Annotated in this window: 60 protein-coding genes and 1 pseudogene; 22 read left to right on the top strand and 39 right to left on the bottom strand. The window is 60.2% G+C overall.

Going from position 1 to position 55,681, the window contains the following annotated elements:
- Nucleotides 1-22: 22 nt before the first annotated feature.
- Nucleotides 23-1,618, top strand: coding sequence for a beta (1-6) glucans synthase (locus ACIQY3_RS06945; protein WP_403018123.1), 1,596 nt, complete (start codon nt 23-25; stop codon nt 1,616-1,618).
- A gap of 108 nt (nt 1,619-1,726) precedes the next feature.
- Here the strand turns inward: ACIQY3_RS06945 and ACIQY3_RS06940 are convergent, their stop codons facing one another.
- On the bottom strand, nt 1,727-2,095 hold the full coding sequence (locus ACIQY3_RS06940) for a hypothetical protein (RefSeq protein ID WP_403018122.1): 369 nt from the start codon (nt 2,093-2,095) through the stop codon (nt 1,727-1,729).
- 224 nt (nt 2,096-2,319) lie between these two features.
- On the opposite strand from ACIQY3_RS06940, the gene ACIQY3_RS06935 reads away from it, so the two are divergent.
- The gene (locus ACIQY3_RS06935) at nt 2,320-3,618 is read left to right on the top strand and encodes a serine/threonine protein kinase (RefSeq protein WP_054049439.1); all 1,299 of its coding nucleotides are present in this window, start codon (nt 2,320-2,322) and stop codon (nt 3,616-3,618) included.
- Nucleotides 3,611-4,399, top strand: a complete 789-nt coding sequence (locus ACIQY3_RS06930; RefSeq protein ID WP_123409108.1) for a VacJ family lipoprotein — start codon at nt 3,611-3,613, stop codon at nt 4,397-4,399. Before ACIQY3_RS06935 ends, ACIQY3_RS06930 begins: the two co-directional genes overlap by 8 nt.
- A 51-nt stretch (nt 4,400-4,450) precedes the next feature.
- Here the strand turns inward: ACIQY3_RS06930 and ACIQY3_RS06925 are convergent, their stop codons facing one another.
- The gene (locus ACIQY3_RS06925; RefSeq protein ID WP_403018121.1) at nt 4,451-5,059 is read right to left on the bottom strand and encodes a short chain dehydrogenase; all 609 of its coding nucleotides are present in this window, start codon (nt 5,057-5,059) and stop codon (nt 4,451-4,453) included.
- Nucleotides 5,060-5,164: 105 nt separating this feature from the next.
- Here ACIQY3_RS06925 and ACIQY3_RS06920 point away from each other — a divergent pair, with 105 nt between their 5' ends.
- Nucleotides 5,165-6,046: a LysR family transcriptional regulator gene (locus tag ACIQY3_RS06920; RefSeq protein WP_403018120.1), complete on the top strand. Its 882-nt coding sequence runs from the start codon at nt 5,165-5,167 to the stop codon at nt 6,044-6,046.
- A 156-nt stretch (nt 6,047-6,202) separates the two neighbouring features.
- Here ACIQY3_RS06920 and ACIQY3_RS06915 read toward each other — a convergent pair whose 3' ends face one another.
- Nucleotides 6,203-7,117: a DUF808 domain-containing protein gene (locus ACIQY3_RS06915; protein WP_403018119.1), complete on the bottom strand. Its 915-nt coding sequence runs from the start codon at nt 7,115-7,117 to the stop codon at nt 6,203-6,205.
- Nucleotides 7,118-7,252: 135 nt separating this feature from the next.
- Here ACIQY3_RS06915 and ACIQY3_RS06910 point away from each other — a divergent pair, with 135 nt between their 5' ends.
- The gene (locus tag ACIQY3_RS06910) at nt 7,253-7,861 is read left to right on the top strand and encodes a TetR/AcrR family transcriptional regulator (RefSeq protein WP_163909096.1); all 609 of its coding nucleotides are present in this window, start codon (nt 7,253-7,255) and stop codon (nt 7,859-7,861) included.
- A gap of 111 nt (nt 7,862-7,972) precedes the next feature.
- On the opposite strand, the gene ACIQY3_RS06905 is transcribed toward ACIQY3_RS06910, so the two are convergent.
- Both ACIQY3_RS06905 and ACIQY3_RS06900 read right to left on the bottom strand, forming a co-directional pair.
- Nucleotides 7,973-8,431, bottom strand: coding sequence for an REP-associated tyrosine transposase (locus tag ACIQY3_RS06905; RefSeq protein ID WP_403018118.1), 459 nt, complete (start codon nt 8,429-8,431; stop codon nt 7,973-7,975).
- A gap of 215 nt (nt 8,432-8,646) precedes the next feature.
- Nucleotides 8,647-9,087, bottom strand: a complete 441-nt coding sequence (locus ACIQY3_RS06900) for a heme-binding protein (protein ID WP_054049426.1) — start codon at nt 9,085-9,087, stop codon at nt 8,647-8,649.
- 268 nt (nt 9,088-9,355) lie between these two features.
- On the opposite strand from ACIQY3_RS06900, the gene gcl reads away from it, so the two are divergent.
- From gcl to ACIQY3_RS06860, 8 genes are all read left to right on the top strand, one after another.
- Nucleotides 9,356-11,131, top strand: coding sequence for a glyoxylate carboligase (gene gcl / locus ACIQY3_RS06895; protein ID WP_403018117.1), 1,776 nt, complete (start codon nt 9,356-9,358; stop codon nt 11,129-11,131).
- Between the two features lie 129 nt (nt 11,132-11,260).
- Nucleotides 11,261-12,043 (top strand): hydroxypyruvate isomerase, encoded by a 783-nt coding sequence (gene hyi / locus ACIQY3_RS06890; RefSeq protein ID WP_403018116.1) that lies wholly within the window; start codon nt 11,261-11,263, stop codon nt 12,041-12,043.
- Between the two features lie 155 nt (nt 12,044-12,198).
- Nucleotides 12,199-13,095 (top strand): 2-hydroxy-3-oxopropionate reductase, encoded by an 897-nt coding sequence (locus ACIQY3_RS06885; RefSeq protein ID WP_403018115.1) that lies wholly within the window; start codon nt 12,199-12,201, stop codon nt 13,093-13,095.
- A gap of 165 nt (nt 13,096-13,260) precedes the next feature.
- Nucleotides 13,261-14,541 carry a glycerate kinase gene (locus ACIQY3_RS06880; RefSeq protein ID WP_403018114.1) on the top strand — a complete coding sequence of 427 codons (1,281 nt, stop codon included), beginning with the start codon at nt 13,261-13,263 and terminating at the stop codon, nt 14,539-14,541.
- The gene (pyk, locus tag ACIQY3_RS06875; RefSeq protein ID WP_401327351.1) at nt 14,531-15,946 is read left to right on the top strand and encodes a pyruvate kinase; all 1,416 of its coding nucleotides are present in this window, start codon (nt 14,531-14,533) and stop codon (nt 15,944-15,946) included. Before ACIQY3_RS06880 ends, pyk begins: the two co-directional genes overlap by 11 nt.
- Before the next feature lie 151 nt (nt 15,947-16,097).
- On the top strand, nt 16,098-17,012 hold the full coding sequence (locus ACIQY3_RS06870; protein WP_403018113.1) for an urea transporter: 915 nt from the start codon (nt 16,098-16,100) through the stop codon (nt 17,010-17,012).
- Between the two features lie 21 nt (nt 17,013-17,033).
- Complete coding sequence (locus ACIQY3_RS06865; RefSeq protein ID WP_290027513.1) at nt 17,034-17,858, top strand: ion transporter; 825 nt, start codon at nt 17,034-17,036, stop codon at nt 17,856-17,858.
- Nucleotides 17,859-17,962: 104 nt separating this feature from the next.
- Entirely contained in the window at nt 17,963-18,958 is a 996-nt protein-coding gene (locus tag ACIQY3_RS06860) for a sulfate ABC transporter substrate-binding protein (protein ID WP_054049411.1), read from the top strand.
- A 195-nt stretch (nt 18,959-19,153) separates the two neighbouring features.
- On the opposite strand, the gene ACIQY3_RS06855 is transcribed toward ACIQY3_RS06860, so the two are convergent.
- Complete coding sequence (locus ACIQY3_RS06855) at nt 19,154-19,783, bottom strand: hypothetical protein (protein WP_403018112.1); 630 nt, start codon at nt 19,781-19,783, stop codon at nt 19,154-19,156.
- A 234-nt stretch (nt 19,784-20,017) separates the two neighbouring features.
- On the opposite strand from ACIQY3_RS06855, the gene ACIQY3_RS06850 reads away from it, so the two are divergent.
- A complete protein-coding gene (locus ACIQY3_RS06850) occupies nt 20,018-21,223 on the top strand; it encodes an MFS transporter (RefSeq protein ID WP_403018111.1) in 1,206 nt (401 codons plus the stop codon).
- A 78-nt stretch (nt 21,224-21,301) separates the two neighbouring features.
- Here the strand turns inward: ACIQY3_RS06850 and ACIQY3_RS06845 are convergent, their stop codons facing one another.
- Together ACIQY3_RS06845 and ACIQY3_RS06840 are read right to left on the bottom strand one after the other, a co-directional pair.
- Nucleotides 21,302-21,706, bottom strand: a complete 405-nt coding sequence (locus tag ACIQY3_RS06845; RefSeq protein ID WP_403018110.1) for a type II toxin-antitoxin system HicB family antitoxin — start codon at nt 21,704-21,706, stop codon at nt 21,302-21,304.
- Nucleotides 21,706-21,918, bottom strand: a complete 213-nt coding sequence (locus ACIQY3_RS06840; protein ID WP_403018108.1) for a type II toxin-antitoxin system HicA family toxin — start codon at nt 21,916-21,918, stop codon at nt 21,706-21,708. The genes ACIQY3_RS06845 and ACIQY3_RS06840 overlap by 1 nt, the downstream gene beginning before the upstream one ends.
- A 225-nt stretch (nt 21,919-22,143) precedes the next feature.
- Between ACIQY3_RS06840 and ACIQY3_RS06835 the strand changes: the two genes are divergently transcribed.
- The 5 genes and pseudogenes from ACIQY3_RS06835 to ACIQY3_RS06815 all read left to right on the top strand — a co-directional run bounded on the left by ACIQY3_RS06835 (nt 22,144) and on the right by ACIQY3_RS06815 (nt 25,736).
- Nucleotides 22,144-22,800: a peroxiredoxin-like family protein gene (locus tag ACIQY3_RS06835; RefSeq protein ID WP_403018107.1), complete on the top strand. Its 657-nt coding sequence runs from the start codon at nt 22,144-22,146 to the stop codon at nt 22,798-22,800.
- A gap of 48 nt (nt 22,801-22,848) precedes the next feature.
- Entirely contained in the window at nt 22,849-23,568 is a 720-nt protein-coding gene (locus ACIQY3_RS06830; protein ID WP_403018106.1) for an SDR family oxidoreductase, read from the top strand.
- 155 nt (nt 23,569-23,723) lie between these two features.
- Nucleotides 23,724-24,612: pseudogene (locus tag ACIQY3_RS06825) on the top strand (LysR family transcriptional regulator).
- An 84-nt stretch (nt 24,613-24,696) separates the two neighbouring features.
- On the top strand, nt 24,697-25,164 hold the full coding sequence (locus tag ACIQY3_RS06820) for a helix-turn-helix domain-containing protein (RefSeq protein ID WP_403018138.1): 468 nt from the start codon (nt 24,697-24,699) through the stop codon (nt 25,162-25,164).
- Entirely contained in the window at nt 25,161-25,736 is a 576-nt protein-coding gene (locus ACIQY3_RS06815) for a PIN domain-containing protein (RefSeq protein ID WP_403018104.1), read from the top strand. The genes ACIQY3_RS06820 and ACIQY3_RS06815 overlap by 4 nt, the downstream gene beginning before the upstream one ends.
- Nucleotides 25,737-25,906: 170 nt before the next feature.
- On the opposite strand, the gene ACIQY3_RS06810 is transcribed toward ACIQY3_RS06815, so the two are convergent.
- The 10 genes from ACIQY3_RS06810 to ccmA all read right to left on the bottom strand — a co-directional run bounded on the left by ACIQY3_RS06810 (nt 25,907) and on the right by ccmA (nt 33,269).
- Nucleotides 25,907-26,311 (bottom strand): hypothetical protein, encoded by a 405-nt coding sequence (locus ACIQY3_RS06810; RefSeq protein ID WP_265044128.1) that lies wholly within the window; start codon nt 26,309-26,311, stop codon nt 25,907-25,909.
- Nucleotides 26,312-26,325: 14 nt separating this feature from the next.
- The gene (gene ccmI, locus ACIQY3_RS06805; protein ID WP_403018102.1) at nt 26,326-27,525 is read right to left on the bottom strand and encodes a c-type cytochrome biogenesis protein CcmI; all 1,200 of its coding nucleotides are present in this window, start codon (nt 27,523-27,525) and stop codon (nt 26,326-26,328) included.
- Complete coding sequence (locus ACIQY3_RS06800) at nt 27,522-27,992, bottom strand: cytochrome c-type biogenesis protein (protein WP_054049393.1); 471 nt, start codon at nt 27,990-27,992, stop codon at nt 27,522-27,524. The genes ccmI and ACIQY3_RS06800 overlap by 4 nt, the downstream gene beginning before the upstream one ends.
- Nucleotides 27,989-28,525, bottom strand: a complete 537-nt coding sequence (locus ACIQY3_RS06795) for a DsbE family thiol:disulfide interchange protein (RefSeq protein WP_403018100.1) — start codon at nt 28,523-28,525, stop codon at nt 27,989-27,991. The genes ACIQY3_RS06800 and ACIQY3_RS06795 overlap by 4 nt, the downstream gene beginning before the upstream one ends.
- Nucleotides 28,522-30,510 carry a heme lyase CcmF/NrfE family subunit gene (locus ACIQY3_RS06790; RefSeq protein ID WP_403018137.1) on the bottom strand — a complete coding sequence of 663 codons (1,989 nt, stop codon included), beginning with the start codon at nt 30,508-30,510 and terminating at the stop codon, nt 28,522-28,524. Before ACIQY3_RS06790 ends, ACIQY3_RS06795 begins: the two co-directional genes overlap by 4 nt.
- Before the next feature lie 2 nt (nt 30,511-30,512).
- Nucleotides 30,513-30,968, bottom strand: coding sequence for a cytochrome c maturation protein CcmE (gene ccmE, locus ACIQY3_RS06785; RefSeq protein ID WP_123510460.1), 456 nt, complete (start codon nt 30,966-30,968; stop codon nt 30,513-30,515).
- Nucleotides 30,965-31,141 (bottom strand): heme exporter protein CcmD, encoded by a 177-nt coding sequence (gene ccmD / locus ACIQY3_RS06780; RefSeq protein ID WP_149657003.1) that lies wholly within the window; start codon nt 31,139-31,141, stop codon nt 30,965-30,967. Before ccmD ends, ccmE begins: the two co-directional genes overlap by 4 nt.
- Nucleotides 31,138-31,893: a heme ABC transporter permease gene (locus ACIQY3_RS06775; protein ID WP_054049385.1), complete on the bottom strand. Its 756-nt coding sequence runs from the start codon at nt 31,891-31,893 to the stop codon at nt 31,138-31,140. The genes ccmD and ACIQY3_RS06775 overlap by 4 nt, the downstream gene beginning before the upstream one ends.
- Nucleotides 31,894-31,968: 75 nt before the next feature.
- Nucleotides 31,969-32,637, bottom strand: coding sequence for a heme exporter protein CcmB (ccmB, locus tag ACIQY3_RS06770; RefSeq protein ID WP_007980754.1), 669 nt, complete (start codon nt 32,635-32,637; stop codon nt 31,969-31,971).
- Entirely contained in the window at nt 32,634-33,269 is a 636-nt protein-coding gene (gene ccmA, locus ACIQY3_RS06765; protein WP_403018098.1) for a cytochrome c biogenesis heme-transporting ATPase CcmA, read from the bottom strand. Before ccmA ends, ccmB begins: the two co-directional genes overlap by 4 nt.
- A 211-nt stretch (nt 33,270-33,480) precedes the next feature.
- Here ccmA and ACIQY3_RS06760 point away from each other — a divergent pair, with 211 nt between their 5' ends.
- Together ACIQY3_RS06760 and ACIQY3_RS06755 are read left to right on the top strand one after the other, a co-directional pair.
- Nucleotides 33,481-35,046: a flagellar hook-length control protein FliK gene (locus ACIQY3_RS06760; protein WP_403018097.1), complete on the top strand. Its 1,566-nt coding sequence runs from the start codon at nt 33,481-33,483 to the stop codon at nt 35,044-35,046.
- A complete protein-coding gene (locus ACIQY3_RS06755) occupies nt 35,043-35,372 on the top strand; it encodes an EscU/YscU/HrcU family type III secretion system export apparatus switch protein (RefSeq protein WP_054049380.1) in 330 nt (109 codons plus the stop codon). Before ACIQY3_RS06760 ends, ACIQY3_RS06755 begins: the two co-directional genes overlap by 4 nt.
- 111 nt (nt 35,373-35,483) lie before the next feature.
- On the opposite strand, the gene ACIQY3_RS06750 is transcribed toward ACIQY3_RS06755, so the two are convergent.
- The 14 genes from ACIQY3_RS06750 to flhA form a co-directional block, all read right to left on the bottom strand.
- On the bottom strand, nt 35,484-35,876 hold the full coding sequence (locus ACIQY3_RS06750) for a DUF2802 domain-containing protein (protein ID WP_403018096.1): 393 nt from the start codon (nt 35,874-35,876) through the stop codon (nt 35,484-35,486).
- The gene (locus tag ACIQY3_RS06745) at nt 35,877-36,362 is read right to left on the bottom strand and encodes a chemotaxis protein CheW (protein WP_008155806.1); all 486 of its coding nucleotides are present in this window, start codon (nt 36,360-36,362) and stop codon (nt 35,877-35,879) included.
- Nucleotides 36,363-36,450: 88 nt separating this feature from the next.
- Nucleotides 36,451-37,338 carry a CheW domain-containing protein gene (locus ACIQY3_RS06740; RefSeq protein WP_403018095.1) on the bottom strand — a complete coding sequence of 296 codons (888 nt, stop codon included), beginning with the start codon at nt 37,336-37,338 and terminating at the stop codon, nt 36,451-36,453.
- 115 nt (nt 37,339-37,453) lie between these two features.
- Nucleotides 37,454-38,242: a ParA family protein gene (locus ACIQY3_RS06735; protein ID WP_054049373.1), complete on the bottom strand. Its 789-nt coding sequence runs from the start codon at nt 38,240-38,242 to the stop codon at nt 37,454-37,456.
- Between the two features lie 43 nt (nt 38,243-38,285).
- Nucleotides 38,286-39,176, bottom strand: a complete 891-nt coding sequence (motD, locus tag ACIQY3_RS06730) for a flagellar motor protein MotD (RefSeq protein ID WP_403018094.1) — start codon at nt 39,174-39,176, stop codon at nt 38,286-38,288.
- A 15-nt stretch (nt 39,177-39,191) separates the two neighbouring features.
- Entirely contained in the window at nt 39,192-39,932 is a 741-nt protein-coding gene (locus ACIQY3_RS06725) for a flagellar motor protein (RefSeq protein ID WP_403018093.1), read from the bottom strand.
- Nucleotides 39,932-41,059, bottom strand: coding sequence for a chemotaxis response regulator protein-glutamate methylesterase (locus tag ACIQY3_RS06720; RefSeq protein WP_403018092.1), 1,128 nt, complete (start codon nt 41,057-41,059; stop codon nt 39,932-39,934). The genes ACIQY3_RS06725 and ACIQY3_RS06720 overlap by 1 nt, the downstream gene beginning before the upstream one ends.
- A 49-nt stretch (nt 41,060-41,108) precedes the next feature.
- Nucleotides 41,109-43,352 (bottom strand): chemotaxis protein CheA, encoded by a 2,244-nt coding sequence (locus tag ACIQY3_RS06715; RefSeq protein WP_403018091.1) that lies wholly within the window; start codon nt 43,350-43,352, stop codon nt 41,109-41,111.
- Nucleotides 43,353-43,405: 53 nt separating this feature from the next.
- Nucleotides 43,406-44,194 carry a protein phosphatase CheZ gene (locus ACIQY3_RS06710; RefSeq protein ID WP_403018090.1) on the bottom strand — a complete coding sequence of 263 codons (789 nt, stop codon included), beginning with the start codon at nt 44,192-44,194 and terminating at the stop codon, nt 43,406-43,408.
- Nucleotides 44,195-44,216: 22 nt separating this feature from the next.
- Nucleotides 44,217-44,588, bottom strand: coding sequence for a chemotaxis response regulator CheY (locus ACIQY3_RS06705; RefSeq protein WP_003183998.1), 372 nt, complete (start codon nt 44,586-44,588; stop codon nt 44,217-44,219).
- A gap of 168 nt (nt 44,589-44,756) precedes the next feature.
- Nucleotides 44,757-45,497, bottom strand: coding sequence for an RNA polymerase sigma factor FliA (gene fliA / locus ACIQY3_RS06700; protein ID WP_007894214.1), 741 nt, complete (start codon nt 45,495-45,497; stop codon nt 44,757-44,759).
- Complete coding sequence (gene fleN, locus ACIQY3_RS06695) at nt 45,494-46,324, bottom strand: flagellar synthesis regulator FleN (RefSeq protein WP_003222917.1); 831 nt, start codon at nt 46,322-46,324, stop codon at nt 45,494-45,496. The genes fliA and fleN overlap by 4 nt, the downstream gene beginning before the upstream one ends.
- A gap of 116 nt (nt 46,325-46,440) precedes the next feature.
- A complete protein-coding gene (gene flhF / locus ACIQY3_RS06690) occupies nt 46,441-47,775 on the bottom strand; it encodes a flagellar biosynthesis protein FlhF (protein ID WP_403018089.1) in 1,335 nt (444 codons plus the stop codon).
- Nucleotides 47,776-47,786: 11 nt separating this feature from the next.
- On the bottom strand, nt 47,787-49,916 hold the full coding sequence (flhA, locus tag ACIQY3_RS06685; protein ID WP_163909074.1) for a flagellar biosynthesis protein FlhA: 2,130 nt from the start codon (nt 49,914-49,916) through the stop codon (nt 47,787-47,789).
- A gap of 677 nt (nt 49,917-50,593) precedes the next feature.
- On the opposite strand from flhA, the gene ACIQY3_RS06680 reads away from it, so the two are divergent.
- Nucleotides 50,594-50,923: a DUF6124 family protein gene (locus ACIQY3_RS06680; RefSeq protein WP_403018088.1), complete on the top strand. Its 330-nt coding sequence runs from the start codon at nt 50,594-50,596 to the stop codon at nt 50,921-50,923.
- Between the two features lie 140 nt (nt 50,924-51,063).
- Here the strand turns inward: ACIQY3_RS06680 and flhB are convergent, their stop codons facing one another.
- The 7 genes from flhB to fliM all read right to left on the bottom strand — a co-directional run.
- Nucleotides 51,064-52,203 carry a flagellar biosynthesis protein FlhB gene (gene flhB / locus ACIQY3_RS06675; RefSeq protein ID WP_403018087.1) on the bottom strand — a complete coding sequence of 380 codons (1,140 nt, stop codon included), beginning with the start codon at nt 52,201-52,203 and terminating at the stop codon, nt 51,064-51,066.
- A gap of 3 nt (nt 52,204-52,206) precedes the next feature.
- On the bottom strand, nt 52,207-52,989 hold the full coding sequence (gene fliR / locus ACIQY3_RS06670; RefSeq protein WP_403018086.1) for a flagellar biosynthetic protein FliR: 783 nt from the start codon (nt 52,987-52,989) through the stop codon (nt 52,207-52,209).
- Between the two features lie 3 nt (nt 52,990-52,992).
- Nucleotides 52,993-53,262, bottom strand: coding sequence for a flagellar biosynthesis protein FliQ (fliQ, locus tag ACIQY3_RS06665; protein ID WP_054049350.1), 270 nt, complete (start codon nt 53,260-53,262; stop codon nt 52,993-52,995).
- A complete protein-coding gene (gene fliP / locus ACIQY3_RS06660; RefSeq protein ID WP_213941450.1) occupies nt 53,259-54,017 on the bottom strand; it encodes a flagellar type III secretion system pore protein FliP in 759 nt (252 codons plus the stop codon). Before fliP ends, fliQ begins: the two co-directional genes overlap by 4 nt.
- A complete protein-coding gene (gene fliO / locus ACIQY3_RS06655) occupies nt 54,017-54,463 on the bottom strand; it encodes a flagellar biosynthetic protein FliO (protein WP_403018085.1) in 447 nt (148 codons plus the stop codon). Before fliO ends, fliP begins: the two co-directional genes overlap by 1 nt.
- On the bottom strand, nt 54,464-54,922 hold the full coding sequence (gene fliN / locus ACIQY3_RS06650; protein WP_403018084.1) for a flagellar motor switch protein FliN: 459 nt from the start codon (nt 54,920-54,922) through the stop codon (nt 54,464-54,466).
- 64 nt (nt 54,923-54,986) lie between these two features.
- The coding region (gene fliM, locus ACIQY3_RS06645) for a flagellar motor switch protein FliM (protein WP_403018083.1) at nt 54,987-55,681 on the bottom strand (695 nt) is incomplete at its 5' end.

Raw genomic sequence — 55,681 nt, 5'->3', positions numbered from 1 at the left:
CAGGCCACCAAGCCCGGGGCAAATGCAGGTAACATGCGCGCCTTTGCTCCCAGACGGCCTGACCATGCCCGCGACATCACGCTTTCCTTTTTTGGCTTATCTTTTCGCCTGCCTGCTCGGGCTGTTTGCCCTCGGTGGTTTCTGGTATGGCCTCGGTAAACCGGTGATCCTGCCGGACGTCGCCAGCGCCACGCACAAGTTGCAATGCGCCTCCTACACCCCGTTCGACAAGGACCAATCGCCGTTCGACCAACCGTTCAAACTGCGCCCCGAGCGCATGGACGCCGACCTCGCGCTGCTGTCCAAAAGCTTCGAATGCATCCGCACCTATTCCATGACCGGCCTCGAGGCCCTGCCCGACCTGGCGCGCAAGCACGGGTTGAAGCTGATGATCGGCGCCTGGGTCAACAGCAACCCGGTGGACACTGCCAAGGAAGTCGACCTGCTGATTGCCTCGGCCAACGCCAACCCGGATGTGGTGACCTCGGTGATCGTCGGCAACGAAGCCTTGCTGCGCAAGGAAGTCACTGGCGCGCAACTGGCGAAGCTGATCAATCAGGTCAAAAGCCAGATCAAGCAACCCGTGACCTATGCCGACGTCTGGGAATTCTGGCTCAAGCACCCGGAAGTCGCCCCGGCGGTGGATTTCCTGACCATCCATTTGCTGCCGTACTGGGAAGATGATCCGTCGAACATCGACGCCGCCCTGCAACACGTTGCCGAGGTGCGTCAGGTGTTCGGCAACAAGTTCGCTCCCAAGGACGTGCTGATCGGCGAAACCGGCTGGCCGAGCGAAGGCCGCCAGCGTGAAACCGCGCTGCCGAGCCGGGTCAATGAGGCCAAGTTCATTCGTGGTTTTGTCGCCATGGCCGAGCAGCAAGGCTGGCATTACAACCTGATCGAAGCCTTTGACCAGCCATGGAAACGTGCCAGTGAGGGCGCAGTTGGTGGTTACTGGGGCCTGTTCGATGCGGATCGCCAGGACAAAGGCGTGTTGGCCGGTCCGGTATCGAACGTTCCTTATTGGTCGCAATGGCTGGCGGTGGGCGGCTTGATCTTCCTCGGCACCTTGCTGCTGGGCGGTCGGGTTCGCAACACCCGCGCGGCGTTGGTGCTGCCGTTGTTGGGCGCGTTGGCGGCCTGCTCGATCGGGGCCTGGGGCGATCTGGCCCGGGTGACCACCCGGTTTGCCAGTGAATGGCTGTGGGTCGGTTTGCTGACGGCGTTGAATCTGTTGGTGCTGGCCCATGCCGCGCTGACGTTGAGCGATCGCGCCGGTTGGCGTGCACGCGCCTTCAATGTGCTGGAACGTCGGGCGGGTTGGCTGGTGGCGGCGGCAGGTTTTGCGGCGGCGGTGATGATGCTGGAACTGGTGTTCGACCCGCGTTACCGCAGCTTCCCGAGCGTCGCGTTTATCCTGCCGGCGCTGGTGTATCTGTGCCGTCCGGTGAGTGTGCCGCGTCGGGAGATTGCGCTGCTGACCTTCATCATCGGTGCCGGCATTGCGCCGCAGCTGTTCCGTGAAGGGTTGCAGAACCAGCAGGCCTGGGGTTGGGCGCTGGTGAGTGTGTTGATGGTGGCTGCGTTGTGGCGTTGTTTGCGGGTTCGCAAGGGCTGATCTTTAGCGCGACTGCTGGCCTCTTCGCGAGCAAGCCCGCTCCCACAGGAGATCTTCGGTGTTGCGAGGATCGAGTGTGGGGGCGGGCTTGCTCGCGAAGGCTATCTATCAGGCGCCTCGAGAAGCCCGAACCAGACGCAAAGCCGCAATCACCACCGCAAACACCGCCAACGTCGTGTTGTACAGCGCCAACGCCGGGAACCCCAGCACCAGCGCCAACACCGCCAGCCACCACCCTGCCCGGCCCGGTACGACAAAACCGATCAGCGCCGCGGCCAATGCGCCCCAACCCAACACCTTGAAGTGAATCATCAGCCCAAGGTTCGACCGAACCTGGCATTCCCAGCGGCTCGCCTCGTCCACGCAGAGGCCGACCCATTGCGCATCCTCCATGAAGCCATAACGCGCGCCATAACTGGCAGCCAGCCATAAAGGCAGCAAAACAAGCAGCAGAATAACGGGCAGACGGCGGGACATGAAGCACTCCAATAGACGAAAACGGCGGCCAGCTTAATCCCCCGGCGGCCGTGTGCAAGCGTTAACAACAGTTAACTGGGCAACGAATCGCTGCAAAGTGTATCGTCCAGCTACTATTACTCCGAAATTAGCCCTGATTGGTGCCGATCCATGGCACTTTGGCGCAAACCCCGTGGTCATAGCCTGCGAACCTCATTCGGCACCTTTTTCTAAGGGATTTAGTCATGCTCCGTTCCTTGCGCTTCGCCGCCCTGTTTGGCGGCCTTATTTTGAGTGCGTCCGCACTGGCGGTCGATATCGACGCCGCCAGCTATGGCTACCCCTTGACCAACCCGTTCGAGGCAACGATTGCCACCACTCCACCGGAATTGCGTCCGGAGTTGCCGGCCAACGAAGACATCAATCAGCAAGACCGCAGCGTGCGTTTGCGCCCGGAGCGTGAGTTCAGCCTGCCGGACAACTTCTGGCCGGTGAAGAAACTCACCTACCGCATCGCCACTCAGGATCATGCCGCGCCGCTGATTTTCCTGATCGCCGGCACCGGCGCGCGCTATGACAGCAGCCTCAACGAATACCTGAAAAAGCTCTATTACAAGGCCGGCTACCACGTGGTGCAGTTGTCATCGCCCACCAGTTTCGACTTTATGAGCGCCGCTTCACGCTTCGCCACGCCCGGTATCACCAAGGAAGACGCCGAAGATATGTACCGGGTGATGCAGGCCGTGCGGGCGCAAAACCCGAAGACGCCCGTCACCGAGTACTACCTGACCGGTTACAGCCTGGGCGCCCTGGATGCCGCGTTCGTCGCGCACCTGGACGAAACCCGTCGCAGCTTCAACTTCAAGAAAGTCTTGCTGCTTAACCCGCCGGTCAACCTCTACACCTCGATCACCAACCTCGACAAGCTGGTACAAACCGAGGTCAAGGGCATCAACAACAGCACCACGTTCTATGAACTGGTGCTGAACAAACTGACCCGCTACTTCCAGCAAAAAGGCTACATCGACCTCAACGATGCCCTGCTCTATGACTTCCAGCAGTCCAAGCAGCACTTGACCAACGAACAGATGGCCATGCTGATCGGCACCTCGTTCCGCTTCTCGGCGGCCGACATTGCCTTTACTTCGGACCTGATCAACCGCCGTGGCCTGATCACGCCGCCGAAGTACCCGATCACCGAAGGCACCAGCCTCACGCCGTTCCTCAAGCGTGCGCTGCAATGCGACTTCGACTGCTACATCACCGAGCAGGTCATCCCTATGTGGCGCGCCCGCACCGACGGCGGCAGCCTGCTGCAACTGATCGACCAGGTGAGTTTGTATGCGCTGAAGGATTACCTGCACGACAGCCCGAAAATCTCGGTCATGCACAACGCTGATGACGTGATCCTCGGCCCAGGCGACCTGGGCTTCCTGCGCCGGACCTTCGGTGACCGCTTGACCGTTTACCCATTGGGCGGCCATTGCGGCAACCTTAACTATCGCGTCAACAGCGACGCCATGCTGGAGTTCTTCCGTGGCTAAATATCTCCTGCTTATCGCAGCGTTACTCTGTGCAGGCGTCGCCAATGCCGACAACAGCAAAGCCAACGCACCCGTCGTAATCGACAACGACGGCTTCAAGGAACCGCTGAGCAAACTCAAGTTCAACCCGGGCCTGGACCAGCGCGAATTCGAACGCTCGACGCTCAACGCGTTGAACGTCTACGACCCGCTGGAAGAGTGGAACCGTCGGGTCTACCACTTCAACTACCGCTTCGACCAATGGGTGTTCCTGCCCGTTGTCGATGGTTATCGCTACATCACCCCGAGCTTTTTGCGCACGGGTGTGAGCAACTTCTTCAACAACCTCGGTGACGTGCCGAACCTGCTCAACAGCATGCTGCAGCTCAAGGGCCATCGCTCGCTGGAAACCACCGCGCGCCTGCTGCTCAACACCACCATCGGCGTCGCTGGCCTGTGGGACCCGGCCACCGCCATGGGCCTGCCGCGCCAGAGCGAAGACTTCGGCCAGACCCTGGGCTTCTACGGTGTGCCGGGCGGCGCCTACTTCGTCCTGCCGATCCTCGGCCCCTCCAACCTGCGTGACACCGCGGGCCTGGTGGTCGACTACACCGGCGAAGCAGCGGTCAACTTCCTGAACGTCTCCGAAGTCAGCTCCAACCACCCGGAAATCTGGGTCCTGCGCGGCGTCGACAAGCGCTACCAGACCAGCTTCCGCTACGGTCAGCTGAACTCGCCGTTCGAGTATGAAAAGGTGCGCTACGTGTACACTGAGTCGCGCAAGTTGCAGATCGCCGAGTAACAAACCGAGCCGCCGCCGAGTGCAGTTTCATGCCTCGGCGGCGGTGACTTGTCAGGCATCGACCACCAACACCTGACCGGTGATGAAACCGTCTACCGATCGCTCGAACGCCTTGCCCACCAGACTGCCCGGTACTGGCTGGAACCCCGGCATCATCTCCCCATAAACGTCCCACGCTTCGGTCAGCACGGTCGGATTGACCACGTTGATTCGGATGCCTCTCGGCAGTTCATTGGCAACGCATTTGACGAAGGTATCAATGGCACCGCTGGTGGTGGCGTCTGCAATGGCCCAAGGGATAGGTTTCAAGTTCAGGATCCCGGAGATCAACGTGAATGATCCGCCGTCGGCAATATACTCGGCGCCTATTTTGACCAGATTGATCTGACCGACCAGTTTGCTGCCAATCGTGGTGCTCCACTGCTCTGCGGTCATGTCCATAAACGGCGCGTACTCACAAACACCCACGGTATTAACCACGGCATCAAACTTGCCGACCGTTTTGAACAACTGGACGATGGACGCCGGGTCCGTGATATCGACTTTATAGTCACACCCTTCCCCAGAGCGGCTCGCGGTAATCACCCGATGCTTGCTCATACCCGACATGGCCGCCTGCCCCATTTTCCCCTGTGCACCAATCACAATTACAGTCTTCATAAATTACCCGTCAGTAGAATAAATACTTGGTTGAAACCGCTGACAGTCTAAAAACCCGGCGATACAATAAAAAACAATCTTTCCTTGTAAGCGATACAAGCAGCCATGGTAGACCGCATCGAAATCAAGCACATGCGGGTGTTCATGCACCTGATGAAAGAAAAAAACGCATCCCGGGTGGGCCTGCAAGTTGGCTTGTCTCAGCAGGCAATCAGTGAATACCTGAAAAAACTCCGCGAAGAATTCAACGACGTCCTGTTCGTCAGGAACAGCCATGGCCTCACGCCAACCGACTTTGCATTCGAACTGGCAATCAAGTTTGAGCGGGTATTGGCCGAAGTCGACAAGCTGAATGACGACATGCCTTATGACCTCAAGAGTTTGAAACGCGAATACACGATCATTGCCAATGAGCATGCGCAACAAGCGATCATTCCGGTACTGGTGTCGAAGGTGATTGCCAGCGCACCCAACGTAAGTTTCAAGATTCTTGATTTTTACCCGGAACAATACAAAGACATGCTGTTGTCAGGGGAAGCGGATCTTTTAATTGGGTTCAAGGCATTTATCGATCACGGGCTCAATCAGGTCGAGTTGAAAAAAGACCATTACGCCTGCGCGGTGGGTAATCGTTCGGACTTGATCAACCAGATCCATAGCCTGAAAGACCTAGAAAAATTCCCGCATGTCTCGGTCCGCAACAGGAAGGATCAGCTCAACGACACGGTAGACAGCTTTCTTAAAAAGCACGACATCTCAAGAAAGGTCATCGCGGTATTGCCTTGCTACACCTCGTTGCAACGTTTCCTGGAGGCCAACGACGTCATTACGTTCCTGCCCTCGGCACTGGCTCCGGGGGCCAATCTCAAACTACTCGATCTTGATGACCAACCCGAGAGCTTCGACATTGTCGCCGCGTGGCATGGCAGGTCGTCACACAATCAGTTTCACAAGTGGATGATTGAAACGCTGTCGGGTTTGAATTGAGACAACCAGTTTTCAGAACACCACTAATCTAATGTGGGAGCGGGCTTGCTCGCGAAAGCGGGGTCACATTCAACAGAGATGTTGACTGAAACACCGCTTTCGCGAGCAAGCCCGCTCCCACATTGGGTTGGGGTTATCTCTGGAGATAACCAGGCTTCAGCCTTTTACCGACTTCCAGATTTTGCTCACCAGCATCACACCCGCCAACACAACAGCACCCGCCACAATCCCCGCCACCGCATTCAGCAACGTCGGCACGATAAACCCTGCCCCGCCGGCACTCGCGCTAACGCCTTCAATCCAGTGATGCACCAGCGGCACGCCGTGGGTCAGGATCCCGCCACCGACCAGAAACATCGCCGCCGTACCAATTACCGACAGGCTTTTCATCATGTATGGCGCCGCACGCAGGATCGCGCCGCCGATGCTTTTGGCCATCTGGCCCGGTTTCTGGGTCAGCCACAGACCGAGGTCGTCAAGTTTGACGATGCCCGCCACCAGGCCGTAGACGCCGATGGTCATGACGATGGCGATGCCCGACAGCACGATCACTTGCTGGGTCAGCGAGGCGTCGGCCACGGTGCCGAGGGTGATGGCGATGATTTCCGCCGAGAGGATGAAGTCGGTGCGAATCGCGCCTTTGATCTTGTCCTGTTCGAATGCCACCAGATCGGTCGCCGGATCAGCCACGGCCTCGACCAGTTGCGCGTGCTCGGCGTCGTCTTCAGCCTTGCTGTGCAGGAACTTGTGGGCCAGTTTTTCGAAGCCTTCGAAACACAGGTAGGCGCCACCGACCATCAACAACGGTGTCACCAGCCACGGGATAAACGCGCTGATCGCCAACGCCGACGGCACCAGGATCAGTTTGTTGCGAAACGAGCCCTTGGCCACGGCCCAGACCACCGGGATTTCCCGTTCGGCGCGTACGCCGCTGACTTGCTGGGCGTTGAGCGCCAGGTCGTCCCCGAGCACGCCGGCGGTTTTCTTGGCGGCCATTTTGGTCATCAACGCCACGTCGTCGAGGACGGCGGCAATGTCGTCGATCAGAACCAGCAAACTGCTTCCTGCCATGAATCAGGTTTCCTTCGAATATTGAATGCCGCGCAGCATAGCGCGAGCCGATGCGCTGCGGGGCATTCTTGAGCGTCGCGGGAGGCCGGTGCTACCATGCGCAACCGCCAGAACAGGCAAGGAACCACCTGGTTTATGAGCACTATCCGCGAGCGCAACAAAGAACTGATCCTGCGTGCCGCCAGTGAAGAATTTGCCGACAAGGGCTTCGCTGCGACCAAAACCAGTGATATCGCGGCCAAGGCGGGATTGCCCAAGCCCAACGTCTACTACTACTTCAAATCCAAGGAAAACCTCTATCGCGAGGTCCTGGAAAGCATCATCGAGCCGATCCTGCAGGCCTCGACGCCGTTCAACGCCGACGGCGTGCCCAGCGAAGTGCTGAGCGGCTACATCCGTTCCAAGATCCGCATCTCCCGCGACCTGCCCTTCGCCTCCAAGGTGTTCGCCAGCGAAATCATGCACGGCGCCCCGCACCTGAGCGCCGACCTGGTGGAACGCCTCAACGGCCAGGCCAAACACAACATCGACTGCATCCAGACCTGGATCGACCGCGGCCAGATCGCCCCCATCGACCCCAACCACCTGATGTTCAGCATCTGGGCCGCGACCCAGACCTACGCCGACTTCGACTGGCAGATCTCGGCGGTGACGGGGAAAGCGAAGCTGGATGAAGCGGATTACGAAGCGGCGGCGCAGACGATTATTCGGTTGGTGTTGAAGGGGTGTGAGCCGGATCTTTAGACTGCGGCGTGCCCTTCGCGAGCAAGCCCGCTCCCACACTCGATCTCCTTCACGCTGAAGATCCCCTGTGGGAGCGGGCTTGCTCGCGAATGAGGCAACTCGGTCCAAACGCTAAAGCCAAACGGCATCCCACAACGGATAGTCGCCAAACCGCCCCACCAATCCCGCCCGTAATGGGTTGGACACCACATACCGCGCCGCCCTCACCAAACACTCCTCCCGCCGCAAAGCACGATCATGAAATCCCTGCTGCCACAGACTGCCCGTTCTACCCGAAGACTCATTGATTGCTCGGGCACTCAAAGACTTGGTCTGGCACATCAATTGACCCAGTGAGCCTTTTTGCAACTGGATCAACCAATGAAAATGATCAGGCATGACGACAAAGGCCAAGGTGTCGGCAAACCCCTGATCCTGTGCTTGTTTGAATTGATGTACGACCATCCTGCCCAAGGTGTAATCCCTGAAAACAGGCTCTCGTTTGAGGGTGTTGGCGGTCAGAAGGTAGATGCGGTTATGCTCGGCATAGCGGCCGATGCGCAAGCGGTGTGAAGCAGACAGGTCCGGCATTCCTTTGCCTCTCTCATGATTAAGTCATGAAAAGGCTAGACCTGAGAACAGAAGACCTAGGGGAGGACTTTTAGCTGGATGTGTCTGGGAGATTGCTTTCGCGAGCAAGCCCGCTCCCACAGTGGATTTGTGGTGTTCGTACAATTTGTGTCCACCTCCAAACCACTGTGGGAGCGGGCTTGCTCGCGAATGCGCCAGATCAATCAACAAAAATCTTAAGCAGTAACCCCCGCATCCGCCCGCAACCCCTGCGCTTCAATCGCGCTGATCGCGCACTGTTCATCCACATCCGACAGATCCCCGCTGATCCCCACCGCTCCCAGCACGTTTCCGTCCTGATCCCGAATCAACACACCACCCGGTGCCGGCACCACGGTGCCCTGCCCCAGGCTATTTAGCGCGGCGATAAACGCCGGCCGCTGTTGTGCATCCAGCGCCAGCAGGCGTGAACCTTTGCCCAGGGCAATCGCGCCCCAGGCTTTGCCGATGGCGATTTGCGGGCGAAGCAGGCTGGCGCCGTCTTCACGTTGCAACGAGATCAAATGGCCGCCGGCATCGAGTACCGCGATGGTCAGTGGTGCGGCGGAAACAGCACGCCCTGCGGCGATGGCGTGGTTGGTCAGGCTGACTGCGTCTTTCAAGGTTAAAGCGCTCATGGTGCCGTCCTCATTTTGTTATTGGGAAAGCGGTGGGGCTGCGGTTTTGTGCCGCAGTCCGATGCAACAAATAGAACACAATAGATTATTTATTTGTATACAATAATTCTCGAAAAGCGCCACATGCGACGAAAAGCCACAGCAGAACGGGCTTCCGACGAATGAAACAGTCGCTTGAGAAAATGGATTGACCTGCGCCGTCCGCCGTGAATACACTCTGCGCAAAGCCACTTGTATACAATTACAAAACGTAAGAGGCACCAAAACCATGAGCAAAATGAGAGCAATCGAAGCCGCCGTTCTGGTGATGCGCCGTGAAGGGGTTGATACCGCTTTTGGCATCCCGGGCGCCGCGATCAACCCGCTGTACTCCGCCCTGCAGAAGGTCGGTGGCATCGATCACGTGCTCGCTCGCCACGTTGAAGGCGCTTCGCACATGGCCGAGGGCTACACCCGCACCAAGGCCGGTAACATCGGCGTGTGCATCGGTACTTCCGGCCCGGCCGGCACCGACATGGTCACCGGCCTGTACAGCGCCTCCGCCGACTCGATCCCGATCCTGTGCATCACCGGCCAGGCACCCCGGGCGCGCATGCATAAAGAAGACTTCCAGGCCGTCGACATCACCGCCATCGTCAAGCCAGTGACCAAGTGGTCCACCACGGTCATGGAACCGGGCCAAGTGCCGTACGCGTTCCAGAAAGCTTTCTACGAAATGCGCTCCGGCCGTCCAGGTCCGGTGTTGATCGACCTGCCGTTCGATGTGCAGATGGCCGAAATCGAATTCGACATCGACGCCTACGAACCCCTGCCGCTGGCCAAGCCCACCGCTAACCGCGTGCAAATCGAGAAGGCCCTGGCCATGCTCGACCAGGCCGAGCGTCCATTGCTGGTAGCCGGTGGCGGCATCATCAACGCCGACGCCAGCGAATTGCTGGTGGAGTTCGCCGAGCTGACCGGCATCCCGGTCGTCCCGACCCTGATGGGCTGGGGCACGATTCCGGACGATCACCCGTTGATGGTCGGCATGGTCGGCCTGCAAACCTCGCACCGCTATGGCAACGCAACGATGCTGAAATCGGACGTGGTGCTGGGCGTCGGTAACCGTTGGGCCAACCGTCACACCGGCTCTATCGACGTCTACACCGAAGGCCGCAAGTTCATCCACGTTGACATCGAACCGACGCAGATCGGCCGCGTGTTCACCCCGGACCTGGGCATCGTGTCCGATGCCGCTGCCGCGCTGACCGTGTTCATCGAAGTCGCTCGCGAATGGCAAGCCGCCGGCAAGCTGAAAAACCGCAGCGCCTGGCTGCAAGACTGCCAGCAACGCAAGGCCAGCCTGCAACGCAAGACCCACTTCGACAACGTGCCGGTCAAGCCGCAGCGCGTATATGAAGAGATGAACCAAGTGTTCGGCAAAGACACTTGCTACGTAAGTACCATCGGTCTGTCGCAGATTGCCGGCGCGCAGTTCCTGCACGTCTACAAGCCGCGTCACTGGATCAACTGCGGTCAGGCCGGCCCGTTGGGCTGGACCATTCCGGCAGCGCTGGGCGTGGTCAAGGCTGATCCGACCCGCAAGGTCGTGGCTCTGTCGGGCGACTATGACTTCCAGTTCATGATCGAAGAATTGGCCGTGGGCGCGCAGTTCAAGCTGCCGTACATCCACGTTGTGGTAAACAATTCGTACCTGGGGCTGATCCGTCAGGCCCAGCGCGGTTTCGATATGGACTACTGCGTGCAGCTGTCCTTCGATAACCTGAACGCTCCGGAACTCAACGGTTACGGTGTCGATCACGTCGCGGTCGCCGAAGGCCTCGGTTGCAAGGCGCTGCGTGTGTTCGAACCGGGTCAGATCCAGCCTGCCCTGCGCAAGGCCCAGGAACTGATCGAAGAGTTCAAGGTACCGGTGATCGTCGAGATTATCCTGGAGCGCGTGACCAACATTTCCATGGGCACCGAGATCAACGCCGTCAACGAATTCGAAGACCTGGCGCTGGTCGGCAACGACGCACCAACGGCGATTTCGTTGCTCGATTGATCATTCCCACTGTGGGAGCGGGCTTGCTCGCGAAGGGGCCGGCACAGTCAACATTGATGTCGCCTGATACACCGCTTTCGCGAGCAAGCCCGCTCCCACAGGGGACCCACACATACACGGGAGACCACCATGCCGCGTTTCGCAGCCAACCTGTCCATGCTGTTCACCGAACAGGATTTTCTCGCCCGTTTTGAAGCGGCCGCCAAGGCCGGTTTCAGTGGTGTCGAATACCTGTTCCCTTACGACTTCAGCTCCGCCGAGATCAAGGCCAAGCTCGACGCCAACGGCCTGACCCAAGTGTTGTTCAACCTGCCGGCCGGTGACTGGGCCAAGGGCGAGCGCGGTATCGCGTGCCTGCCGGATCGGGTCGAAGAATTCCGCGCCGGGGTTGATCTGGCCATCGCTTACGCCAAGGTGCTGGGCAATACCCAGATCAACTGCCTGGCTGGTATCCGTCCGCAGGGCATCGACGATGCCACCGTGGAAAAAACCTTCGTCAGCAACCTCAAGTACGCCGCCGACAAGCTGCAAGCGGCGGGCATCAAACTGGTGATGGAAGCGATCAACACCCGCGACATTCCCGGTTTCTACCTGAACAACACGGCGCAAGCCCTGTCGATTCGCGAACAGGTCGGCAGCGCCAACCTGTTCCTGCAATACGACATCTACCACATGCAAATCATGGAAGGCGACCTGGCCCGCACGCTGCAATCGCACCTGGGCGAGATCAACCATGTGCAGTTGGCGGACAACCCTGGCCGCAACGAACCGGGCACCGGTGAAATCAACTACCGCTTCCTGTTCGAACATCTTGATCGCATTGGTTATCAGGGTTGGGTGGGTTGCGAATACAAGCCGCTGACCACCACCGAAGCAGGCCTCGGCTGGCTCAAAACCCATAACGCGATCTGACACAGATCCCTGTGGGAGCGGGCTTGCTCGCGAATGCGGTGGTTCAGTCAACACGGATATTGAATGTTCCACCGCATTCGCGAGCAAGCCCGCTCCCACCCAAGGCAGCACTCCCCTATTTGCTTGAAGCAGCATAAAAACAAGAGGATTTTCTCATGGCTAAAATCGGATTTATCGGCACCGGCATCATGGGCCACCCAATGGCGTTGAACCTGCAGAAAGCCGGTCACAGCCTGTTCCTGTCGGCGCACCACGACGCGGCCCCGGCTGATCTGATTGCCGGTGGCGCTGTCGCCCTGGCTAACCCGAAAGAAGTCGCGCAAGAAGCCGAATTCATCATCATCATGGTGCCGGATACCCCGCAGGTCGAAGACGTGCTGTTCCGCGCCGACGGTATCGCTGCCGGTGTTGGCAAAGGCAAAGTCGTGATCGACATGAGTTCGATCTCGCCGACCGCCACCAAAGCGTTCGCCGCCAAGGTCAACGAAAAAGGCGCCCAATACCTCGACGCGCCGGTGTCCGGCGGTGAAGTCGGCGCCAAGGCTGCGAGCCTGAGCATCATGATCGGCGGCGATGCCGACGCCTTCGAACGCGCTCTGCCGTTGTTCCAGGCCATGGGCAAGAACATCACCCTGGTCGGCGGCAATGGCGACGGTCAAACCGCGAAAGTGGCGAACCAGATCATCGTCGCGCTGAACATCCAGGCCGTGGCCGAAGCCCTGCTGTTCGCCTCGAAAAACGGTGCCGACCCAGCCAAGGTCCGTGAAGCACTGATGGGCGGTTTCGCTTCGTCGAAGATCCTCGAAGTGCACGGCGAGCGCATGATCAAAGGCACCTTCGACCCGGGCTTCCGCATCAGCCTGCACCAGAAGGACCTGAACCTGGCCCTGCAAGGCGCCAAGGAACTGAACATCAACCTGCCGAACACCGCCAACGCCCAGCAAGTGTTCAGCACCTGCGCAGCCATTGGCGGCAGCAACTGGGACCACTCGGCGCTGATCAAGGGCCTGGAACACATGGCGAATTTCTCGATTCGCGATAACAACAAGTAAGCCCTGCTCGATATTGATCGTTCCCACGCTCTGCGTGGGAATGCATCTTGGGACGCTCCGCGTCCCTGCCGAGGCGGACGCGGAGCGTCCATTGAGGCATTCCCACGCGGAGCGTGGGAACGATCATTAGCACCATTCCAAGAACAATAAGATTGGGAGCCCGCCATGTCGGTCGATCCGCAACACCTGCTGCGCGAGCTGTTTGCCACAGCCATCGACGCGGCTCATCCGCAGCAAGTCCTCGAAGCCCATCTGCCGAAAGATCGCAGCGGTCGCGTGATCGTGATCGGCGCCGGTAAAGCCGCAGCGGCCATGGCCCAAGTGGTCGAGCGCTGCTGGCAGGGCGAAGTCTCCGGCCTGGTGGTCACCCGCTACGGCCACGGCGCCCCGTGCGAAAAAATCGAAGTGGTCGAAGCCGCGCATCCTGTACCTGACGCGGCCGGTTTGGCCGTCGCGAAACGGGTGCTGGAACTGGTCAGCAACCTGACCGAAGACGACCGCGTGATCTTCCTGCTCTCCGGCGGTGGCTCGGCGCTGCTCGCCCTTCCAGCCGAAGGCATCACCCTCGCCGACAAGCAATCGATCAACAAAGCCCTGCTCAAATCCGGCGCAACCATCGGCGAGATGAACTGCGTGCGCAAGCACCTCTCGGCGATCAAGGGCGGCCGTCTCGGCAAAGCCTGCTGGCCGGCGACTGTTTATACCTACGCGATTTCCGATGTGCCGGGTGACCTCGCGACCGTCATCGCTTCCGGCCCGACCGTGGCCGATCCGAGCACGTCCGCCGAAGCCCTGGCGATCCTAAAGCGCTACAGCATCGAAGTCCCGGCCTCGGTGCGCACCTGGCTGCAAAGCCCCGAATCGGAAACCGTCAAACCCGGCGATCCGAGCCTGGCCCGCAGTCATTTCCAATTGATCGCCCGCCCGCAGCAATCCCTGGAAGCGGCGGCGGTGAAATGCCGTCAGGCCGGTTTCAGTCCGCTGATCCTCGGCGACCTGGAAGGCGAATCCCGGGAAGTGGCGAAGGTCCACGCCGGCATCGCCCGGCAAATCGTGTTGCATGGCCAGCCATTGGCGGCGCCGTGCGTGATTCTGTCCGGCGGCGAAACCACAGTCACCGTGCGCGGCAATGGGCGCGGCGGGCGTAACGCCGAGTTCCTGCTGAGCCTGACCGACAGCCTCAAAGGCCTGCCCGGCGTCTACGCCCTGGCCGGCGACACCGATGGCATCGACGGCTCCGAAGACAACGCCGGCGCGATCATGACCCCGGACAGCTATGCCCGCGCCGCCGCCCTCGGTCTGAGCGCCAGCGACGAGCTGGACAACAACAATGGCTACGGCTATTTCGAAGCGCTCGACGCGCTGATCGTCACCGAGCCGACCCGCACCAACGTCAACGACTTCCGCGCCATCCTGATCCTCGAGAGCACAAAAAATGACGCCTGATAAAAAGGTCAAAATCCTCGCCACCCTCGGCCCGGCTACCGACGGGATCGATGACATCCGCGAGTTGGTCGAGGCCGGGGTCAACATCTTCCGCCTGAATTTCAGCCACGGCGATCACGCCGACCATGCCCAGCGTTATCAGTGGATTCGTGAAGTCGAGCGCCAGTTGAATTACCCGCTCGGGATCCTGATGGACCTGCAAGGCCCGAAACTGCGAGTCGGCAAGTTCGCCGACGGCAAGGTGCAATTGCATCGCGGCCAGGCCCTGCGCCTGGACCTCGACCCGACGCCGGGGGATGAGCGCCGGGTCAACCTGCCGCACCCGGAAATCATCGCCGCCCTCGAGCCGGGGATGGACCTGCTGCTGGACGACGGCAAGTTGCGCCTGCGGGTAATCACCAAGTACGCCGACGCGATCGACACCACAGTGTTGAATGGCGGCGAATTGTCAGATCGTAAAGGCGTGAACGTGCCGCAAGCGGTGCTCGACCTGAGCCCATTGACCGCCAAGGATCGTCGGGATTTGAGCTTCGGTCTGGAGCTGGGCGTGGACTGGGTCGCGCTGTCGTTTGTGCAGCGTCCGGAAGACATCCGCGAGGCCCGCGCGCTGATCGGCGACAAGGCGTTTTTGATGGCGAAGATCGAGAAGCCGTCAGCGGTTACGCAACTGCGAGAGATCGCTGAGTTGAGCGACGCGATCATGGTCGCTCGCGGTGATCTTGGCGTGGAAGTACCAGCCGAAAGCGTGCCGCAGATCCAGAAAAACATCATCACCGTTTGCCGCGAACTCGGTAAGCCGGTGGTGGTGGCGACGCAGATGCTGGAATCGATGCGCTTCTCCCCGGCTCCGACCCGCGCCGAGGTGACTGACGTTGCCAACGCCGTGGCCGAAGGTGCGGACGCCGTGATGCTGTCGGCGGAAACCGCGTCCGGCGAATACCCGCTGGAAGCCGTGCAGATGATGAGCAAGATTATTCGCCAGGTGGAGAACGGTCCGGATTATCAGACGCAACTGGACGTGAGCCGGCCGAAGGCTGAAGCCACGGTTTCCGATGCGATCAGCTGTGCAATTCGCCGCATCAGCAACGTGCTGCCGGTGGCGGTGCTGGTGAATTACAGCGAATCCGGCACTTCGAGTTTGCGTGCGGCGCGGGAACGGCCAACGGTGCCGATCCTGAACCTGACGCCGAACCTGCAAACCGCCCGCCGCTTGACCGTGGCGTGGGGCGTGCATTCGGTGGTGAATGATCGGCTGCGGCAAGTGGATGAAGTGTGCTCGACGGCGCTGGAGATTGCCCAGGCGCAGGGTATGGCGCAGCGCGGCGATACGTTGTTGATCACTGCGGGTGTGCCGTTTGGGCAGCCGGGGTCGACTAACTCACTGCGTATCGAGACGTTGATTTAGCGTCTGCACCGGCCTCTTCGCGAGCAAGCCCGCTCCCACATTGGTTTTGTGTTGTTCACACAATCCAATGACTGAACAAAGATTCAGTGTGGGAGCGGGCTTGCTCGCGAAACAGGCGACTCGGTTCAACTGAAACACCACAGACTTCATCATGCCTGCCAACCACTTCAACACCCACTGCCCCGACTGGGCCACTGCCCTGCTCAACGGTTTCAGTCAGATCTTCCTCCAGCGCCATCCGCTGTGCGGTCTGCTGTGCCTGTTGGCGATTCTTTTTACCGCGCCGGCCCTGCTCGGCGGTGCGCTGCTGGGCGGGGTCGCCGGGTTGCTCACCGCGCAACGCCGCGGCTATGCCAAGGCTGATCGCCAGGCCGGACTGTTCAGCTATAACGGCGTTTTGCTTGGCCTGCTGCTGAGCCTGTATTTCCCGTGGTCCGCCCTGTTGCCTCTGATGATCATCGCCTGCGGTGGCCTGAGCGCCATGCTGACTCAACAGTGGCTCAAACGCGCGCGGCTCAGCCAATATCTGCCCGCCTACACCACACCCTTTGTGGGAATGAGCTGGTTGCTGCTGTGCTTCGCCACACCGTCGACCACGGCGCATCTGATCGAAATCAACGCGCTGAACATGCTCGCGGCCCCGCTCAAAGGTCTCGGTCAAGTGATGTTCCTGGGGCATCCACTGGCCGGCGCGATGATTGCCGCCGGTTTGCTGATCGCTGATCGTCGAGCCTTCTGCTGGGCGTTGTTCGCCTCCGTCGCGGGCATGGCCTGGAGCCTGCTGCACCACGATTTCTACAGCGCATTGCTGGGGCTCGGCAGCTACAACGCCGTACTCGCCGCCCTCGCCTTCAGCTCGCAGCGCGAGCGGCCATGGCTGCCGTTGCTCGGCATTGGGTCAGCACTGTTGCTGACGCCGGTGTTTGCCGCCATCGGTCTGCCCACGCTGACCGCGCCGTTCATCCTCGCCTGCTGGCTGGTCCGCGCCGCCACTCAAAAGCTCGGCAACGCCACAGTCGCCCGTGAGCCTTGCGCTCCTGGGGAGAATCAACCTAGGCTTCGCTGATTCTCGGTTCAGGCGGTATCCATGGACAGCAGCAAAAACTGGCGTGAAGAGCTTTACGTCATGGTTTTCCAAAGCGACACCAAGGCGGGACGTCGCTTCGACGGCATCCTGCTGTTGATCATCCTTGCCAGCATCATCATCGTGATGCTCGACAGCATCGACTCGATCCACAAGAACTACGCCAACGTGCTGGCGTACATCGAGTGGGGCTTCACCGTTATCTTCGCGATTGAATATGGCTTGCGCCTGTACTGCTCGCCCAAGCCGTTGCGCTACGCGTTCAGCTTTTACGGGCTGGTGGATTTGCTGGCGATCGTGCCCGGCATCCTCGCGTTGTATTACGCCGATGCGCAGTACTTGCTGATTATCCGGATCATCCGGATGCTGCGGATTTTCCGCGTGCTCAAGCTCAGTCCGTACCTCAAGCAAGCCAACTATTTGATGTCGGCGCTGCGCGGCAGCAAGCAGAAAATCGTGGTGTTCCTGGTCAGCGTCTGCACCCTGGTGACGGTGTTCGGCACCTTGATGTACGTGATCGAAGGCCCGGAACACGGCTTCACCAGCATTCCCAAAGGCATCTATTGGGCTATCGTGACGCTGACCACCGTAGGCTTCGGCGACATCGTGCCGAAGACGCCATTGGGCCAGGTGATTTCGTCCTTGGTGATGATCACCGGTTACTCGATCATCGCCGTGCCGACCGGGATTTTCACCGCCGAACTGGCCAACGCCATGCGCGGCGAACAACTGCAGCACGACTGCCCGGTGTGCAAGAAAAACAGCCACGAGCATGGCGCGGCATTTTGCTCGCGATGTGGCAATGCGTTGTTTAAGAAACTGGAATAAGCAAAGTGCTTTTTAATCTTTAAAGGACTATGCGAGCCCGGCTATAGTCGCTGGCAAATTGCCTCACTTTTAATAAAAACACCATTTTCAACAAGGAATGCGCAGTGAAAAAACTCTTTGGCGCCTCACTTCTGGCCGCTGGCCTGGCACTGACCAGCGTTGCTCAGGCCGCACCGACCCTGCTTAACGTTTCCTACGACGTGATGCGAGATTTCTACAAGGACTACAACACTGCGTTCCAGAAGCACTGGCAAGCCGAGCACAACGAAAACATCACGCTGCAAATGTCTTTCGGCGGCTCCAGCAAACAGGCGCGTTCCGTGATCGACGGCCTGCCGGCTGACGTCATCACCATGAACATGGCCACCGACATCAACGCCCTGGCGGACAACGGCAAACTGGTCCCGGACAACTGGGTGACCCGTCTGCCGAACAACAGCGCGCCGTTCACCTCCGCCACCGTATTCATCGTGCGCAAAGGCAACCCGAAAGCCCTCAAAGACTGGCCCGACCTGCTCAAGGACGGCGTCCAGGTGATCGTGCCCAACCCGAAAACCTCGGGTAACGGCCGCTACACCTACCTCTCGGCCTGGGGCTACGTGCTGAAGAATGGTGGCGACGAAAACAAGGCCAAAGCCTTCGTCGGCAAACTGTTCAAACAAGCGCCAGTGCTGGACACCGGCGGCCGTGCAGCCACCACGACGTTCATGACCAACCAGATCGGCGACGTGCTGGTGACCTTCGAAAACGAAGCGGAAATGATTGCCCGGGAGTTTGGTCGCGATCAGTTTGAAGTGATCTACCCGAGTGTTTCGGCTGAAGCCGAGCCGCCGGTGTCCGTGGTCGATAAAGTCGTCGACAAAAAAGGCACCCGCGCCGCTGCTGACGAATACCTGAAATACCTGTGGTCGCCGGAAGGTCAGGAAATTGCCGCGGCGAATTACCTGCGTCCACGGGACCCGGCGGTGTTGGCCAAATACACCGATCGTTTCCCGAAAGTTGATTTCCTCTCGGTAGAGAAGACCTTCGGTGACTGGCGCACGGTGCAGAAAACCCACTTCAATGATGGTGGGGTTTTTGATCAGATTTATGCGCAGTAACAGCTAAGCAGCCATGAAAAAGGCGACCTGCGGAGGTCGCCTTTTTTGTGCCCGAACAGAAGACTTATATTCACTGAAGATCCCCTGTGGGAGCGGGCTTGCTCGCGAATGCGGTGTGTCAGAAACATTGATATTGACTGACTCACCGCATTCGCGAGCAAGCCCGCTCCCACAGGGGGGATTGTGACTCGGCGCTTACATCGGCGGTGTCACGCCGTCCTTGCCCGCTGAAATCGACTGCGCCGTCAGCGTCCCGTCCGCACTCTGGGTCACGAACGTCACGATCTTCACCCCGACCTTGAGCAAGCTGCGATCCCCCGGCATCAGGTTGACGATCGGCACGTCTTCCGGCACCAGGATTTTCTGCTGCCCGCCCTTGTAGTTGACGGTCAATGTGCGGCCATTGCTGACCACCAGATCACCGACGCTGCCATTGGTCATGCTGCTGCCCTTGGCCAGGTCGAAAGGCCGATGGCCATCGCCGCTGCCGGCCAGTTCCGGCGGGAAGACGTGGACTTCCAACGCCTTGAGGGTGCCGTCATCCTGGGGAATGGCCGCCGAGCCGATGTAGCTGCCGGGTTTGATGTCTTCGATATTGGCCAGCGTGACGGCGCGGACCTTGGTGTCATCGCTCAGTTTGATGACCACGTTTTCGCCGCTGTTGACGTGGACTTTCAAGCTGTCGGCGCTGACGCCGGTGATCTCGCCGCGCACGCCAATGCGCGTGCCCGGCGCTTCGGCAGCCTGGGCGGCGCCCGCCGTGAACAAGCTGATCAAGGTAACCACTGACGCACCGCGAATCAGGTGACGAAACATCGCATTCATGGAAGTGCCTTCCTGTTATGAAACGTGAAGAGAGAACATAAGCACGCTATCGAACAAGATGTAAGTGAATGTATCATCTGACCTCAATGTTTTGACGCCAGGTTCATCGGGGGACATCACGCACGTCCGTCACTCATTCCGCAATGGAATGATTACTATCACTCCAGCCTCTCTTCCGCCGTTCCGGTCAGCCCATTAGCCTGCGCGCATCCTCTTTGCTCAGTGAGACACGTTATGAATCCAGCGACCCAGGTGCCCCACGGCGCCACGACAATGACCCGAGGCATGGTGCTGCTGTTCGCCTTCTGCTGCGGCGCCATCGTTGCCAACATTTATTACGCCCAACCGATCATTGGTTTGATCGCGCCGGACATCGGCCTGACCAGCACCATGGCCAGTTTTATCGTATCGCTGACCCAGATTGGTTATGCGTTGGGCCTGTTTTTCCTGGTGCCGCTGGGTGACCTGCTGGAAAACCGCAAGCTGATGATCATCACCACGCTGGTGGCAATTGCCAGCCTGTTGGGTGCGGCGTTTACCGATCAGCCAAATGTGTTTCTGCTGATCTCGTTGCTGGTGGGGTTCAGTTCGGTGTCGGTGCAGATCCTCATTCCCTTGGCCGCGCATCTGGCGCCGGAAGAATCCCGCGGCCGGGTGGTCGGCGGGATCATGGGCGGTTTGCTGCTGGGGATTCTGCTCGCGCGGCCGGTGTCCAGCGTGGTGGCTGACCACTTTGGCTGGCGGGCGATGTTCATCATTGCGGCGGCGTTGATGGCAGCGATCAGCATCGTACTGGCCTTGACCATTCCCAAGCGCCAGCCTGATCACAGTGCGTCTTATGGTCAGTTGCTCGGTTCCCTGTGGACCTTGCTGCGGAAACAACCGGTGTTGCGTCAACGGGCGTTTTACCAAGGCTGCATGTTCGCCACCTTCAGCCTGTTCTGGACCGCCGTGCCGCTGGAGCTGGCGCGCAATCATGGCCTGAGCCAAACCCAGATCGCGATCTTCGCCCTGGTCGGCGCCATCGGTGCCATCGCCGCCCCGATTGCCGGACGCCTGGCCGATGCCGGCCACACCCGCATCGCCTCACTGCTGGCCCTGGTGTTCGCCAGCCTTAGCTTCCTGCCGGCGTTCATCCATCCGGTCTACAGCGTCATCGGCCTGGCCGTCACCGGCGTGGTCCTCGACTTCTGCGTGCAGATGAACATGGTCCTCGGCCAACGCGCGGTCTACGCCCTCGACGCCAAAAGCCGCAGCCGTTTGAACGCGCTGTACATGACCAGCATCTTCATCGGCGGCGCGTTCGGTTCCTCGGTGGCCAGTGCAGTGTATGAGCATGGCGGCTGGTTGTGGATCGTGATCGTGGGAAGTGCGTTTCCGTTGTTGGCGTTGGTGCGGTTTTTGAGTGTGTCAAAACAACCTTCCCTGGCTACGGCATAAATCGCTAAAAGCTTCGCGGGCAAGCCTTGCTCCTACAAGGGTTGGGCTTGCCTGCGAATACGATGTGACTGTCAGCTCTCAGTGACGAACCAACTTTTCCATCGCCGCATCCGCCAGAAAGGAGGAGCGGCTTTTGACGTTATGCTCCCGTACATAACGGTCAATGCGCTGAATGACATAGCCGGGCAGCGTCACATTGACCTTCTCGGTTTTGCCCATGTACGGCGCAATATCCAATTCCAGCATTCCCCAGCCCATGTCGGCAAACTCGGGATTGCCGCGATGTGCAACCGCTGAAGTAGGCATCGGAATCGGCTCCCCGTCAGCCGCAATCTCCTGCAGCATGATGTGAGCAATCTCGATCGCCGCGTTATAGGCATCTTCAAACGTATCCCCGGCAGTGACTGCGCCTGGAATATCGGGGATCTGAATACCGATGGCGGTGTTCTCGTCGCCCCACTCGATACAGATGGGATACTGCATTATGGATCTCCTATGTAACTGGCTGGCGGGCAATACAGCCCGGCTCGCCTCCTGATGCTTTTAACCGTCCCGATCGGTAAATCCTTTTTCGGATGCGGAACGGGAATCGTGTATGGGTTGTAACGGTGAGTGAAGATGTGATGACTGCCGGTAATCCGATCCAGTGTCCAGCCCGCCTCCTCCAGCTCCTTGATCAATAGCCTGCTTTGCAACACCAGCCTCCTTGCTCCGGCCTAAATAAAAGTAACTCTAGAGTTATCTTTACTCAAGCACAAAAACTGGAAGCACGACGTTCGGTTGTTTTACAGAGTGTGATTGGAGAGCACGGTATTCCCCCAAAGAATGAATCCTATGCCCCCCACCCACGTTCCCCCGCTCACCCGCCCAAGGTCACCATTGATCCCAGCCAACCGGCTTCCTCTTCAAGGATTACGATCATGACCCTGCAAGCAAAACTCGACGCCTTCAAAGCCGATTTCAAGGCCGGTAAACCGCCCTACAACGCCCCGGCCGAAATCCATCCGATCATGGAGCGTGCCACCGCCGAGCTGATCGCGTCCGGCGCGGTGAACAAGGCCTTGAAGGTCGGGGACAAGGCGCCGTTGTTCACGCTCAAGGATCCCGACGGCAATCCCGTGTCCTCCGCCGATTTGCTGGCCAAGGGTCCGTTGGTGCTGACGTTCTATCGCGGCGTCTGGTGCCCGTACTGCAACATGGAGCTGCAAGCTCTGCAGGCGTTCCTGCCGACGTTGCAAGAGGCCGGCGCCAGCCTCGTAGCGATCTCGCCACAGATCGCCGCCAACAGCCGCAAATCGGTGCGCACCAACGGGTTGGAGTTTGCGATCCTGAGCGACACTCATAACGACGTGGCGCACGCGTTCGGGCTGCGCTTCGAGTTGCCGGATTACCTGATCGAGTTGTACAAGAACCTGCGCAACGACTTGCCTGCCTTCAACGATGATCCGTCCTGGACCCTGCCGATGCCGGCGCGTTATGTGATCGGCCGGGATGGCGTGATCCGTTACGCCGAGGTCAACCCGGATTACACTCAGCGACCAGAGCCTGAAGCGATGCTGGATGCGCTTTGCGGCTGAACCGATCAAGTGCCGCGTTACCCGCGGCACATCCTGATAGGAGTTGTCATGACCCGACGTACATTTCTCATCACCGGCGCCAGCAAAGGTATTGGCCGTGCCGTGGCCGAGCACCTGGACCGAGCCGGTCATCGCGTGGTCGGCATTGCCCGGACACCCGACTTGACGTTCCCCGGCACATTGTTTCCACTGGATCTGAGCGACCGCGCGCTGACCCAGGAAGTATTGGCGGATCTTGCCAGCACGTATGAGTTCGATGGGCTGGTGAACAACGTCGGCCTGGTCCGTCCGCAGGTGTTGGGGGAAATCGACCTCGATACCTTTGACGATGTGATGCGGGTCAACCTGCACTCCGCCCTGCAAGCGACCCAGGCGTTGCTGCCGAACATGCGCGCCAAGGGCTGGGGTCGGGTGGTGAACATTTCCAGCCTGACGGTGCTCGGGATCACCCAGCGCACCGCGTACGCGGCGGCGAAAGCGGCGCTGGTCAGCTTCACCCGATCCTGGGCGCTGGAACTGGCGCAAACCGGGATCACGGTCAACGCCGTGGCGCCCGGCCCGACGGAGACAGAACTGTTCCGCGCGAACAACCCGATTGGCAGTGAAGGCGAGGCGCGTTATCTGGCTGGCGTGCCTATGGGGCGGTTGGGCCAACCGGAAGAAATTGCGGCGGCGATTGTCTTTCTGTTGTCCGAGCAGAGCGGATTTATCACCGGGCAAACGCTGTTTGTCGATGGTGGTGCTTCGGTGGGTAAAGCGGCGTTCTGACAAGTTTGAATCCCCACAAATCCAGTGTGGGAGCGGGCTTGCTCGCGAAGGCGATGTGTCAGCAACATTGATATCGACTGACACACCGCTTTCGCGAGCAAGCCCGCTCCCACCCTGGATCTCCACAAGTCATCACATTCGCACAAGGACTTTGGATGGACCGCCTCGCCGCAATTGGAAACCTTCGTCTACGTGGTGGAAACCGGCTCGTTTTCCGCGGCGGCCCGGCGCCTGAATATTGGTCAACCCGCCGTGTCGAAAACCATCGCGCAGCTGGAAACGCGACTGTCAGTGCGCCTGCTGTTGCGCTCGACCCGAGGCCTGACGCCGACTGAAGCCGGGCTGGCCTTTTTCGACCGGGCCAAGCGCGCCATCGAAGAAGCCAACGAGGCCGACAATGCGGCGCGCGGTGCCGCCAGCGGGCTGACCGGCAACCTGCGGATCTGCGCCGCCGTGACCTTCGGCCGCCAGCACATCGTTCCGCACCTGGGGCCGTTTCTTGAGCAGAACCCTGAACTGAACATCGACTTGATGCTCGACGATCGCAATATCAATCTGGTGGAAGAAGGCGTCGACGTGGCCCTGCGCATGGGTGCCCTGAGCGACTCCGGCCTCACCGCTCGCAAGATCGCCGAATGCCGGCGTGTGGTCTTGGGCACGCCGCAATACTTCGAAAAACACGGTGAACCGGCCTGCCCTGCCGACCTGACTAAACATCAAGCCGTTGTTTATAGCCTGGGTGGCGGTGCAAATTGGCCGTTCAAAAAAGGTAGCGAAGAACACCCGGTGATCATCAGCGGCCGTATCCGCGTCAACGCCGCCGAAGGCCTGCGGGAATCGGTATTGGCTCATCTGGGCCTGACCATGGCGTCCGAGTGGATGTTCGCGCCGGAACTGGCCAGTGGCGCGGTGGTGGAGGTGATGAGCGATTGGACCTTGCCGAATCAGGACCTGTGGGCGGTGTTTCCGACGGGAAGAATGGCGAGTGCGAAGGCGCGGGCGTTTGTGGATTACGTTCAGGCATTGCTGGCAAAAGAGTCTTAAACAAGCGCGATTTTCGTTTATTGCGATTTTCGTTTGATTCGAATAGCCTTTCCAGCATCGCTACTCAGAATGTTGGAAACCGTCATGTCCTTAGTCATTCATCCACCGATCAACCTGCCCATGGCCCGCGAGGTTCAGGCCGCCATCGAAGGCCAGCGCGCCCTCACTGCCTATCTCGCGACTCAATTCGAAACCCAGCGCATCCAGATTTTCGATGAGCAAAATGAAGCTCACAACGTCGAGCTACCGACTTCAGCCCTGCGATTACTGGTCGACATCCTGGCCGCATTGGCCGAAGGCAACGCCGTCAAAGTCGTCCCGGTCCACGCGGAACTGACGACCCAGGAAGCGGCGGACCTGCTCAATGTCTCACGTCCGCACCTCATCAAACTGCTGGAATCCGGCGAGTTGTCCTACCACAAAACAGGCAAGCACCGACGTGTGCGCTTTGCCGATTTGATGGAATATAAAAACCGGCGCGACACCGCCAGCGAGCAAGCAATGACGCTTCTCGCCGAGCAAGCACAAGCGTTAAGGACAGGATACGAGTGAGGCACTCCCCGTTTACCGCTGTATATGACGCATGTGTTTTGTACCCCGCCCCTTTGAGAGATTTCCTGATGTGGCTCGCGCTCTCAGGACGTTTCCGGGCGCGGTGGTCAATGGAGATACACAACGAATGGAAACGAAATCTGTTGAAGAACAGCCCGGACCTGACCACGGAACAACTGGATCGAACCTCCGAGTTGATGGATCTGGCCATCCCCGACGCTTGCGTCACGGGTTACGAAAACCTTGTTGAAGGGTTAACGCTGCCGGACATGAATGACCGTCATGTGTTGGCAGCGGCCATTCGCTGCAACGCCAGCGTCATCGTGACCTTTAATCAGAAAGACTTTCCGTGTGCATTGCTGGAGCCTTTAGGTGTGGAGGCGCAGCATCCTGACGAGTTCGTCGACAATCTATTTGATCTGGACCCGGCAGCCGTTGTCGCTGCGGCTCAACGGCAACGCAAACAACTGAAAATGCCGCCGATGGATGTCAGTTCCTATCTCGATCTGCTGTCACGACAAGGCTTGGCTCGGTCAGTCGAGGCACTGACCAATTACCGCACCATCCTTTGATGTCTCAGTGCGCTGAATCAAAATCAAAAGATCGCAGGCTTCGCCAGCTCCTACGGGACCGAGTACACCGGTGAATGGTCGTCATACGCGGTCCGGTAGGAGCTGGCGATGGCTGCGATCTTTTCATATTCCAGACAGCAAAACGGCGATCCGAAGATCGCCGTTCTTATTCACTCCCCAAACTGCCTGCCCAACCCACCCGGCACGCCATGGATGTCGGTGTCTTCCCACGGGCCGTTCGGGCTGATGGAGCGGCTCCAGCCGTTGTTCCAGCGGTAGTAGGTGCGCTGGCGGTAGAAGGTGTTGGGTTGGTCGTCGAGGACGTATACGCCCATCTTCGCATCCCAGTGGCTGTTGCCCCCCGGTGGCGGGGCGAAGCTGGCGGAGGTGCGGGGCAGCGGCTTGGCGGGTTTGGCCGGGATGCTTGGCTTGCTCGGCGTTGGCGTCGGGGACGGCGTCGGGCTGGGTTGCGACGGCGGGATCGGCGGCAGGGTCTGTTGCGGTGGCCGTTGGACCGCACAAGCGCTTAACCCCAGGACGAGACTGAGCAGGGTGATACGAGCGATGGCGGTCATGTGGGCGCTTCCTGTTATTTATCCGGGCTGTCGATGGTCACTTGCTGCTGCGCGGTGGTGCTGCTGGCCAGGGGCTGGCTGCGACCGATCCACTCGCCGGCCGTCGGTTGGCCGGCGCGGGAGATGCGCGCAACCAGTTGGACTTCAGGGAAGTTCGACAGTTTCAACTGCGGCATCATTGCGTCGGCATCGCCCAGTTCGACGGTCGCTGGCAGGTCAGCCACGGTCAGGCGTTTGGCGGCCAGTGGTGCCGGTGGTCCGGAGGTGGCGCGGGCGAAGATGAACACGCTGTCGCCCGGTTGCACCTTGGCTTTCAAGTCGGCCGCGAGGTCCACACGGACCTTGAGCAACGCGCCTTTGGTGACCGGCGCCTGCACAACTTTGCCGCCGTTGGCTTCAAGTTTCTCGGTGGCCCGGGCGATCCCGCCTTGCAGCGCGCCACGGGAATTGTCGTCCGGCGGCAGTTGCGCCAGCAGGCGATTCCAATAGTCGATGGCATCCTGATAGCGCTGGGCTTCAAACGCGGCGATGCCGAGCAGGCCCAGGCTGGTGACTTCTTTCGGATCGGCTTTCAGCGCTTCGTCGGTCAGGGCCTGGATCTTGTCCGACCATTTCTTGCCATCGGCGAAGTACTGGGCCTGCGCCCATTGGCCGAGCAGTTCCGGTTGGCGACCGGCAAGGTTCACCGTGCGCTCGAAAATCTTCGCCGCGTCGGCCGGACGATCCTGAGCCATGTAGGTACGACCGAGGAAGTACAAGCCTTCTGCCGAATCCGGCTGGGCCGCGACCGCGCGCTCCAGGCGACGGGTCATTTCTTCCATCGACTGCGGCGCCTGGGAGAATTCCCGGGTCAGCTCGACCTTGTCGCGGGCACCGAAATGCAGGTACAGGCCAAGGCCCAACACCGGCACCAGGATCGCCGCCAGCAACGGCAACGATTTACCGAGGCGAGACACACGCGGCGCGGCAACGCCTTCGGTGTCGGCCAGCAACTCACGCGCCGCTTCGGCACGACCGCTGTCCATTTGCGCAGCGTCGAGCACGCCCTCTTCCTGCTGAGTCTGCAACTCAGCCACGCGCTCTTGATACAGCGCGACATTCAGGGCAGTACGATCCTCTTCAAGTTGAGCGCGACGAACGCGCAAAACCGGGATCAACAAAAAACTCAGGGCAACCAGAAGTAGCAGACCTGCAGCGAGCCAGAAATCAATCATTCTTGGTTTTTTTCCAACAGGTGGTCGAGGCGCTCACGCTCCTCGGCAGAAAGCGTGTCCGGGGTGTCAGCGCGTTGCACGCGACGACGGCGGACGATCACGGCGATAACCACGAAGCCGCCCAGCAACAGGCCGGCGGGGCCGAACCAGAGCAAGGCAGTCTTGGCGTTCAGAGCGGGTTTGTAGCGGACAAAATCACCGTAGCGATCCACCATGAAATCGATGATCTGCTGGTTGTCCTTGCCCTCGCCGAGCATGCGGAAAATCTCTTTGCGCAGGTCGGCGGCAATCGGTGCGTTGGAATCGGCAATGTCCTGATTCTGACACTTGGGGCAACGCAGCTCTTTGGTGAGCTCGCGGAAACGCTCACGATCGCCTTCTTTGGCGAACTCATAGGTGTCGATGGCCGCGTGTGCCACGCCGGCCATGCTCAAGCCCAATACAGCGGCGGCGATCCAGCGCTTCATGGCTTGGCCTCATCAACCAGCGCCTGATACTTGGCCGCCAGTTTTTCGCGCCAGACCTGCTCGTCGATCACGCCGACGTACTTGTCGCGGATGATGCCCTTGGCGTCGATGAAGAAGGTTTCCGGCGCGCCATACACGCCGAGGTTCAGGCCCAAAGTGCCTTCGTCGTCGCGGATATCCAGTTGATACGGGTTATGGAATTCCACCAGCCACTTCAAGGCGTCGGCGTTGACGTCCTTGTAGTTGATGCCGTAGATCACCACGCCCTTCTCCGCCAGTTTGTTCAGCACCGGATGCTCGACCCGGCAGGAAATGCACCAGGTACCCCAGACGTTGACCAGCGCCGGTTTACCAACGATGTCAGCGCGGGTCAATGTCTTGTCGCCCTGCACCGCTGGCAGGGAAAACTCCGGGAACGGCTTGTTGATCATCGCCGAAGGCAACTCGGCCGGGTCGAGGTACAACCCGCGATAAAGGAAAACAGCCACCACCAGAAAAATCGCCAGTGGCAACAGCATCAACCAACGTCTCATGCAGTGGCTCCCGTCATGCCGAGCGCTTCACGCACGCGGCTTTTCACCTTGACCCGATAACGCCGATCCAGCGCCGCCAGCAACCCGCCCAAACCGGTGAGCAAGCCGCCGAACCAGATCCAGCGCACGAACGGTTTGACGTGTACGCGCACGGCCCAGGCGCCATCGCCCAGCGGTTCGCCGAGGGCGACGTAGAGGTCACGGGTGAAGCCGGCGTCGATCCCGGCTTCGGTCATCACCGAGTTCTGCACGGTGTAGAGGCGTTTTTCCGGGTGCAGCACGCTGACTTCCTGGCCGTCGCGGATGACCCGCACGGTGCCCTTGTCGGACGTGAAGTTCGGCCCTTCGAAGTGCTTGGCGCCTTCGAAGACGAAGTGATAACCGGCCAGGTCCATGGACTCGCCCGGTGCCAGGCGCAAGTCGCGCTCGGCACTGTTCTGGCTCGACAGCACGACCCCGAGGGCGCACACGGCGATGCCGAGGTGAGCGACCTGCATGCCCCAGTAACTGCGGGTCAGCGTCGGCAAGCCTTTGATCAGGCCTTTGTGGCGGGTCTTGTCGAGGATGTCGCGCACGCCGGCCAGCAATACCCACGCGGCGAGCATGAACGTCGCGATCACCGCCCAGTTGAAATCGCCGTAGGCAACGCCAGCCACCACGGCCAGCGCGGCGCTGCCGAGCAGGACCGGGGTCAGCATGCCCACCAGCCATTTCACCGGCGTGTCTTTCCAGCGCACCAGCATGCCGACTGCCATCACTACCATCAGCAAGGCCATCAACGGAATGAACAGCGCGTTGAAGTACGGCGGGCCGACGGACAACTTGGCGCCGGTCATTGCATCGAGGATCAGCGGATACAGGGTGCCCAGCAGGATCATCGACGCCGCCACCACCAGCACCAGGTTGTTACCCAGCAGCAGGGTTTCCCGGGACCAGAGGTTGAAGCCGACATGACTTTTCACCACTGGCGCACGCAGCGCGAACAATGTCAGCGAACCGCCCACCACAAACAGCAGGAAGATCAGGATGAACACACCGCGCTCAGGATCGGACGCAAAAGCGTGCACCGAGGTCAGCACGCCGGAACGCACCAGGAAAGTCCCGAGCAGGCTCAACGAGAACGCCGCGATGGCCAGCAACACGGTCCAGCTCTTGAACACGCCACGTTTTTCCGTAACGGCCAAGGAATGAATCAGCGCCGTGCCGACCAGCCAAGGCATGAACGAGGCGTTTTCCACCGGGTCCCAGAACCACCAGCCGCCCCAGCCGAGTTCGTAATAGGCCCACCACGAGCCGAGCGTGATGCCAATACCGAGGAAAGCCCAGGCGACGATGGTCCACGGACGGGACCAGCGCGCCCACGCGGCATCCAGTCGGCCGCCCAGCAACGCGGCGATGGCAAAGGCGAAAGCCACGGAGAAACCGACATAACCCATGTACAGCATCGGCGGATGCACGATCAGGCCGATGTCTTGCAGCAATGGATTGAGGTCACGACCGTCCGCCGGAATCTGCGGCAGGATCCGCGCGAACGGGTTCGAGGTCAGGATCAGGAACATCAGGAAACCGGTGCTGATCATGCCCATCACCGCGAGGACGCGGGCGAGCATGACTTGCGGCAACTGCCGGGAGAACACCGACACCGCGAAGGTCCAGCCACCGAGGATCAAGGCCCACAGCAGCAACGAGCCTTCGTGGGCGCCCCACACCGCGCTGAACTTGTAGTACCACGGCAATGCGCTGTTGGAGTTGCTGGCCACATAGGCGACCGAGAAATCGTCGGTCATAAAGGCGTAAGTCAGGCAACCGAACGCAAACACCAGAAACGCGAACTGACCCCAGGCCGCCGGTTGAGCGAGGCTCATCCACAAACGGTCACCGCGCCAGGCGCCCATTAGCGGGACCACGGCCTGAACCAGCGCGAAACACAGCGCCAGGATCATGGCCAACTGGCCCAATTCGGGAATAAACAGTGCAGAGGTCATCATCAACCCTCCTTGGCTTGGGTAGGCGCCGACTGACCGCTGTCTTTCAGGGCCTTGGTCACTTCGGGCGGCATGTATTTCTCGTCGTGCTTGGCCAGCACTTCGTCGGCCACCACCACGCCCTCAGCGTTGAGCTTGCCCAGGGCGACAATGCCCTGCCCTTCGCGGAACAGGTCCGGGAGGATGCCGCGATAGCTGATGGTCACGGATTTGTTGAAGTCGGTGACGATGAATTTCACGTCCAGGGAATCGCCGGAGCGTTGCAGCGAGCCCTTCTCGACCATGCCGCCGGCGCGGATGCGCGTGTCTTGCGGGGCTTCGCCATTGGCGATCTGGGTCGGCGTGTAAAACAGATTGATGTTCTGCTGCAGGGCGCTCAGGGCCAGGCCGACGGCGGCGCCGACACCGACCAGGATCGCGAGAATGATGATAAGACGCTTTTTGCGCAGCGGATTCACTTGCCGTTCTCCCGGCGCAAACGACGCGCCTCTTGTTGCAGATACCGCTTGCGGGCCAGAATCGGCGCCGCCACGTTGAAAGCCAGCACCGCCAGGCAGATGCCATAGGCTGACCAGACATACAGGGCATGATGGCCCATGGCGAGGAAGTCGCCGAATGAAGCAAAACTCATCGAACGGCCTCCAGACTGTTCTGCACTTCGGCTTTCACCCAGCTCGCCCGGGCTTCGCGTTTGAGCACTTCAAGGCGCATGCGCAGCAACAGCACCGCACCGAAGAAACAGTAGAACCCCAGCACCGTCAGCAGCAGCGGCAGCCACATCTCGGCGGGCATCGCCGGTTTTTCGGTGAGGGTGAACGTCGCGCCCTGGTGCAGGGTGTTCCACCACTCCACCGAGTATTTGATGATCGGGATATTGATCACGCCAACAATTGCCAGCACCGCGCAGGCTTTGGCCGCGCTGTCACGATTGCTGATGGCGTTGCCCAGCGCAATGAGACCGAAGTACAGAAACAGCAGAATAAGCATGGACGTAAGTCGCGCATCCCAGACCCACCACGAGCCCCAGGTCGGTTTACCCCAGATTGCGCCGGTGACCAGCGCCACGGCGGTCATCCAGGCACCGATCGGGGCCGCGCATTGCAGCGCGACGTCCGCCAGTTTCATCTTCCAGACCAGCCCGACCACGCCGCACACCGCCAGCATCACGTAGCAGGACTGGGCCAGCATGGCGGCTGGAACGTGGATATAGATGATGCGAAAGCTGTTGCCTTGCTGGTAGTCCGGTGGCGCGAAGGCCAGGCCCCAGACCACGCCGACGCTAATCAGCAGCAACGCCGCGACGCTCAGCCACGGCAGCAGTTTGCCACTGATGCCATAAAACCATTTGGGTGAGCCGAGCTTATGAAACCAGGTCCAGTTCATTACTGTTTCCATCACGGTTGCTCTTCGCTGTGAAGAGCCAAGGGTCTTTACTGATCAATTTTTGACCAGACCTCATTATTCGCCGACGCTGATCTTCAGGCCAGCAGCTATTGCAAAAGGTGTCAGGGTTATCGCCAGGGCGGTCAGGCTACCAAGCCACAAGAGATAACCGGTCGCCGGCATGCCCTGCAAGGCTGCCTGCAGGGCGCCACTGCCGAGAATCAACACCGGGATGTACAGCGGCAGAATCAGCAACGCCAGTAACAGGCCGCCACGCTTCAATCCCACCGTCAGGGCCGCGCCCACCGCACCGAGCAAACTCAGCACCGGTGTACCCAGCAACAACGAAAGCAGCAACACCGGCAGACAAGCGGCAGGCAAACCGAGCATCAACGCCAGCAGTGGTGCGAGCAAAACCAGTGCCAGGCCGGAGAAGGCCCAGTGTGCCAGTACCTTGGCCAAAACCAGAAGAGCCAGGGGGTGCGGCGAAAGGACCCACTGCTCGAGGGACCCGTCCTCGAAATCACTGCGGAAGAGCCCGTCCAGCGAGAGCAGGACCGATAAAAGCGCCGCCACCCAGACCAGTCCCGGAGACAAGGTTTGCAACAATTGAGACTCGGGGCCGACCGCCAGCGGGAACAGCGAAACCACGATGGCGAAGAATACCAGCGGATTGGCCAGCTCTGCCGGACGGCGAAACAGCAAGCGGGCTTCACGGGCGACCAGCAGGCCGAAAACACTCATACGGCCCAGTTCCCCAGATCAATGTCGCGATAGCCGGCGGGCATGCGAGTCAGCGTGTGGTGGGTGGTCAGAATCACCATGCCGCCCCGCTCGCAGTGGCCGGCCAGGTGTTCTTCGAGTTGCGCCACGCCCTGTTTATCGAGCGCGGTGAAGGGTTCGTCGAGAATCCACAGCGGCGGACTGTCGAGGTAAAGACGCGCCAGGGCCACGCGGCGTTGCTGGCCGGCGGACAAGGTGTGACAAGGCACATCCTCGAAACCCCGCAGCCCGACAGCGGCCAGCGCTTGCCAGATTGCCTCGTGGCTCGCCGGTTGGTGCAAGGCGCAGAGCCAGCTAAGGTTTTCTTCCGGGGTCAGCAAATCCTTGATCCCGGCGGCATGCCCGATCCACAGCAGGTTGCGCGCCAGTTCGCTGCGTTGCTCGTTCAGCGGCTGGCCATTGAGCAACACGTGACCGGCGGTCGGTTGCATCAGCCCGGACAACAAACGCAATAAACTGGTCTTGCCGCTGCCGTTGGGGCCGCTGATCTGCACCATTTCGCCACTGGACAGTCTCAATTCGAGATTTTCGAAGAGCAGCCGAAGGTCTCGCTCACAGGCGAGGTCGACGGTTTGAAGGACTGGACTGGTCAAGAGATCACGGGGCCTTTACGTTTCAAGTCAGCGGTTCAAGTCGGCAGTGGCGCGGCCGCTAAAGAGATGCAGCATAGATGCATTGGCGGCCGGTTTTAGAGAGCTGCGTCAAAACAATTGCAATGTTTTCACCGCTCCCCGAACGACGGGCGGCATTATACATGCCATGCCTTACTCTAAAGAGCGCATTTTCCGAAGGTTGTGACCGCGTATGACAGGCGAAATGAACATCCTCCCGGTCCCCCAGACCACACCGACGGCCACGCGCCCGATGGTGGTCAGTGGCGACTTGCTCAAGCTGCTGACGCCGATGGAGGGCCTGATCAGCGCCGGCCAGACTGCCAGCGCCGAGGTGCTGTCGCTGAAGCAGGCGGATCAGACTTTTCAACTGTTGCTCAAAGTCACCCTCGACAGTGGCCGCCAGACCACGGTGCAGGCCACCAGCACGCAACCGCTGCCCACCGGCACCAACCTGGCGATCACTCAGCCGTCCGCCAGCAACCTGGCAATCACGGTGCAACAGGCGATTGCTTCCAGCGTCGCCACCCTCACCCGCATCGACACCGCGCAACTGCCGGTCGGCACCCTGCTGCAAGGCAAAGTGCTGACCTCCCAGGTGTTGCCGCAGACGCCGGGGCAGCCCACGGTATTTCGCTCGTTGGTGAGTTTGCTGAATACCGCCCTGAGCGGCAGCACCTTGACCATCGACAGCCCGCAACCGCTGCGCATCGGCACGTTGCTCAGCGCTCTGGTCCAGGACACGCAGACCTTGAAGTTCCTGCCGCTGAGCAATCGCCAGGACCAGTTGGCGGTGTCGCAGCAACTGACCACCCAGCAGAGCCGCCAGGGTTCCCTGGACGGTCTGCTCAGCGCCTTGCAGAACCTGCCGCAATCCGACGAGACCTCCGCCGACCTGCAAGCCGCCGTGAACAAATTGCTCGCCGGCCTGCCGGACGTGCAGCAACTGAGCACGCCAAAAGGCCTGGCTCTGGCGCTGGTCAATAGCGGCCTGTTCCTCGAAACGAAATTGCTCACCGGCCAGACCCCGGCGCTGGCTCCGGACATGAAGGCCGACCTGCTCAAGCTGATCGCGCAACTGACCCCGCCCAACACCAACCTCGGCGCCATCATCGCGGCCAACACCCTGGCCCAGGCGATGCCGAGTTTTGTGCGTAGCGCGTTGGGCATGCTCGGCCAGGTCAGCGCCAAACCGTCCCCCACCAGTTTTCCGCTGCCCGACCGGCTGTTGCAGAGCCAGGACGGTGAAGGCGATCTTGAACATTTGTTGCGCCTGGCCGCTGCGGCGGTTTCGCGCCTGCAAAGCCATCAACTGTCGAGCCTGGAACAAACCGGCGTCACCGACGATGGCCGGCTGATGAGCACCTGGCAGCTGGAAATCCCGATGCGCAATATGCAGGACATCGTGCCGCTGCAGGTCAAGTTCCAGCGCGAAGAAGCCCCGGAAAAACAGCCGCAAAACGAACGCCGCGAAGAACGCGAACCGAAACAGCAACTGTGGCGGGTCGAGCTGGCGTTCGACATGGAGCCCCTAGGCCCGTTGCAGGTGCAGGCGCAATTGATCCAGGGCAGCCTGTCCAGCCAGTTGTGGGCCGAACGGCCGTATACCGCGAGCCTGATCGAAAGCAATCTGGCAGCCCTGCGCGAGCGTTTGCTGGCATCCGGCCTGAACGTCGGTGATCTGGATTGCCACCTCGGCACGCCTCCCCAAGGCGCGCAAACCCGCCTCGAACAACGCTGGGTCGACGAAACCGCATGAGAAACCCCAACGCCCCACGCCAGGCCATCGCCCTCAAATACGACGGCAGCCACGCCCCGACCCTCACCGCCAAGGGCGACGAAGAACTGGCCGAAGCCATTCTGAAGATTGCTCGCGAATGCGAAGTCCCGATCTACGAAAACCCCGAGCTGGTGCGGCTGCTGGCGAAGATGGAGTTGGGGGACAGTATTCCGGAAGAGTTGTACCGCACGATTGCGGAGATTATTGCGTTTGCGTGGAATTTGAAGGGCAAGTTTCCGGAGGGACAGGATCCGAATGCGCCAATGGTCGAGAAGGATATTACCGATCGCGGCGACGACTACTGATCGTTCCCACGCTCTGCGTGGTAACGCAGCCCGTGACGCTCCGCGTCACAGTTAGAAAACGGAACGCGGAGCGTCCCAAGAGGCATTCCCACGCAGAGCGTGGGAACGATCTCAGTTCTTGTGCAACTTACGCATCAACTCCGCCTCAGCCTGGGTCAACCCGCAAGACTGAGTCAGTTCATCAACCGTAGCGCCCATCCCCACCAATCGAGCCGCCTGGGCAAACGACAGGCTCGACGGGTCGCGCTGTTCCAGCTGCGCCAGTTTGTCCGGCAACGGTGAAACCACCGCGCGCAGTTCGTGCAGGTCTTCACCCATGCGCACGTTGCCGCTCTGGTAGTTGTCGACGCGCTTGGCCAGGTCTTTGATGCGCTGATCGCGCAGCGCATCGCCCTCGGCCTGTTGCGCCGCGATCAGTCGCTGACCGCGGATGTACGCCAGGAACATCGCCAGCGTGCCTGCCCAAAACAGGAACAGGACAATGACAGCAACCTCAAGAATCAATCAGATGTTCTCCAGATCCGACCATTCTTCTTCGCTCATCATCTTGTCCAGCTCGACCAGGATGAGGAGTTCGTTGTTCTTGTTGCACACGCCCTGAATAAACTTGGCGGATTCTTCGTTACCGACGTTCGGCGCGGTCTCGATTTCCGACTGACGCAGGTAAACCACTTCGGCGACGCTGTCGACCATGATCCCGACGACTTGTTTGTCGGCTTCGATGATGACGATACGGGTGTTGTCGCTGATCTCGGCGTTCATCAGGCCGAAGCGCTGACGGGTGTCGATCACGGTGACCACGTTGCCGCGCAGGTTGATGATGCCCAGCACGTAGCTCGGGGCACCCGGGACCGGGGCGATTTCGGTGTAACGCAGGACTTCCTGAACGCGCATCACGTTGATGCCGTAGGTTTCATTGTCCAGTTTGAAGGTTACCCATTGCAGGATCGGATCTTCAGAACCTTTTGCATTCGTCGCTTGATTACTCATACCCTGACCCCTCGAAAAACCGCTTCTGGCGGTGTGTGTTCTGTTGGCGGCGTTCAACAACGCCGTCGCATACTTGTTATGTCGGCAGCTATGTCGGTTTGTGTAGCGGCTTGCTGCCGCCCATGTGCTTTGCCCCACCGCTGGCGATCAACTCGGCCAGCGCGGAAACGTCCAGCAATGCACACATGTGCTCAATCACCGTGCCGGCGAGCCATGGCCGCTGACCTCGGTGACTTCTCCATTTGATTTCGTTCGGGTCCAGGCGCAACGAGCGGCTGACCTGATGCACCGCCAGCCCCCACTCGTAGCCCTGCACCGAAATAACGTATTGCAGGCCCTGGCGGAAGTCATCGCGATAGCGGTCCGGCATGACCCAGCGCGCGGTATCCAGCACTTTCAGGTTGCCGGCCTGGCTCGGCAGGATCCCGAGAAACCATTCCGGTTGACCGAACAACGGCGTCAGCTCGTGGCCAGCCAGGGAATAAATCGAACCCAGGCACACCAGCGGCACGGCCAGGGTCAACCCGGCGACGTCGAACAACAGGCATTCGAACGGCTCGGCGGCCCAGGACGGCCGGCCATCGGTTTCCACCGGTGGCGGCGTGTTGCTCGGCGGCAGGTGGACTTCGACCACCGGCGGGACCAAGGCTTGCAACAGCGGCGCGATGGTCGAGACGGGCGCGAGGATCGGTGCCGGGGCCTCGATCACAGCGAGTGGTGCTTTCTCAACGACCGGCGCAACGACAGGAGCCGCAACGGCAGGCGTCGGGCGTGCATCACGGGCCTGTTCTTCGAGCACGGCCAACTGGAACTCGTCCAGCGCCGCTTCGACCTCGACCGCTTCAACGACCTCAATGACTTGCGCCACCGCTTCGACTTCCTGCGGCAACTCTTCAGTCGCCTCCATCAACAGGTTGTCCAGATAAGACTGGAGCGCCAGTTGCGGACGCGAAGTGGTTTTTACCGGGCGATTCATGCGAACACCGCCGTAGGAGCTACCGAAGGCTGTGATCTTTTGGCGGATTCGAAGGTGTCACAAAGCAAGATCAAAAGATCGCAGCCTGCGGCAGCTCCTGCGGGAATCGGGTTCATCAGGCCACCGCCGGGACAAGTTGTGCGGTCAGCAGATGCTTGAGCAGTGCGCGATAGGCGAGAACGCCGCGGCTCTTGCCGTCGAATTGCGAAGGCGTGACACCGGCGCGGCTCGCATCGCGCAGGCGAGTATCCACCGGGATGTAGCCTTGCCAGATTTCTTCCGGGTACTTGTCGCGCAACACACGCAAAGTCCCGAGGGACGCTTGAGTGCGGCGGTCGAACAGGGTCGGGACGATAGTGAATGGCAGCGCCTGTTTGCGCGAACGGTTGATCATCGCCAGGGTGTTGACCATGCGTTCCAGGCCTTTGACGGCCAGGTGCTCGGTCTGTACCGGGATCACCAACTGCTGGCTCGCGGCCAGAGCGTTGACCATCAACAGGCCAAGCAACGGCGGGCTGTCGATCACCGCGTAATCGAAGTCTTGCCACAATTGCGCCAGACTCTTGGCGATCACCAGGCCCAGGCCACTCTGGCCCGGCGACTGGCGCTCAAGGGTCGCCAGTGCGGTGCTCGACGGCAGCAGGGAAATGTTTTCGTGACTGGTGGGCATCAACAACTGGCCGGGCAAGCCCTGGGGCACGCTGCCCTTGTGCAGGAACAGGTCGTAGCTGCTGTGTTCCAGGCTGTCGGGGTCGTAGCCGAAATAGCTGGTCATCGAGCCGTGCGGGTCAAGGTCCACCATGACCACGCGCTTGCCCGCCTCGGCCAGCAACCCGGCTAAAGCGATAGAGGAAGTGGTTTTACCAACACCACCCTTTTGATTGGCAACTGCCCAGACTCTCATTCGGATTGTTCCTCCCGGTCGACCGGGTCGACCGAGAAATAGCTCAATGTGTTAATGCGGGTGACGGAGAATTGACGGCGCTCTCTCGTCCCGGCGACTTGACCGGGGTCGGTGCAGTTTGTGTGCCAGCACGCTTCAACGCGGCATCCGGTTTTGCATTGGCAGTTCCGGTGCCCGTCAGGCTGCGGCGTACATCGAGATTTCGGGAAACAACCAGTACGACCCGACGGTTACGCGCCCGGCCTTCGGCGGTGGCGTTGTTCGCCACCGGCTGGAACTCACCGTAACCCACCGACGCCAGGCGCCCGGGGTTCACACCCTGCATCGCCAGCATGCGCACGATGCTCGCCGAGCGGGCCGAGGACAGCTCCCAGTTGGTCGGGTATTGCGAAGTGCGGATCGGTTGATCGTCGGTAAAGCCTTCGACGTGGATCGGGTTGTCGAACGGTTTCAGGATCGCCGCGACCTTGTCGATGATGTTGAACGCCATGTCGCTGGGCATCGCATCGCCGCTGGTGAACAACAGGCTGGAATTGAGTTCGATCTCGACCCACAACTCGTTGCCGCGCACGGTCATCTGGTTGGATTTGATCAAGTCGCCGAACGCGGCGCTGATGTCGTCGGCAATGCTTTTCAACGGATCGCTCGCACCGGAGATACCGGCGTCAACCTGCTCGGCGTCCTTGACCAGCGGCTTGGCCGGGGTCACGGTCATCGGCCGTTCTTCACCGATCGGGATCGGCTTGAGGGCCCGGTCCGAATCGGTGAACACGCCGATCAGCGCTTCCGAGATGACCTTGTACTTGCCTTCGTTGATCGAGGAGATCGAGTACATCACCACGAAAAAGGCGAAGAGCAAGGTGATGAAGTCGGCGTAGGAAACCAGCCAACGTTCATGGTTTACATGTTCTTCAGGTTGACGACGACGTGCCATGGTCCATGTCTCCCATCAATCCATGAAGCCCTGAAGCTTCAACTCAATAGAGCGAGGGTTTTCACCTTCGGCGATCGACAGAATCCCTTCCAACAACATTTCGCGATAACGCGACTGGCGCAATGCAACGGACTTGAGCTTGGCAGCGATCGGCAGCAACACCAGGTTGGCACTGGCCACGCCGTAGATGGTCGCGACGAACGCCACGGCAATGCCGCTGCCCAGTTGCGTCGGGTCGGCCAGGTTGCCCATCACATGGATCAGGCCCATGACCGCACCGATGATGCCGATGGTCGGCGCATAGCCGCCCATGCTTTCGAAGACTTTGGCGGCTTCGATGTCGCGGCTTTCCTGAGTGTAGAAATCCACTTCCAGGATGCTGCGGATCGCTTCCGGCTCGGCGCCGTCCACCAGCAATTGCAGGCCTTTGCGCGAATAGTTGTCCGGTTCGGCGTCAGCCACCCCTTCCAGACCGAGCAGGCCTTCCTTGCGAGCGGTGAGGCTCCAGTTGACGACGCGATCAATGCCACCGGCCAGATCCACACGGGGTGGAAACAGAATCCAGGCAAGGATCTGCATGGAGCGCTTGAACGCGCTCATCGGCGATTGCAACAGCGCCGCACCGACGGTCCCACCGAGCACGATCAACGCCGCCGGGCCGTTGGCCAGTGCGCCGAGGTGACCGCCTTCAAGGTAGTTGCCGCCAATGATGGCGACGAACGCCATGATGATCCCGATAAGGCTGAGTACATCCATCAGATACAGGCCTCAACCAAGTGTTTGCCAATGTCGTCCAGGCTGTAAATCGCGTCCGCGAGGTCCGCTTTGACGATGGCCATCGGCATGCCGTAGATGACGCAACTGGCTTCATCCTGGGCCCAGATGGCACTGCCGCCCTGCTTGAGCAGGCGCGCACCTTCACGACCGTCGGCGCCCATGCCGGTCAACACGACCGCCAGAACTTTGTCACCGTAGGATTTGGCCGCCGAACCGAACGTGATGTCCACGCACGGCTTGTAGTTCAGACGCTCGTCGCCCGGCAGGATTTTCACCGCGCCACGGCCATCGATCATCATTTGCTTGCCACCCGGTGCCAGCAGCGCAAGGCCAGGACGCAGGATGTCGCCATCCTCGGCTTCCTTGACGTTGATGCGGCACAGCTTGTCCAGGCGTTCGGCGAAGGCCTTGGTGAAGGCCGCCGGCATGTGCTGGATCAGCACAATCGGCGCCGGGAAGTTGGCCGGCAATTGGGTCAAGACCCGTTGCAGGGCAACCGGGCCGCCGGTGGATGTGCCGATGGCGACCAGTTTGTAGGCTTTGCGTTTCGGTGCCGGTGACGACGGGCCAGCAGAGACTGGCGCACGAGTCGGCAGTGGCGCCGGTGCCGGACGCGCAGGCGCGCTGCTGCCGTAGCTGCTGGCGCTCGAAGGCGTCGGTGCAGGCGCGGCCACCGGGGCCGGGGCGCTGTAGGTATTGGCGCGACGGTTACTGCGCGAAATGCTCAGGATCTTCTCGCACAGCAGTTGCTTGACCTTCTCCGGGTTGCGGGAGATGTCTTCGAAATTCTTCGGCAGGAAGTCCACCGCACCGGCGTCCAGCGCATCCAGGGTGACCCGGGCGCCTTCGTGCGTGAGCGAGGAGAACATCAACACCGGAGTCGGACAGCGCTGCATGATGTGCCGCACTGCCGTGATGCCATCCATCATCGGCATCTCGTAGTCCATGGTGATCACGTCTGGCTTGAGGGCCAGCGCCTGATCAATCGCCTCTTTTCCGTTGGTTGCCGTACCGACAACCTGGATGTTCGGATCCGCTGAAAGAATTTCCGAGACGCGGCGGCGGAAAAACCCCGAATCGTCCACCACCAGGACTTTGACTACCATAAACACTCCGTTAGACGCAGCGGGGCGTTGTCGCCCCGCTGCGGCAGAATCAAATACGCCGTGCGGCGTAACGCTTGAGCATGCTCGGGACATCGAGAATCAGCGCAATGCGGCCGTCACCGGTGATGGTGGCGCCGGACATGCCCGGGGTTCCCTGAAGCATTTTGCCCAATGGCTTGATGACCACTTCTTCCTGGCCCACCAGTTGATCGACGACAAAGCCGATCCGCTGGGTGCCCACCGAAAGGATCACCACATGGCCCTCGCGCTGCTCTTCGTGAGCGGCGGAGCTGACCAGCCAGCGTTTGAGGTAGAACAAGGGCAGTGCCTTGTCCCGCACGATCACCACTTCCTGGCCGTCCACCACGTTGGTGCGCGACAGGTCGAGGTGGAAGATCTCGTTGACGTTCACCAGCGGGAACGCAAACGCCTGGTTGCCAAGCATGACCATCAATGTCGGCATGATCGCCAGGGTCAATGGCACCTTGATGACGATCTTCGAGCCTTTGCCCTTGGTCGAGTAGATATTGATGGTGCCGTTGAGCTGGGCGATTTTGGTTTTCACCACGTCCATGCCCACGCCACGACCCGACACATCGGAGATCTCGGTTTTGGTCGAGAAACCCGGTGCGAAGATCAGGTTGAAGCAGTCCGACTCGCTGAGACGGTCCGCCGCATCCTTATCCATCAAACCTTTCTTGACCGCGATACCGCGCAGAACATCGGCATCCATGCCCTTGCCGTCATCAGAGATGGACAGCAGGATGTGGTCGCCTTCCTGTTCGGCAGACAGAATCACCTTGCCGCTGCGAGGCTTGCCCATCGCTTCGCGCTCGCTCGGCTCTTCGATACCGTGGTCGACCGAGTTGCGCACCAAGTGGACCAGCGGGTCGGCCAGGGCCTCGACGAGGTTCTTGTCGAGGTCGGTTTCTTCGCCGACCAGTTCCAGGTTGATCTCTTTCTTGAGCTGGCGAGCCAGGTCGCGAACCAGGCGCGGGAAGCGCCCGAAGACTTTCTTGATCGGTTGCATCCGGGTCTTCATGACCGCGGTTTGCAGGTCGGCCGTGACCACGTCGAGGTTCGACACAGCCTTGGACATGGCTTCGTCGCCGCTGTTGAGGCCCAGACGGACCAAGCGGTTACGCACCAGTACCAGTTCGCCGACCATGTTCATGATTTCGTCGAGACGCGCGGTATCAACCCGCACGGTGGTCTCGGCTTCACTGGCCGGTTTTTCCGCTGGCGGCGCAGAAGGCGCGGCGCGAGCAGGTGCCGGTGCAGCCGCGGCGGCCGGTTTCGGCGCTTCCGCTTTAGGCTCGGGCGCTTTGGCCACCGGTTTCGGCGCAGCAGCAGGTGCCTTGGCGGCAGGCGCTGTAACCACAGTGCCGGTGCCAACTTCGGTGAACTTGCCTTTGCCGTGCAATTCGTCGAGCAGCGATTCGAACTCGTGATCGGAGATCAGATCACCGCCAGCCGCTTTAGCGGTAGGCGCAGCCGGGACCGGTGCCGAAGCAATGGCCGATTCCAGCGCGTCCACGGCGAAGTTGCCCTTGCCGTGCAGTTGATCCAGCAGGGCTTCGAATTCGTCGTCGGTGATGTCCGAGCTGTCGCCGGCCGCTTTCGGGGCCGCCGGTGCAGCAGGCGCTGCCACCGCATCGACCGCGAACTGGCCTTTGCCGTGCAGCTGATCGAGCAACGACTCGAACTCGGCGTCGGTGATTTCGTCGCTGGCCGCGGCATTGCTGCTCGGGGCTGGCGCAGCGGCTGGAGCTTCGGCCTGAGCCTTGACGGCGTTCAGCGAGTCCAGCAGTTGTTCGAATTCGTTATCGGTAATGTCCCCCGACTCGCTTTCCGCGGCCGGTTCTTCCACCGCTTCGGCAACCGGGGCTGCTTCGTCGGCGGTTTGCGGCTCGGCCAGACGGGCCAGTGCCGCAAGCAATTCTGGAGTGGCAGCCGTGATCGGGCTGCGTTCGCGGACTTCGGTGAACATGCCGTTCACCGCATCCAGCGCTTCGAGTACCACGTCCATCAGTTCCGAGTCGACGCGTCGTTCACCCTTGCGCAGGATGTCGAACACGTTCTCGGCGATGTGACAGCACTCCACCAGCTCATTGAGCTGGAGGAAGCCGGCGCCCCCTTTTACAGTGTGAAAACCGCGAAAAATTGCATTGAGCAAGTCCGCATCATCCGGTCGGCTTTCCAGCTCGACCAGCTGTTCGGACAGTTGCTCTAGAATCTCGCCGGCCTCAACCAGGAAATCCTGAAGGATCTCTTCATCGGCGCCGAAGCTCATTAAGGGGGTGCTCCCAAGGTCTAAAAACCTAAAAAACCTAAAATCCTAAAACTCTAAAATCCTAGGCTGGATAACAAATCGTCCACATCGTCCTGACCGGACACAACGTCTTCTCTTTTATCGGCATGAATCTGCGGACCTTCACCCTGAGAGAGATGTTTTTGCGGATCTTTTTCAGCCAGCATCGCTTCACGGTCATGTTCGATACCCGCAAAGCGGTCTACCTGGCTGGCCATGAGCACGAGCTTGAGCAGGTTGCTTTCAACTTCGGTGACCAATTGGGTCACGCGCTTGATCACTTGACCGGTGAGGTCCTGGTAATCCTGGGCCAGCAGAATGTCGTTGAGGTTGCTCGACACCGTGCGATTGTCTTCGCTACTGCGTGTCAGGAAACCGTCGACTCGCCGGGCCAGCTCACGGAACTCTTCAGCCCCGACTTCGCGACGCATGAAGCGTCCCCAGTCGGTGCTCAACGCCTGGGCTTCCTGGCTCAGGCCATTGACCAGCGGCGTGGCGTTTTCCACCAGGTCCATGGTGCGGTTGGCAGCGGCCTCGGTCAGCTTGACCACATACCCCAGACGCTCGGTGGCATCCGTGATCTGCGAGACTTCCTCGGCTTGCGGCATGTTCGGGTCAATCTGGAAATTGACGATCGCGCTATGCAGCTCGCGAGTGAGCTTGCCCACTTCCTGGTACAGGCCGCGGTCACGGGTCTGGTTGAGCTCATGGATCAGTTGCACAGCGTCGCCGAACCTGCCTTTTTCGAGGCTTTCGACCAGTTCGACCGCATGTTTTTTCAGGGTCGATTCAAAATCGCCCTGTGAAGATTCGTTATGCTCCATAGCTCCCCCGTGGCGCAGTTGCTCAACCGATGCGTTCGAAAATCTTTTCGATTTTTTCTTTCAACGCCTGGGCCGTGAAGGGTTTGACCACATAGCCGTTAACACCGGCCTGGGCCGCTTCGATGATCTGTTCGCGCTTGGCTTCAGCGGTCACCATCAGCACTGGCAAGTGCTTGAGTTTTTCATCGGCGCGCACGTGGCGCAGCAGGTCGATGCCCGTCATGCCAGGCATGTTCCAGTCTGTTACCAGAAAGTCGATGCTGCCGCTGTTGAGAACCGGAATGGCAGTGGTGCCATCGTCAGCCTCGACCGTGTTGGTGAACCCAAGGTCACGCAACAGGTTTTTAATGATCCGCCGCATCGTTGAGAAGTCATCAACGATGAGGATTTTCATGTTCTTGTCCAATTCGACCTCCAAGCAGTCTTAAACGCGTCCAGCACCTGGACGCGCCATTTCAATCAATCCGGCAAAGCACTCAAATGACTGTCTGGAGCACAACAGATCGAGACCGCTGCAGTTCAACACCACACCAGCCTCGTTCGCAGTGTCCCCACACTGCCTTCAGCGCGCTCGCCACTCCCCCAAACGCCCCCGCAAGCGGGCCGCGCACTGGCTGTGTAACTGGCTGACACGGGATTCGCTGACACCCAGGACCTCACCGATTTCCTTGAGGTTCAGCTCTTCGTCGTAGTACAGCGCCAACACCAGTCGCTCACGCTCCGGCAAATTGGCAATCGCGTCCGCCAATGCAGCCTGGAAACGTTCATCTTCCAGATCGCGTGACGGCTCCAGATGAGCACTGGCGCCATCCTCGTGCAGCCCTTCGTGTTCGCCGTCCTGCAACAGGTCGTCGAAACTGAACAGGCGGCTGCCCAAGGTATCGTTCAAAATCCCGTAATAATCGTCGAGACTCAATTGGAGTTCGGCCGCAACTTCGTGATCTTTAGCGTCACGGCCGGTTTTAGCTTCAATCGAGCGAATTGCGTCGCTGACCATACGGGTATTGCGGTGGACCGAACGTGGAGCCCAGTCCCCCTTGCGTACTTCATCGAGCATCGCGCCACGGATTCGAATGCCCGCGTACGTTTCGAAACTCGCGCCTTTGCTGGCGTCATATTTGGTCGACACTTCAAGCAGGCCAATCATCCCGGCCTGGATCAGGTCTTCCACCTGGACACTGGCCGGCAAACGCGCCAGCAAGTGGTAAGCAATGCGTTTAACCAGTGGCGCATAACGCTCGATCAGCTCGTATTGCGCATCACGGGCCGATTTCTTGTAGAGGTTGTAGCCACTGGCTGTCATAGGACGGGTCCTGCGGTCTGTTGCACGAGACGCTCAACGAAAAATTCCAGATGCCCGCGCGGGTTGGCCGGCAGCGGCCAGGTGTCGACCTTCTGGGCAATCGCCTTGAAAGCCAGGGCGCACTTGGAGCGCGGGAAGGCTTCGTAGACAGCACGTTGCTTCTGCACGGCCTTGCGCACGCTTTCGTCGTAAGGCACGGCACCAACGTATTGTAGGGCGACGTCGAGGAAGCGGTCCGTGACCTTGGTCAACTTGGCGAACAGGTTGCGACCTTCTTGCGGGCTCTGGGCCATGTTGGCCAGGACGCGGAAGCGGTTCATGCCGTAATCGCGGTTCAGCAACTTGATCAGGGCGTAGGCGTCGGTAATCGAGGTCGGCTCGTCACACACCACCAGCAACACTTCCTGGGCAGCGCGGACAAAACTGACTACCGAGTCACCAATACCCGCAGCAGTGTCGATCACCAATACGTCGAGGTTGTCGCCGATATCGCTGAAAGCCTGGATCAGGCCGGCGTGTTGGGCCGGGCTCAGATGAACCATGCTCTGGGTGCCGGACGCGGCCGGCACGATGCGGATACCGCCCGGGCCCTGCAACAGAACGTCGCGCAGCTCGCAGCGGCCTTCGATCACGTCGGCCAGGGTCCGTTTGGGCGTCAGTCCCAGCAGAACGTCGACGTTCGCCAGACCCAGATCGGCGTCCAGCAGCATGACGCGCCGGCCAAGCTCTGCTAGAGCCAGGGACAAGTTCACTGACACGTTAGTCTTCCCGACGCCACCTTTGCCGCCGGTCACCGCGATCACCTGTACGGGATGCATGCTGCCCATGTTATTTCTTTACCTTGTCTTGCATAGACGGAGGCCACATTACTGGCTGCGCGTTCATTAACTGAACAATGCATGGCAGACCATCGATGTAGGTACAAAAACTGTTCATTAGTACCTCAGCCAACCTGCTTGGTCGGGCTGTGGTAAATATCAGCGAACATGTCAGCCATGGCTTCTTCGCTGGGTTCTTCCTGCATTTGCACGCTGACCGCGCGACTGACCAACTGGTGACGCCGCGGCAGATGCAAATCATCTGGAATCCGTGGGCCATCGGTGAGGTAAGCCACCGGCAATTCATGACTGATGGCCAGGCTCAACACCTCGCCCAGGCTCGCCGTTTCATCCAGTTTAGTCAGGATGCAGCCAGCCAGCCCACACCGCTTGTAGCTGTGATAAGCAGCGGTTAGAACCTGTTTCTGGCTGGTGGTTGCCAGGACCAGATAATTTTTTGAACGAATCCCGCGACCGGCCAGGCTTTCGAGCTGCATGCGCAGTGCCGGATCGCTGGCTTGCAGGCCGGCGGTATCGATCAGAATCACGCGTTTGCGCAGCAACGGATCCAACGCCTGAACCAGAGACTGGCCCGGATCGACGTGGGTCACCGACACATTAAGAATGCGGCCCAACGTCTTGAGTTGTTCCTGGGCGCCGATGCGGTAGCTGTCCATGCTCACCAGCGCAATGCTTTGCGCGCCGTACTTGAGCACGTAACGGGCGGCGAGCTTGGCCAGGGTGGTGGTCTTGCCCATGCCGGCAGGGCCGACCATGGCAATCACGCCGCCCTCTTCCAGTGGCTCGACTTCCGGTGTGGCGATCATCCGCGCCAGGTGCGCCAGCAACATGCGCCAGGCCTGGCGAGGTTCTTCAATATCGGTAATCAGCGCCAGCAGGTCGCGGGACAACGGGCCGGACAAGCCGATGCGTTGCAGGCGACGCCACAGGTTGGCCTGGGCCGGACGGCTGCCTTGCAGCTGATTCCAGGCCAGGGAGCCGAGTTGCACTTCCATCAGTTCGCGCAGGCTGTTGAGCTCGAAACGCATCGAGTCGAAAGCCCGCGGGTCAACACCGCCGGCGGCTGGCGCAGGGGCCGGCGCTGCACGACGAGGTTCGGAATACGTCGGTTCGATCAGTGGCTCGGCGGCGGTCAACGGCAGGCCGGCGAACAACTGGCGATTGGTGGTCTTGTCGCCGCTGGTTTCGCCTTCGCCGCGCAGGCTCAGTTCGGCCTGGGCGGTGACGATGCGCGACTGGGTCTTGCGCAGCTCATCCTCGAGTTCCATGTTCGGAACGCGCGGGGCCAGCGCCGACAGTTTGTAATCCAGGGCAGCCGTCAGCTCCACACCGCCGGCGATCCGGCGGTTGCCAATAATGGCCGCGTCAGCGCCCAGCTCATCACGAACCAGTTTCATGGCCTGACGCATATCGGCGGCGAAAAAACGCTTAACTTGCATAAACCACTACCTCAGCCGTTGGGCCCTACTGTCGCAACGATGGTCACTTGCTTGTTGTCAGGGATTTCCTGATACGCCAACACGTGCAAACCCGGGACTGCCAGCCTGCCGAAGCGCGACAGCATCGCGCGAACCGGACCGGCTACCAGCAGAATCACCGGTTGACCTTGCATCTCTTGACGCTGTGCCGCATCGATCAACGAGCGTTGCAGCTTCTCTGCCATGCTTGGCTCCAGCAGAACGCCCTCTTCCGAGCCTTGTCCTGCCTTCTGAAGACTATTGAGCAATATTTGTTCCAACCTTGGCTCCAAGGTGATAACTGGCAGCTCCGACTCAGTCCCTACAATGCTTTGGACGATTGCGCGGCTTACGCCGACGCGCACTGCGGCCACCAGCGCGGCAGTATCTTGACTCTTGCTGGCGTTGTTGGCGATGGCCTCGGCGATGCTGCGAATGTCGCGCACCGGCACTTGTTCGGCGAGCAACGCCTGCAAGACCTTGAGCAATTGCGACAGCGACACAACCCCCGGTACCAGCTCTTCAGCCAGTTTCGGCGAGCTTTTGGCCAGCAATTGCATGAGTTGCTGCACTTCTTCGTGGCCAATCAGCTCACTGGAGTGCTTGTACAGAATCTGGTTCAAGTGGGTCGCCACCACCGTACTGGCATCCACCACGGTGTAGCCGAGGGACTGCGCCTGGGCGCGCTGGCTGATTTCGATCCAGACCGCCTCCAGGCCAAAAGCCGGATCTTTGGCGGTAATGCCGTTCAGCGTGCCGTAGACCTGCCCGGGGTTGATCGCCAGCTCGCGATCCGGGTAAATCTCGGCCTCGGCCAGGATCACGCCCATCAGGGTCAGGCGATAAGCGCTCGGCGCCAGGTCGAGGTTGTCACGAATGTGCACAGTCGGCATCAAGAAGCCCAGGTCCTGGGACAGCTTCTTGCGCACGCCCTTGATCCGCGCCAGCAACTGACCACCCTGGTTGCGGTCCACCAGCGGGATCAGGCGATAGCCCACTTCCAGGCCGATCATGTCGATCGGGGTCACGTCATCCCAGCCAAGTTCCTTGGTTTCCTGGGCGCGGGCCGGGGATGGCAGCAGCTCTTGTTGACGCTTGACCTCCTGCAGGGCCTGGACCTTGACCACGCTCTGCTTCTTCCAGAACAGGTACGCACCGCCGGCCGCCAGGGCCGCCATGCTGAGAAAGGAGAAGTGCGGCATGCCGGGCACCAGGCCCATCACCGCCATCAAACCTGCCGCCACCGCCAACGCTTTGGGCGAGGCGAACATCTGGCGACCGATCTGCTTGCCCATGTCTTCCGAGCCGGAAGCACGGGTCACCATGATCGCCGCTGCTGTAGATAACAACAGTGATGGCAATTGCGCCACCAAACCGTCACCGATGGTCAGCAACGCGTAAACCCGACCGGCATCGCCGAAGGTCATGCCGTGCTGGAAGATACCGACCGCCATGCCGCCGATCAGGTTGATGAACAGAATCAACAGGCCGGCGATGGCGTCACCGCGCACGAATTTACTGGCACCGTCCATGGAACCGTAGAACTCGGCTTCCTGGGCGACTTCCATGCGGCGCAATTTGGCCTGGTTCTGATCGATCAGGCCGGCGTTCAAGTCGGCGTCGATGGCCATCTGTTTGCCGGGCATCGCATCGAGGGTGAAACGCGCGCTCACCTCGGAAATCCGCCCGGCACCCTTGGTCACCACGACAAAGTTGATGATCATCAAAATCGCGAAGACCACGATACCGACCACGTAGTTACCGCCGATCACCACCTCACCGAAGGCCTGGATCACCTTACCGGCGGCGGCGTGGCCTTCCTGCCCGTGGAGCATTACCACCCGCGTGGACGCCACGTTGAGCGCCAGGCGCATCAGCGTCGCCACCAGCAGAATGGTCGGGAACACGGCGAAATCCAACGGCCGCAAGGCGTAGACGCAGACCAGCAGCACGACGATGGACAAGGCGATGTTGAACGTGAAGAACACGTCCAGCAGGAACGGCGGCACCGGCAACATCATCATGGCCAGCATGACCAGCAGCAACAGCGGCACACCCAGATTGCCCCGACTCAAGTCGGCGACGTTTGTGCGAGCACTGTTGATTAACTGAGAGCGATCCACCGGTTTTCCCCGTTCCTTTAAAGCAAACTTTTGACGCCTGAAGCAGGCGCAGAGCGGCTACTGCAAGAAGCCTTCCAACTTTTGCCGGGCTTGGAATGATCGTTCCCACGCTCTGCGTGAGAATGCAGCCCGGGACGCTCTGCGCCCCATCAAAAGCCGAACGCAGAGCGTCCGAAGAGGCATTCCCACGCAGAGCGTGGGAACGATCTTAAACAGAGGTTGGTGCGGGCCTGGAAGATCAAAAGATCGCAGCCTTCGGCAGCTCCTACGGATTGGGTTTACACCGCAATAGCGGAGGCGCCTATAGGAGCTGCCGAAGGCTGCAATCTTTGCTTTTAAACAGCGATGTTTAAGCGACATCTCCAGACACTTACTCGCCCTACACATTCTTGCGTCACGGACTACGCGTGCGCCAGAATCCGCCGGCTTGTGCGCTTGAGGGTCGGGTTTTATCGTTTCCGGGTCGCTGAAAAACAGTGATCGGGTTGGTAGCCCGGATATCTAGTCGCAAAGCACCATTTCTTTGCTGAGACGTTTCGCCTCGGTTTTATGGTGGTCATGCGCAGGCGCCTTCGGGCGAGCCGCTCTAGTCCCGGTCTACCAACCTGCGTGTGGCCGCCACCCTTCGTCTGGTAGCGAGGGTGATGGCTCCCTTTTTATGGGCTAGGAGCTTCCCTATGTTCAAACCAACACCCAACCCACCAGAAACCGAAAACCTCCAAAAAGCCGCCGACCGCGCCCTCGACGAATACATCACCCTCTCCGCCCGCCTGAACGCCACCGCGCGAAAACCCAGCACCCTGTTCATGGTCGCCCCCGACAGCAAAACTGAAAACCTGCTGGCCCACGCCAGTGAGTCACTGGCCTCGGCCAACGTCATGGCCTGCGATTTCGCGGACGTGCTGAAAGGCTCGCAGCGCAGCACGATGCTGGGGATTGCACAAAACATCATGCTGGGTGAGTTGGCGGTGAACCAAGCACTGGATAATCTCGATCCGCAGGACTAGCGAATAACGCGCTCCCCCTGTGGGAGCGGGCTTGCTCGCGAAGAGGCCATCTCAGTCGACCAAGATGTTGACTGAAATACCGCTTTCGCGAGCAAGCCCGCTCCCACAGGTTTTGTGGCATGAACGATTGTTGGGGTTTATCAGGAATCGCGGCGCAGATCCGGCGGGATCGGCAGGTCGTCCTTGAGCGGATCCGGGCGTTTGCCCTTGCCGGCGCGGTGCTGGCGGATCTGGTAGACGTAGGCCAACACCTGGGCAACGGCCAGGTACAGGCCACCAGGGATTTCCTGGTCGAGTTCGGTGGAGTAGTAGATCGAACGCGCCAGGGCTGGCGATTCGAGCAGCAGCACTTCGTTGGCCACGGCGATTTCACGGATTTTCAAGGCGAGGAAGTCGCTGCCCTTGGCGAGCAGCATCGGCGCCCCGCCCTTCTCCGGGTCGTACTTGAGGGCCACGGCGTAGTGCGTCGGGTTGGTGATGACCACGTCGGCATCCGGAATCGCCGCCATCATCCGGCGCTGGGACATCTCGCGTTGCAGCTGTCGAATCCGCTGCTTGACCTCCGGTCGCCCTTCCTGGTCCTTGTGCTCGTCGCGCACTTCCTGCTTGGTCATCAGCAGCTTCTTATGGCTTTCCCACAACTGCACCGGCACATCCACCGCAGCAATGATGATCAGCCCGCAAGCCATCCACAACGTGCTCCAACCCACCACTTGCAGGCTGTGAATAATCGCCAGTTCCAACGGTTCGTGGGCAATACGCTGCAAGTCGTCGATGTCCGAGGACAACACCGCCAGGGCCACGAACAGCACGATGGTGAACTTGGCGAACGCCTTGAGCAGTTCAACCAACGCTTTGGTGGAAAACATCCGCTTGAGGCCACTGAGCGGGTTCATCCGGCTGAACTTCGGCGCCAGGGAGCCGAACGCAAACAGCCAGCCACCCAAGGAGATCGGCCCGATGATCGCCGCCAGCACCAGCGAGATCATGATCGGCTGAATCGCCCACAGGCCGATTTGCCCCGAATGCAGCAGGTAATTGGTCATGGATTTCTCGTCCATGATCACTTCCCGTGGCAGCGAGAAGTTGATGCGCATCAACTCCATCATGTCCTGGGCCAGGGCGCCGCCGAAAATCAGCAGGGCGCTGGCGCCGACCAACATGATCGCCAGGGTGTTGAGTTCCTTGGAGCGCGCCACCTCACCTTTTTCACGGGAGTCTTTCTTGCGCTTGTCCGTGGGGTCTTCTGTTTTGTCTTGACCGCTTTCGCTCTCAGCCATGACTCAGCGCGCCTGTGCCAGTTCGCGTAAAAACTGCAAGGCCTCGACGGCCATGGGTTGATACTGATTGATGATGTCGCCGAGGCTGACCCAGAGAATGAACATCCCGAGCACCAGGGTCAGCGGAAAACCGATGGAAAAGATGTTCAGTTGCGGCGCCGCCCGGGTCATCACGCCAAACGCGATGTTGACCACCAGCAACGCGGTGATCGCCGGCAACACCAGCACCAACGCGGCACCCAGGACCCAACCGAGCTTGCCCGCCAGCTCCCAGAAATGATTGACCATGAAGCCACTGCCGACCGGCAGCGTGGTGAAACTTTCGGTGAGCACTTCGAAGACCACCAGGTGGCCGTTCATCCCCAGGAACATCAGTGTCACCAGCATGGTGAAGAACTGCCCGATCACCGCCACCGACACGCCGTTGGTAGGGTCGACCATGGACGCGAAGCCCATGCCCATCTGGATCGCGACAATCTGCCCGGCCACCACGAACGCCTGGAAAAACAACTGCAAGGAGAAGCCCAGCACCGCGCCGATCATGATCTGCTCACCAATCAGCAGCAGCCCGCTGAGGTCCAGCGGATTGACCGGCGGCATCGGCGGTAGCGCCGGCGTAATGACGACTGTGATCGCCAACGCCAGATACGCCCGCACACGCCGGGGCACCAGGGTCGTGCCGAAGATCGGCATGACCATCAGCAACGTGCCGACGCGAAACAGCGGCAACATGAACGTCGCCACCCAGGTGCTGATCTGGGTATCGGTCAGTTGCAGCAGCGACATGGCTTAGCCGATGACCATGGGAATACTGCCGTACAACCGCTGGATGTATTCCATGAAGGTCTGCACCAGCCACGGGCCGGCGACGATCAGCGTCACCAGCATCACCAACAGGCGCGGCAGGAAGCTCAAGGTCTGTTCGTTGATCTGGGTGGCAGCCTGGAACATCGCCACCAACAGACCCACGAGCAGGCTCGGAATCACCAGCACCGCGACCATCATGGTGGTCAACCACAGCGCATCCCGGAAGATGTCTACGGCGACTTCTGGCGTCATGGCGAAACACCTCCGAAACTGCTGGCCAACGTACCGATGATCAGCGCCCAGCCATCGACGAGCACGAACAGCATGATCTTGAACGGCAGGGAAATGATCAGCGGCGACAGCATCATCATCCCCATGGCCATCAGCACACTGGCCACGACCAGGTCGATGATCAGGAACGGAATGAAGATCATGAAGCCGATCTGGAACGCGGTTTTAAGCTCCGAGGTCACGAACGCCGGCACCAGGATGGTCAACGGCGCCTGATCCGGCGTGGCAATGTCCGTGCGCTTGGACAGGCGCATGAACAGCTCAAGATCGCTGGTGCGGGTCTGGGCGAGCATGAAGTCCTTGATCGGCACTTGCGCCTTGAGCACGGCATCCTGGGCGGTCATTTTTTCCGCCAGGTAGGGCTGCAAGGCATCGTTGTTCACCCGGTCGAACACCGGCGCCATGATGAACAGGGTCAGGAACAGCGCCATGCCGGTGAGGATCTGGTTCGACGGCGTCTGCTGCAAGCCCAGGGCCTGACGCAGGATCGAGAACACGATGATGATCCGGGTGAAACTGGTCATCAGCATGACGAACGCCGGAATAAAGCTCAGCGCGGTCATGATCAGCAGGATTTGCAGGCTGACCGAGTATTCCTGCGCACCCTGCGCATTGGTGCCCAGGGTGATGGCCGGGATCGACAGCGGATCGGCGGCGAACGCCAGCGGCGCCGCCAGCATCAGGGCCAGGGTCAAGACGATGCGGAGCGCACCCATTACTTCTTATCCTTCTGATCCTTGCCCAGCAGTTCCATCAGGCGCTGGGCAAATTCCGGGGTCGATTTTTCCGTCATGCCTGGCACCTGCACCGGTTCCTTGAGCACATGCAACGCGGTGATGGTGCCGGGGCTGAGGCCGAGCAGAATCTGCTCGTTGCCGACTTGCACCAGCATCAACCGGTCGCGGGGGCCCAAGGCGCGGGAACCGATGATCTCGATCACCTGGCCCTTGCCGGCGGGTCCGGCCTGCTGCACCCGGCGCAACAGCCAGGCGAGGAAGAAGATCAACCCCAGCACCAGCAGCAGGCCGAAGACCAATTGCGTCAATTGCCCTGCCATGCCGCTGCTGGCGACCGGCGCGGCGGCGGCCGTCGCAGTGGCCACCGGTTCGGCCGCCAGTGCACTGAGCGGTAACGCCAACACAAACCCCAGAACCTTGTTCACTTAGCGCAGCTTCTTGATACGTTCGCTTGGGCTGATCACGTCGGTCAGGCGGATGCCGAACTTCTCGTTGACCACAACCACTTCGCCGTGGGCGATGAGGGTGCCGTTGACCAGCACGTCCAGCGGCTCGCCGGCCAGACGATCGAGTTCGATCACCGAACCCTGGTTGAGTTGCAGCAGGTTACGGATGTTGATGTCGGTGCTGCCCACTTCCATGGAAATCGACACCGGGATGTCGAGGATCACATCCAGGTTCGGGCCATCCAGAGTCACCGGCTCGTGGTTCTTCGGCACACTGCCGAATTCTTCCATCGGCAGACGGTTGGAGGCCGAGCCACCGGTGTCGGCGGCCAACAGGGCATCGATATCGTCCTGGCCGGCATCACCGGTTTCTTCCAGCGCGGCAGCCCATTCATCAGCCAGTGCCTGGTCGTCCTGGGCGTTCATATCGTCGTTCATCGTGTGTCCTCGGTAACTCTTCAATCAGAAGCAGTCATGTGGCAAATAGGGGTTGGAGCGCCGGTCAGCGGCGCTCGATCGGCTCGATCACCTGCAACGCGAGGTTGCCTTTGTGCGAGCCCATCTTGACCTTGAACGCAGGCACGCCGTTGGCGCGCATGATCATTTCGTCCGGCATCTCGACCGGGATGATGTCCCCCGGCTGCATGTGCAGGATGTCCCGCAGGCGCAACTGGCGACGGGCCACGGTGGCACCGATCGGCACGTCCACGTCCAGCACGTCCTGGCGCAAGGCGTTGACCCAGCGCTCGTCCTGGTCATCGAGGTCCGACTGGAAGCCGGCATCGAGCATTTCGCGTACCGGCTCGATCATCGAGTACGGCATGGTCACGTGCAGGTCGCCGCCACCGCCATCGAGTTCGATGTGGAACGTGGACACCACAATCGCTTCGCTCGGGCCGACGATGTTGGCCATGGCCGGGTTCACTTCCGAGTTGATGTACTCGAAGTTGACTTCCATGATCGCCTGCCAGGCTTCCTTCAAATCGATGAAGGCCTGCTCCAGCACCATGCGCACCACCCGCAGTTCGGTCGGGGTGAATTCACGCCCTTCGATCTTCGCGTGACGGCCATCGCCGCCGAAGAAGTTGTCCACCAGTTTGAACACCAGTTTGGCGTCGAGGATGAACAGCGCGGTGCCGCGCAACGGCTTGATCTTGACCAGGTTGAGGCTGGTCGGCACGTACAGCGAGTGCACGT

The sequence above is a fragment of the Pseudomonas sp. NPDC096950 genome (genome assembly GCF_044762525.1).
Classification (GTDB): Bacteria; Pseudomonadota; Gammaproteobacteria; order Pseudomonadales; family Pseudomonadaceae; genus Aquipseudomonas.
Note: the sequence above shows the minus strand (reverse complement) of the source record. Positions and strands in the feature narration are given on the sequence as shown.

Coding starts and splice junctions, on each gene's coding strand:
- ACIQY3_RS06680 (WP_403018088.1), top strand. CDS start 50,594: ATGTTCAAACCAACACCCAACCCACCAGAAACCGAAAACCTCCAAAAA.
- ACIQY3_RS06710 (WP_403018090.1), bottom strand. CDS start 44,194: ATGGAGCATAACGAATCTTCACAGGGCGATTTTGAATCGACCCTGAAA.
- ACIQY3_RS06865 (WP_290027513.1), top strand. CDS start 17,034: ATGGACAGCAGCAAAAACTGGCGTGAAGAGCTTTACGTCATGGTTTTC.
- ACIQY3_RS06760 (WP_403018097.1), top strand. CDS start 33,481: ATGACAGGCGAAATGAACATCCTCCCGGTCCCCCAGACCACACCGACG.
- ACIQY3_RS06800 (WP_054049393.1), bottom strand. CDS start 27,992: ATGAAGCGCTGGATCGCCGCCGCTGTATTGGGCTTGAGCATGGCCGGC.
- ACIQY3_RS06910 (WP_163909096.1), top strand. CDS start 7,253: ATGAGCACTATCCGCGAGCGCAACAAAGAACTGATCCTGCGTGCCGCC.
- fliQ (WP_054049350.1), bottom strand. CDS start 53,262: ATGACGCCAGAAGTCGCCGTAGACATCTTCCGGGATGCGCTGTGGTTG.
- ACIQY3_RS06905 (WP_403018118.1), bottom strand. CDS start 8,431: ATGCCGGACCTGTCTGCTTCACACCGCTTGCGCATCGGCCGCTATGCC.
- ccmB (WP_007980754.1), bottom strand. CDS start 32,637: ATGAGTGTTTTCGGCCTGCTGGTCGCCCGTGAAGCCCGCTTGCTGTTT.
- ACIQY3_RS06855 (WP_403018112.1), bottom strand. CDS start 19,783: ATGAATGCGATGTTTCGTCACCTGATTCGCGGTGCGTCAGTGGTTACC.
- flhF (WP_403018089.1), bottom strand. CDS start 47,775: ATGCAAGTTAAGCGTTTTTTCGCCGCCGATATGCGTCAGGCCATGAAA.
- ACIQY3_RS06740 (WP_403018095.1), bottom strand. CDS start 37,338: ATGAATCGCCCGGTAAAAACCACTTCGCGTCCGCAACTGGCGCTCCAG.
- ccmI (WP_403018102.1), bottom strand. CDS start 27,525: ATGATTGATTTCTGGCTCGCTGCAGGTCTGCTACTTCTGGTTGCCCTG.
- ACIQY3_RS06885 (WP_403018115.1), top strand. CDS start 12,199: ATGGCTAAAATCGGATTTATCGGCACCGGCATCATGGGCCACCCAATG.
- ACIQY3_RS06920 (WP_403018120.1), top strand. CDS start 5,165: ATGGTAGACCGCATCGAAATCAAGCACATGCGGGTGTTCATGCACCTG.
- fliA (WP_007894214.1), bottom strand. CDS start 45,497: ATGACAGCCAGTGGCTACAACCTCTACAAGAAATCGGCCCGTGATGCG.
- ACIQY3_RS06705 (WP_003183998.1), bottom strand. CDS start 44,588: ATGAAAATCCTCATCGTTGATGACTTCTCAACGATGCGGCGGATCATT.
- ACIQY3_RS06880 (WP_403018114.1), top strand. CDS start 13,261: ATGTCGGTCGATCCGCAACACCTGCTGCGCGAGCTGTTTGCCACAGCC.
- ACIQY3_RS06830 (WP_403018106.1), top strand. CDS start 22,849: ATGACCCGACGTACATTTCTCATCACCGGCGCCAGCAAAGGTATTGGC.
- ACIQY3_RS06810 (WP_265044128.1), bottom strand. CDS start 26,311: ATGACCGCCATCGCTCGTATCACCCTGCTCAGTCTCGTCCTGGGGTTA.
- flhB (WP_403018087.1), bottom strand. CDS start 52,203: ATGGCTGAGAGCGAAAGCGGTCAAGACAAAACAGAAGACCCCACGGAC.
- motD (WP_403018094.1), bottom strand. CDS start 39,176: ATGGCACGTCGTCGTCAACCTGAAGAACATGTAAACCATGAACGTTGG.
- gcl (WP_403018117.1), top strand. CDS start 9,356: ATGAGCAAAATGAGAGCAATCGAAGCCGCCGTTCTGGTGATGCGCCGT.
- ACIQY3_RS06755 (WP_054049380.1), top strand. CDS start 35,043: ATGAGAAACCCCAACGCCCCACGCCAGGCCATCGCCCTCAAATACGAC.
- ACIQY3_RS06735 (WP_054049373.1), bottom strand. CDS start 38,242: ATGAGAGTCTGGGCAGTTGCCAATCAAAAGGGTGGTGTTGGTAAAACC.
- ACIQY3_RS06925 (WP_403018121.1), bottom strand. CDS start 5,059: ATGAAGACTGTAATTGTGATTGGTGCACAGGGGAAAATGGGGCAGGCG.
- ACIQY3_RS06720 (WP_403018092.1), bottom strand. CDS start 41,059: ATGGTAGTCAAAGTCCTGGTGGTGGACGATTCGGGGTTTTTCCGCCGC.
- ACIQY3_RS06945 (WP_403018123.1), top strand. CDS start 23: ATGCAGGTAACATGCGCGCCTTTGCTCCCAGACGGCCTGACCATGCCC.
- ACIQY3_RS06935 (WP_054049439.1), top strand. CDS start 2,320: ATGCTCCGTTCCTTGCGCTTCGCCGCCCTGTTTGGCGGCCTTATTTTG.
- ACIQY3_RS06775 (WP_054049385.1), bottom strand. CDS start 31,893: ATGAACTGGACCTGGTTTCATAAGCTCGGCTCACCCAAATGGTTTTAT.
- ACIQY3_RS06715 (WP_403018091.1), bottom strand. CDS start 43,352: ATGAGCTTCGGCGCCGATGAAGAGATCCTTCAGGATTTCCTGGTTGAG.
- ACIQY3_RS06845 (WP_403018110.1), bottom strand. CDS start 21,706: ATGCAGTATCCCATCTGTATCGAGTGGGGCGACGAGAACACCGCCATC.
- ACIQY3_RS06795 (WP_403018100.1), bottom strand. CDS start 28,525: ATGAGACGTTGGTTGATGCTGTTGCCACTGGCGATTTTTCTGGTGGTG.
- fleN (WP_003222917.1), bottom strand. CDS start 46,324: ATGGGCAGCATGCATCCCGTACAGGTGATCGCGGTGACCGGCGGCAAA.
- fliR (WP_403018086.1), bottom strand. CDS start 52,989: ATGTCGCTGCTGCAACTGACCGATACCCAGATCAGCACCTGGGTGGCG.
- ACIQY3_RS06790 (WP_403018137.1), bottom strand. CDS start 30,510: ATGACCTCTGCACTGTTTATTCCCGAATTGGGCCAGTTGGCCATGATC.
- hyi (WP_403018116.1), top strand. CDS start 11,261: ATGCCGCGTTTCGCAGCCAACCTGTCCATGCTGTTCACCGAACAGGAT.
- fliN (WP_403018084.1), bottom strand. CDS start 54,922: ATGAACGACGATATGAACGCCCAGGACGACCAGGCACTGGCTGATGAA.
- ACIQY3_RS06900 (WP_054049426.1), bottom strand. CDS start 9,087: ATGAGCGCTTTAACCTTGAAAGACGCAGTCAGCCTGACCAACCACGCC.
- ACIQY3_RS06725 (WP_403018093.1), bottom strand. CDS start 39,932: ATGGATGTACTCAGCCTTATCGGGATCATCATGGCGTTCGTCGCCATC.
- ACIQY3_RS06850 (WP_403018111.1), top strand. CDS start 20,018: ATGAATCCAGCGACCCAGGTGCCCCACGGCGCCACGACAATGACCCGA.
- ACIQY3_RS06835 (WP_403018107.1), top strand. CDS start 22,144: ATGACCCTGCAAGCAAAACTCGACGCCTTCAAAGCCGATTTCAAGGCC.
- fliP (WP_213941450.1), bottom strand. CDS start 54,017: ATGGGTGCGCTCCGCATCGTCTTGACCCTGGCCCTGATGCTGGCGGCG.
- ACIQY3_RS06820 (WP_403018138.1), top strand. CDS start 24,697: ATGTCCTTAGTCATTCATCCACCGATCAACCTGCCCATGGCCCGCGAG.
- pyk (WP_401327351.1), top strand. CDS start 14,531: ATGACGCCTGATAAAAAGGTCAAAATCCTCGCCACCCTCGGCCCGGCT.
- ACIQY3_RS06940 (WP_403018122.1), bottom strand. CDS start 2,095: ATGTCCCGCCGTCTGCCCGTTATTCTGCTGCTTGTTTTGCTGCCTTTA.
- ccmD (WP_149657003.1), bottom strand. CDS start 31,141: ATGAGTTTTGCTTCATTCGGCGACTTCCTCGCCATGGGCCATCATGCC.
- ACIQY3_RS06870 (WP_403018113.1), top strand. CDS start 16,098: ATGCCTGCCAACCACTTCAACACCCACTGCCCCGACTGGGCCACTGCC.
- ACIQY3_RS06915 (WP_403018119.1), bottom strand. CDS start 7,117: ATGGCAGGAAGCAGTTTGCTGGTTCTGATCGACGACATTGCCGCCGTC.
- ACIQY3_RS06745 (WP_008155806.1), bottom strand. CDS start 36,362: ATGAGTAATCAAGCGACGAATGCAAAAGGTTCTGAAGATCCGATCCTG.